General features: G+C 69.0%; 56 protein-coding genes and 2 pseudogenes (2 of these 58 running past the window's edge). 17 read left to right on the top strand and 41 right to left on the bottom strand.

Annotation, left to right across the window (positions count from 1 at the left end):
• The 8 genes from ACT3TD_RS02555 to ACT3TD_RS02520 form a co-directional block, all read right to left on the bottom strand.
• A protein-coding gene (locus ACT3TD_RS02555) for a phosphoribosyltransferase (RefSeq protein WP_301442252.1) crosses the window boundary here: on the bottom strand, positions 1-158 show its 5' portion. It extends 343 nt beyond the left edge of the window; the window shows 158 of its 501 coding nt (coding positions 1-158); the start codon lies at positions 156-158; the stop codon falls past the left edge of the window.
• Between the two features lie 41 nt (positions 159-199).
• Positions 200-2,038, bottom strand: coding sequence for a BCCT family transporter (locus tag ACT3TD_RS02550; RefSeq protein ID WP_444614834.1), 1,839 nt, complete (start codon positions 2,036-2,038; stop codon positions 200-202).
• A gap of 202 nt (positions 2,039-2,240) precedes the next feature.
• Positions 2,241-2,717: a GyrI-like domain-containing protein gene (locus ACT3TD_RS02545; RefSeq protein ID WP_301442251.1), complete on the bottom strand. Its 477-nt coding sequence runs from the start codon at positions 2,715-2,717 to the stop codon at positions 2,241-2,243.
• Positions 2,718-2,737: 20 nt separating this feature from the next.
• Entirely contained in the window at positions 2,738-3,841 is a 1,104-nt protein-coding gene (locus ACT3TD_RS02540) for an FUSC family protein (RefSeq protein WP_301442250.1), read from the bottom strand.
• A 48-nt stretch (positions 3,842-3,889) separates the two neighbouring features.
• Positions 3,890-4,693 carry a hydroxymethylpyrimidine/phosphomethylpyrimidine kinase gene (locus ACT3TD_RS02535; protein WP_301442249.1) on the bottom strand — a complete coding sequence of 268 codons (804 nt, stop codon included), beginning with the start codon at positions 4,691-4,693 and terminating at the stop codon, positions 3,890-3,892.
• Between the two features lie 81 nt (positions 4,694-4,774).
• Positions 4,775-5,932 (bottom strand): AAA family ATPase, encoded by a 1,158-nt coding sequence (locus ACT3TD_RS02530; protein ID WP_441579178.1) that lies wholly within the window; start codon positions 5,930-5,932, stop codon positions 4,775-4,777.
• Positions 5,933-6,031: 99 nt separating this feature from the next.
• Positions 6,032-6,649, bottom strand: coding sequence for a DJ-1/PfpI family protein (locus ACT3TD_RS02525; protein ID WP_301442247.1), 618 nt, complete (start codon positions 6,647-6,649; stop codon positions 6,032-6,034).
• A 35-nt stretch (positions 6,650-6,684) separates the two neighbouring features.
• Positions 6,685-7,152 (bottom strand): nuclear transport factor 2 family protein, encoded by a 468-nt coding sequence (locus ACT3TD_RS02520; protein WP_301442246.1) that lies wholly within the window; start codon positions 7,150-7,152, stop codon positions 6,685-6,687.
• Between the two features lie 17 nt (positions 7,153-7,169).
• Between ACT3TD_RS02520 and ACT3TD_RS02515 the strand changes: the two genes are divergently transcribed.
• Positions 7,170-8,207: a GlxA family transcriptional regulator gene (locus ACT3TD_RS02515; protein ID WP_441579179.1), complete on the top strand. Its 1,038-nt coding sequence runs from the start codon at positions 7,170-7,172 to the stop codon at positions 8,205-8,207.
• On the opposite strand, the gene ACT3TD_RS02510 is transcribed toward ACT3TD_RS02515, so the two are convergent.
• The gene (locus ACT3TD_RS02510) at positions 8,195-9,445 is read right to left on the bottom strand and encodes a pyridoxal phosphate-dependent aminotransferase (RefSeq protein WP_301442244.1); all 1,251 of its coding nucleotides are present in this window, start codon (positions 9,443-9,445) and stop codon (positions 8,195-8,197) included. The genes ACT3TD_RS02515 and ACT3TD_RS02510 overlap by 13 nt on opposite strands.
• A gap of 37 nt (positions 9,446-9,482) precedes the next feature.
• Here ACT3TD_RS02510 and ACT3TD_RS02505 point away from each other — a divergent pair, with 37 nt between their 5' ends.
• Positions 9,483-10,922 (top strand): aminotransferase-like domain-containing protein, encoded by a 1,440-nt coding sequence (locus ACT3TD_RS02505; RefSeq protein WP_301442243.1) that lies wholly within the window; start codon positions 9,483-9,485, stop codon positions 10,920-10,922.
• Here the strand turns inward: ACT3TD_RS02505 and ACT3TD_RS02500 are convergent.
• The 4 genes from ACT3TD_RS02500 to ACT3TD_RS02485 all read right to left on the bottom strand — a co-directional run bounded on the left by ACT3TD_RS02500 (position 10,885) and on the right by ACT3TD_RS02485 (position 14,589).
• Positions 10,885-11,784, bottom strand: coding sequence for an HAD family hydrolase (locus tag ACT3TD_RS02500; RefSeq protein ID WP_301442242.1), 900 nt, complete (start codon positions 11,782-11,784; stop codon positions 10,885-10,887). The two genes, ACT3TD_RS02505 and ACT3TD_RS02500, sit on opposite strands and share 38 nt — an antisense overlap.
• Positions 11,768-12,238, bottom strand: a complete 471-nt coding sequence (locus ACT3TD_RS02495) for an META domain-containing protein (protein ID WP_441579180.1) — start codon at positions 12,236-12,238, stop codon at positions 11,768-11,770. Before ACT3TD_RS02495 ends, ACT3TD_RS02500 begins: the two co-directional genes overlap by 17 nt.
• The gene (locus tag ACT3TD_RS02490; RefSeq protein ID WP_301442240.1) at positions 12,238-12,645 is read right to left on the bottom strand and encodes an META domain-containing protein; all 408 of its coding nucleotides are present in this window, start codon (positions 12,643-12,645) and stop codon (positions 12,238-12,240) included. Before ACT3TD_RS02490 ends, ACT3TD_RS02495 begins: the two co-directional genes overlap by 1 nt.
• Positions 12,646-12,732: 87 nt before the next feature.
• Entirely contained in the window at positions 12,733-14,589 is a 1,857-nt protein-coding gene (locus tag ACT3TD_RS02485; protein ID WP_301442239.1) for a penicillin-binding transpeptidase domain-containing protein, read from the bottom strand.
• A 41-nt stretch (positions 14,590-14,630) separates the two neighbouring features.
• Here ACT3TD_RS02485 and ACT3TD_RS02480 point away from each other — a divergent pair, with 41 nt between their 5' ends.
• Genes ACT3TD_RS02480 through ACT3TD_RS02460 form a run of 5 tightly spaced genes read left to right on the top strand, consistent with a single transcriptional unit; the run spans position 14,631 to position 18,485 of the window.
• Positions 14,631-15,449: a thioesterase family protein gene (locus ACT3TD_RS02480; RefSeq protein WP_301442238.1), complete on the top strand. Its 819-nt coding sequence runs from the start codon at positions 14,631-14,633 to the stop codon at positions 15,447-15,449.
• Positions 15,450-15,471: 22 nt separating this feature from the next.
• Positions 15,472-16,266 carry a class I SAM-dependent methyltransferase gene (locus tag ACT3TD_RS02475; RefSeq protein ID WP_301442237.1) on the top strand — a complete coding sequence of 265 codons (795 nt, stop codon included), beginning with the start codon at positions 15,472-15,474 and terminating at the stop codon, positions 16,264-16,266.
• A 20-nt stretch (positions 16,267-16,286) separates the two neighbouring features.
• Positions 16,287-16,853, top strand: coding sequence for a hypothetical protein (locus ACT3TD_RS02470; RefSeq protein ID WP_301442236.1), 567 nt, complete (start codon positions 16,287-16,289; stop codon positions 16,851-16,853).
• Between the two features lie 6 nt (positions 16,854-16,859).
• Positions 16,860-17,456, top strand: coding sequence for a hypothetical protein (locus tag ACT3TD_RS02465; protein ID WP_441579181.1), 597 nt, complete (start codon positions 16,860-16,862; stop codon positions 17,454-17,456).
• Positions 17,457-17,516: 60 nt separating this feature from the next.
• Complete coding sequence (locus ACT3TD_RS02460) at positions 17,517-18,485, top strand: isopenicillin N synthase family dioxygenase (protein ID WP_301442893.1); 969 nt, start codon at positions 17,517-17,519, stop codon at positions 18,483-18,485.
• A 21-nt stretch (positions 18,486-18,506) separates the two neighbouring features.
• Here the strand turns inward: ACT3TD_RS02460 and ACT3TD_RS02455 are convergent, their stop codons facing one another.
• The gene (locus ACT3TD_RS02455; protein WP_441579182.1) at positions 18,507-18,818 is read right to left on the bottom strand and encodes a thiamine-binding protein; all 312 of its coding nucleotides are present in this window, start codon (positions 18,816-18,818) and stop codon (positions 18,507-18,509) included.
• Positions 18,819-18,822: 4 nt separating this feature from the next.
• Positions 18,823-19,953, bottom strand: coding sequence for an aminotransferase class V-fold PLP-dependent enzyme (locus ACT3TD_RS02450; protein ID WP_301442891.1), 1,131 nt, complete (start codon positions 19,951-19,953; stop codon positions 18,823-18,825).
• Positions 19,954-20,020: 67 nt separating this feature from the next.
• On the opposite strand from ACT3TD_RS02450, the gene ACT3TD_RS02445 reads away from it, so the two are divergent.
• Together ACT3TD_RS02445 and ACT3TD_RS02440 are read left to right on the top strand one after the other, a co-directional pair.
• A complete protein-coding gene (locus ACT3TD_RS02445) occupies positions 20,021-20,368 on the top strand; it encodes a DUF952 domain-containing protein (RefSeq protein WP_301442890.1) in 348 nt (115 codons plus the stop codon).
• Between the two features lie 110 nt (positions 20,369-20,478).
• Complete coding sequence (locus tag ACT3TD_RS02440) at positions 20,479-21,765, top strand: glycosyltransferase 87 family protein (protein ID WP_301442889.1); 1,287 nt, start codon at positions 20,479-20,481, stop codon at positions 21,763-21,765.
• A 7-nt stretch (positions 21,766-21,772) separates the two neighbouring features.
• On the opposite strand, the gene ACT3TD_RS02435 is transcribed toward ACT3TD_RS02440, so the two are convergent.
• Genes ACT3TD_RS02435 through ACT3TD_RS02425 form a run of 3 tightly spaced genes read right to left on the bottom strand, consistent with a single transcriptional unit; the run spans position 21,773 to position 24,452 of the window.
• On the bottom strand, positions 21,773-22,537 hold the full coding sequence (locus tag ACT3TD_RS02435; protein WP_301442888.1) for a gamma-glutamyl-gamma-aminobutyrate hydrolase family protein: 765 nt from the start codon (positions 22,535-22,537) through the stop codon (positions 21,773-21,775).
• Positions 22,534-23,223: a helix-turn-helix domain-containing protein gene (locus ACT3TD_RS02430; protein WP_301442887.1), complete on the bottom strand. Its 690-nt coding sequence runs from the start codon at positions 23,221-23,223 to the stop codon at positions 22,534-22,536. Before ACT3TD_RS02430 ends, ACT3TD_RS02435 begins: the two co-directional genes overlap by 4 nt.
• Before the next feature lie 17 nt (positions 23,224-23,240).
• Positions 23,241-24,452 carry an NAD(P)/FAD-dependent oxidoreductase gene (locus ACT3TD_RS02425; RefSeq protein ID WP_441579834.1) on the bottom strand — a complete coding sequence of 404 codons (1,212 nt, stop codon included), beginning with the start codon at positions 24,450-24,452 and terminating at the stop codon, positions 23,241-23,243.
• A gap of 148 nt (positions 24,453-24,600) precedes the next feature.
• Here ACT3TD_RS02425 and ACT3TD_RS02420 point away from each other — a divergent pair, with 148 nt between their 5' ends.
• From ACT3TD_RS02420 to ACT3TD_RS02410, 3 genes and pseudogenes are all read left to right on the top strand, one after another.
• On the top strand, positions 24,601-24,747 hold the full coding sequence (locus ACT3TD_RS02420; protein ID WP_301442885.1) for a hypothetical protein: 147 nt from the start codon (positions 24,601-24,603) through the stop codon (positions 24,745-24,747).
• 12 nt (positions 24,748-24,759) lie between these two features.
• A pseudogene (locus ACT3TD_RS02415) lies at positions 24,760-25,866 on the top strand (allantoate amidohydrolase); the annotation flags it as partial.
• Between the two features lie 93 nt (positions 25,867-25,959).
• The gene (locus ACT3TD_RS02410) at positions 25,960-27,114 is read left to right on the top strand and encodes a tyramine oxidase subunit B (RefSeq protein WP_444614828.1); all 1,155 of its coding nucleotides are present in this window, start codon (positions 25,960-25,962) and stop codon (positions 27,112-27,114) included.
• A 10-nt stretch (positions 27,115-27,124) separates the two neighbouring features.
• Here the strand turns inward: ACT3TD_RS02410 and ACT3TD_RS02405 are convergent, their stop codons facing one another.
• Positions 27,125-28,393: an ammonium transporter gene (locus ACT3TD_RS02405; RefSeq protein ID WP_301442883.1), complete on the bottom strand. Its 1,269-nt coding sequence runs from the start codon at positions 28,391-28,393 to the stop codon at positions 27,125-27,127.
• Positions 28,394-28,623: 230 nt separating this feature from the next.
• On the opposite strand from ACT3TD_RS02405, the pseudogene ACT3TD_RS02400 reads away from it, so the two are divergent.
• The 3 genes and pseudogenes from ACT3TD_RS02400 (at position 28,624) to ACT3TD_RS02390 (ending at position 31,238) form a co-directional block, all read left to right on the top strand.
• Positions 28,624-29,734, top strand: a pseudogene (locus ACT3TD_RS02400) (ISL3 family transposase).
• Positions 29,735-29,845: 111 nt separating this feature from the next.
• Entirely contained in the window at positions 29,846-30,253 is a 408-nt protein-coding gene (locus ACT3TD_RS02395) for a hypothetical protein (RefSeq protein ID WP_441579185.1), read from the top strand.
• A gap of 346 nt (positions 30,254-30,599) precedes the next feature.
• Positions 30,600-31,238, top strand: coding sequence for a hypothetical protein (locus ACT3TD_RS02390; protein WP_441579186.1), 639 nt, complete (start codon positions 30,600-30,602; stop codon positions 31,236-31,238).
• Between the two features lie 774 nt (positions 31,239-32,012).
• Here ACT3TD_RS02390 and mgtE read toward each other — a convergent pair.
• Genes mgtE through ACT3TD_RS02370 form a run of 4 tightly spaced genes read right to left on the bottom strand, consistent with a single transcriptional unit; the run spans position 32,013 to position 34,670 of the window.
• Positions 32,013-33,347, bottom strand: coding sequence for a magnesium transporter (gene mgtE, locus ACT3TD_RS02385; RefSeq protein WP_301444011.1), 1,335 nt, complete (start codon positions 33,345-33,347; stop codon positions 32,013-32,015).
• Between the two features lie 22 nt (positions 33,348-33,369).
• Positions 33,370-33,555: a hypothetical protein gene (locus ACT3TD_RS02380; RefSeq protein ID WP_301444012.1), complete on the bottom strand. Its 186-nt coding sequence runs from the start codon at positions 33,553-33,555 to the stop codon at positions 33,370-33,372.
• A gap of 33 nt (positions 33,556-33,588) precedes the next feature.
• Positions 33,589-34,275, bottom strand: coding sequence for a YceI family protein (locus ACT3TD_RS02375; protein ID WP_301444013.1), 687 nt, complete (start codon positions 34,273-34,275; stop codon positions 33,589-33,591).
• Positions 34,276-34,310: 35 nt separating this feature from the next.
• Positions 34,311-34,670, bottom strand: coding sequence for a hypothetical protein (locus ACT3TD_RS02370; protein ID WP_301444014.1), 360 nt, complete (start codon positions 34,668-34,670; stop codon positions 34,311-34,313).
• A 138-nt stretch (positions 34,671-34,808) separates the two neighbouring features.
• Between ACT3TD_RS02370 and ACT3TD_RS02365 the strand changes: the two genes are divergently transcribed.
• Positions 34,809-35,180, top strand: coding sequence for an RNA polymerase-binding protein RbpA (locus ACT3TD_RS02365; protein WP_301444015.1), 372 nt, complete (start codon positions 34,809-34,811; stop codon positions 35,178-35,180).
• A gap of 142 nt (positions 35,181-35,322) precedes the next feature.
• Complete coding sequence (locus ACT3TD_RS02360; protein WP_441579187.1) at positions 35,323-36,786, top strand: HNH endonuclease signature motif containing protein; 1,464 nt, start codon at positions 35,323-35,325, stop codon at positions 36,784-36,786.
• Between the two features lie 4 nt (positions 36,787-36,790).
• Here ACT3TD_RS02360 and ACT3TD_RS02355 read toward each other — a convergent pair whose 3' ends face one another.
• From ACT3TD_RS02355 to ACT3TD_RS02270, 18 genes are all read right to left on the bottom strand, one after another.
• Complete coding sequence (locus ACT3TD_RS02355; protein WP_301442330.1) at positions 36,791-37,603, bottom strand: polyprenol monophosphomannose synthase; 813 nt, start codon at positions 37,601-37,603, stop codon at positions 36,791-36,793.
• An 8-nt stretch (positions 37,604-37,611) separates the two neighbouring features.
• Positions 37,612-39,210, bottom strand: a complete 1,599-nt coding sequence (gene lnt / locus ACT3TD_RS02350) for an apolipoprotein N-acyltransferase (protein WP_441579188.1) — start codon at positions 39,208-39,210, stop codon at positions 37,612-37,614.
• Positions 39,207-39,695: an FxsA family protein gene (locus tag ACT3TD_RS02345; protein WP_301442332.1), complete on the bottom strand. Its 489-nt coding sequence runs from the start codon at positions 39,693-39,695 to the stop codon at positions 39,207-39,209. Before ACT3TD_RS02345 ends, lnt begins: the two co-directional genes overlap by 4 nt.
• A 9-nt stretch (positions 39,696-39,704) precedes the next feature.
• Entirely contained in the window at positions 39,705-40,454 is a 750-nt protein-coding gene (locus ACT3TD_RS02340; protein WP_301442333.1) for an SDR family NAD(P)-dependent oxidoreductase, read from the bottom strand.
• Complete coding sequence (locus tag ACT3TD_RS02335) at positions 40,451-41,554, bottom strand: M24 family metallopeptidase (protein WP_301442334.1); 1,104 nt, start codon at positions 41,552-41,554, stop codon at positions 40,451-40,453. Before ACT3TD_RS02335 ends, ACT3TD_RS02340 begins: the two co-directional genes overlap by 4 nt.
• Positions 41,555-41,557: 3 nt before the next feature.
• On the bottom strand, positions 41,558-42,421 hold the full coding sequence (locus ACT3TD_RS02330) for a cutinase family protein (RefSeq protein WP_301442335.1): 864 nt from the start codon (positions 42,419-42,421) through the stop codon (positions 41,558-41,560).
• Positions 42,422-42,503: 82 nt separating this feature from the next.
• The gene (locus ACT3TD_RS02325) at positions 42,504-45,191 is read right to left on the bottom strand and encodes a DEAD/DEAH box helicase (RefSeq protein ID WP_441579190.1); all 2,688 of its coding nucleotides are present in this window, start codon (positions 45,189-45,191) and stop codon (positions 42,504-42,506) included.
• 40 nt (positions 45,192-45,231) lie between these two features.
• The gene (gene tatC, locus ACT3TD_RS02320) at positions 45,232-46,182 is read right to left on the bottom strand and encodes a twin-arginine translocase subunit TatC (RefSeq protein ID WP_301442346.1); all 951 of its coding nucleotides are present in this window, start codon (positions 46,180-46,182) and stop codon (positions 45,232-45,234) included.
• Positions 46,183-46,264: 82 nt separating this feature from the next.
• Positions 46,265-46,534 carry a Sec-independent protein translocase subunit TatA gene (gene tatA / locus ACT3TD_RS02315; RefSeq protein WP_301442336.1) on the bottom strand — a complete coding sequence of 90 codons (270 nt, stop codon included), beginning with the start codon at positions 46,532-46,534 and terminating at the stop codon, positions 46,265-46,267.
• Positions 46,535-46,556: 22 nt separating this feature from the next.
• Positions 46,557-46,814 carry a Sec-independent protein translocase subunit TatA gene (tatA, locus tag ACT3TD_RS02310; protein WP_301442337.1) on the bottom strand — a complete coding sequence of 86 codons (258 nt, stop codon included), beginning with the start codon at positions 46,812-46,814 and terminating at the stop codon, positions 46,557-46,559.
• A gap of 42 nt (positions 46,815-46,856) precedes the next feature.
• Positions 46,857-47,924, bottom strand: coding sequence for a WYL domain-containing protein (locus ACT3TD_RS02305; protein ID WP_301442338.1), 1,068 nt, complete (start codon positions 47,922-47,924; stop codon positions 46,857-46,859).
• Positions 47,921-48,919, bottom strand: coding sequence for a helix-turn-helix transcriptional regulator (locus ACT3TD_RS02300; protein ID WP_301442339.1), 999 nt, complete (start codon positions 48,917-48,919; stop codon positions 47,921-47,923). The genes ACT3TD_RS02305 and ACT3TD_RS02300 overlap by 4 nt, the downstream gene beginning before the upstream one ends.
• Positions 48,916-50,331, bottom strand: a complete 1,416-nt coding sequence (pafA, locus tag ACT3TD_RS02295) for a Pup--protein ligase (protein ID WP_301442340.1) — start codon at positions 50,329-50,331, stop codon at positions 48,916-48,918. Before pafA ends, ACT3TD_RS02300 begins: the two co-directional genes overlap by 4 nt.
• 56 nt (positions 50,332-50,387) lie before the next feature.
• Positions 50,388-50,609 carry a ubiquitin-like protein Pup gene (locus ACT3TD_RS02290; protein WP_301442341.1) on the bottom strand — a complete coding sequence of 74 codons (222 nt, stop codon included), beginning with the start codon at positions 50,607-50,609 and terminating at the stop codon, positions 50,388-50,390.
• A gap of 96 nt (positions 50,610-50,705) precedes the next feature.
• Positions 50,706-52,244, bottom strand: coding sequence for a depupylase/deamidase Dop (gene dop / locus ACT3TD_RS02285; protein WP_301442342.1), 1,539 nt, complete (start codon positions 52,242-52,244; stop codon positions 50,706-50,708).
• Positions 52,241-53,911 (bottom strand): proteasome ATPase, encoded by a 1,671-nt coding sequence (gene arc, locus ACT3TD_RS02280; RefSeq protein ID WP_441582036.1) that lies wholly within the window; start codon positions 53,909-53,911, stop codon positions 52,241-52,243. Before arc ends, dop begins: the two co-directional genes overlap by 4 nt.
• Before the next feature lie 65 nt (positions 53,912-53,976).
• Positions 53,977-54,813, bottom strand: coding sequence for a tRNA (adenine-N1)-methyltransferase (locus ACT3TD_RS02275; protein ID WP_301444181.1), 837 nt, complete (start codon positions 54,811-54,813; stop codon positions 53,977-53,979).
• A gap of 67 nt (positions 54,814-54,880) precedes the next feature.
• On the bottom strand, positions 54,881-55,386 hold the end of the coding sequence (locus ACT3TD_RS02270) for a thioredoxin domain-containing protein (protein ID WP_441588277.1). 1,492 nt of this gene lie beyond the right edge of the window; the window shows 506 of its 1,998 coding nt (coding positions 1,493-1,998); its start codon lies beyond the right edge, outside the window — the gene reads right to left on this strand; its stop codon occupies positions 54,881-54,883.

The raw sequence follows: 55,386 nt of genomic DNA, 5'->3' as shown, positions 1-55,386 counted from the left end.
ATCCCCATCGCGTAGCCCAGGGCACCGCCGATGAGCAGCCCGCCGCGGGCGATGGAGAGGATCAGGTCGGGCTTGTAGTCGTCCACGACCGTCTGCGCCAGGTCCTTGATCGCGGTGCCGAAGAGGTCGTAGGTGAGAATCTCGCGTTCGTCGCTCATGGCTCCACATCGTATCGTGTGGAGCCCGCGGAGGTGACAGCCTAGTCCCGGTTACGCGGCTCGGCGACGGTCTCGGTGGTGGGGCCGTCCTCACCGTCGGACGTCCACCCGTCCGACCACTGGCCGGCACCGTAGTCGTAGCCGACGTCGTTCCCGTCCTCGTCGGTGCGTCGGTACCAGTTGGTGACCTTCGCGGAGGTGGAGTCGAAGTGGGCGCCGGCACCGGCGCCGTCCTCGGTGCGGGCGACGGAGAATTCGAAGTCGTCCCCGTGCTCCTGCATGCCCTTGTACACCGCATTCTGGATGGCGGACTTCGCGTAGTTGCGCCGGATGGCGGCCGGGTCGGTCATCAGGTCCTTCACGAACGCGACGGCCAGCCCGATCAGCACCACGGAGAACGGTATGGCGATGAGGATCGTCAGGTTCTGCAGTCCGGTCAGCGCCGTCTCCCCACCGGTGAGCAGCATCACCACCGCGATACCCATCATGCACAGGCCCCAGAACACCACGACGAGCTTGTTCGGCGAGGGGTTGCCGCGCTCGGACAGGGTGCCCATGATCAGCGAGGCGGAGTCCGCCGAGGTGATGAAGAACACGGCGAGCACGAAGATGATGATGAACGGGGTCAGCCAGCTCAACGGCAGGTTGTCGAAGACGGCGAACAGGATCTGCTCGGCCGAGGAGTCGCCGTCCACGCCCTCGCGTCCCTCCTGGAAGAAGGTGATTGCCGTGCCGCCGAAGATGGTGAAGGCCAGGATCAGGATGAAGGTCGGGGCCAGGGTGGTCACCAGCGCGAACTCGCGGATGGTGCGGCCGCGGGAGATGCGCGCGATGAACAGGCCGACGAAGGGGGTCCAGGCGATCCACCACGCCCAGTAGAAGGCGGTCCACATCGACTGGAACTCCAGGGTGTCCTCACCCCAGGACAGCGAGCGTCCCATCATGTCGAGCATGTTGTCGGCGTAGGCCATGATGCCCGAGGGCACCAGGTTCAGCAGGAACAGCGTGGGTCCCAGGAGGAACACGAACAGCACCAGGCCCAGCGTCAGGGAGATGTTGAGGTTCGACAGGTACCGGATGCCTCGGCTCACCCCGGACACCGCGCTGATGATGAAGCACAGGGTCAGGAAGGCGATGATCATGATCAGCACCGTGTTGGTGATCTCCGAGGCGCCGGAGACGATCTGGACGCCCTGGCTGATCTGCAGCGCAGACAGGCCCAGGGTGGCCGCGGTGCCGAACAGGGTGGCGATGATCGCCATCATGTCGACCAGGCGTCCGGCCAGGCCGGCCGTCTGGCGCTCGCCGAACAGGGAGCGGAACGCGGAGCTGAACAGCGAGACCCGGCCGCGCCGGTAGGAGCTGTAGGCCAGCGCGCCGCCGACCATCGCGTAGAGGCCCCAGATGGCCAGGCCCCAGTGGAAGTGGGTCTGTGCCAGGCCGCGGTGGATGGCCTCGGGGGTCTCCGCGTCGACGGTGTGCGGCGGCGGGTCCATGTAGTAGGTCAGCGGCTCGGAGGGGCCGAAGAAGAAGATGCCCACGCCGAGACCGGCGCCGAACATCATGGCCACCCAGGCGAAGCGGGAGAACTCCGGCTTCTCGTCGTCGGTGCCGAGCTTGATCTGCCCGAAGCGCGAGAACGCCAGGTAGATCATCAGCACCACCGCGGAGACCATCACCACGTTGAGCAGCCAGCCCATGTTCCTGATGGCCCAGGAGAACATGGTCGAGGAGACGTCGGAGACCGACGACGGGCTCGACACACCCCAGACGATGAAGGAGACGATGAGCGCCGCGGTGACGAAGAAGACCGTCTTGTCGAGGCCGAAGCGGTTACGTTGGTCGTCGACGCTGATGCCCGGCACGAGGCCGGGGTGCATGTCGTCCGGGTAGCGTCCCGCCTCCGGGGAGGCGGGGGACGTAGGTTCCGGGGAATCCGGCACGGAGTCATTCCGTTCTCCGCCCGGCTGCGGACGTGTCGGGAGGACACTGTCAGCATTACCGGACGGGGTAGATGTCAGTTCGACGCATCATGTTACGGGATCGGCCCCCGTCAGCCCATTGTGCAGCTTTTCCGGACGGTCACCGCACGAGGACGCCGATCAGCGTCTCGTTGGCGTCCGGGTCGCCGTCCGGCGTCGGTTCGGTGAGGTACTGCTCCCAGGACGTGCCGGTGGGGGTGAGCCCCTGCGACCGTGCCCAGCAGATCACCTCGTCGAAGGCGCCGGCGAGCAGGTCGTAGTTGCCGCGGACCAGCAACGTGACCGTGCGCGTGGCGGGCAGGGTCTCTGCCGTCACTGCCGCGTCCCGCGCGCCGGGGAAGGCGGCGTCGAGCGGGACGGCGACGGAGATGTCGACGCTTGCGCCGGGGAGCGTCCCGGGGACGCCGTGGGTGACGGCCATCGGGGCGTCCGAAACGACGACGCCCGCGGCGTCCAACGCGGTGAAGATCGGCGGGAAGGAGCGGTCGTAGAACGTGGCCAACTCCTCGACGGCGACGGTGTCGCGGACGACGGCGAGATGGCGGGCGGGCAGGTCGACGAGCTCAGGTTCCGGCATGGGAATCCTCCTTGTGGGTGTCAATCTACCTGCTCGGCCCGCCGCACCGCACGGGGTCGGCGTCTGGCCAGCCACGCGGACAGCAGGACGACACCGATGCCGACGACCGCGCCGATCGCCGTCTCGGCGACCCGCGCGCCCAGCAACGTCGACACCGGCTGCGGGTGGGCGAGGAAGACCATCAGCAGGGCCAGCGGGGTGATGAACACCAAGGCCAGGGAGTAGTTGCGCAGCACGAACATCTCGGCCAGGAACTGCATCACCACCACCCACACGAGGATCTGCCAGGGCTCGCTGGGGAAGGACAGCAGAAACGCCGCGACCCCGACACCCAGGACCGTACCGGTGATGCGGTGCAGCCCACGCTCCACCTGCTGACGGTGTCCGGGCGCCGACAACGGCACCACCGCGGCCACCTGCGCCCAGTACGGGGAGGGGATGCCCGTGGCCGTGGCCACCGACCCGCCGAGCAGTGCGGCGAGACCGTACTTCGAGAACTGACGGACCATCGCGGCGCGCGAGTAACTCGGCGGCGCGTGCACCACCGCGTCCGCATTCGCCTCGCCCGCCCAGCGGGACAACGCGCTGAGCAGCACGCACCAGGACGCCGCGGACCCGGCGATGAGCAGCGCGCCCCACACCGGTGCGGTCACCGGTGCCGAGGCCACTGCCGTGGTGGCGAAGACCGTGAACACCGCGCCGGACGGTTTGAGGTCGAGGACCATGATCACCGTCGCCGTCACCGCGGCCACCAGCGTGCCCGCCAGGACGGTGACGACCGCGTGGGTGGTGTCCGTCAACGACTGCGAGGCCTGGGCGATCAACGCGCCGAGTCCCACGCACACCGTGAGCATCGCGCCGATGCCCGACTGCTGGCGCACCCGGGTGCGGGTGGGCATGTAGCGACCGTAGATCGAGGTGAACGCGCCGAAGGAGGCGAACAGCGACCATTCGAGCCGGTCGACCAGCAGGAGCAGCACGAGCGGCACCGCCAGTGACACGGCGATACGCACCGCCGGAGCCAGGTCCCTGTTGCCCGGCGCGACGGTGAGCATGCTGCGCGCGGCCTCCCGGAGGTGGGAGGTGCCACGGTGTTTCTCGGAAGCTGCGTTTATGTCAGGCACTGTTCGATCATAGGTCCACCGGTGACAGGCGCTCGCCGGTGGTGACGCTCAGGCGCCCTGCCAGACGGTGTCGAAGGGCGTGTTCGCGGTGACGCGGTGCTCGATGCCGCGGGTGACGAGATCCTTGGAACGCTGGACGGCCTCGACGATCTCGGTGCCCTTGGCCAGCTCCGCGGTCAGCGCGGCGGCGACCGTGCAACCGGCGCCGGAGACACGCTGCTCACCGATCTTCGGGGCGGAGAACCGGGTGATCTCGTGGCCGTCCCACAGGACGTCCACGGCCTCGTCGCCGGGCAGCTCGACGCCGCCCTTGGCCAGGACGTAGGGGACGTGCTCACCGATGCGCCGGGCGGCCTCCTCGAGCTCCTCGACGGTGGTGATGCTGTCCATCCCGGACAGGGTCTGGGACTCGAAGACGTTCGGGGTCACCACGGTGGCCAGCGGCAGGATCTTCTCCCGCAGCGCATTGTCGGTGTCCAGTGCCGCGCCGGGTTCCTGACCCTTGCAGATCAGCACGGGGTCGACGACGAGGTTGCGCCAGGAGCGCTCGGAGAGCTTCCCGGCGACGGTGTCGATGGTCTGCGGCGTGCCGAGCATGCCGACCTTGGCGGTGTCCATCGACTCCACCGGGTGGGTGGCCAGTGCCGCCTCGAACTGTTCGGCGATGATCTGCGGGTCGACCGGGTGGAAACGGTGGCCCCAGTTGTTCGCCGGGTCGAAGGCGACGATGCAGCTCAGGGCGCCGACGCCGTAGACGCCGAGCTGCTGGAAGGTCTTGAGGTCGACCTGGATGCCTGCACCGCCGGTGGCCTCGGAGCCGGCGATGACGAATGCGATGGGAGGTGTGTTCATGTACACAATGGTAAGGGCTGGTTTGGATCCCGTGCGCATGAGTCCTCGGTATCCCGGTGGGGCGTGGGGGCCGCCTGAACGCTACGACACCTCCAGCGGGCCGCCGGGGCTGTCGAGGAACTCTCGGAGGTAGGGCAGTCGGAAAGCCACCGTGCCCCAGGCCGGTGAGTGGATGATGTCCCTGTCGATCAGGGCGGCCCGCACCCTGGACAGTGAGGTCACCGGTTTGCGCAGTTCCTCGGCCAGGTCGTGGATCCTGACGCGGTCTGGGTGCTCGGGGTCGGTGGCACGGTCCATGACGGTGGCCATCGCGTGGAGGAAATCCAGTTGGGCGTGGGGGAGTGTGGCGAGTTCGGGTTGGTGCACCTGGTTGCCCAGCACCGGGATCGCCAGGCCGACGGCCTCCTCCACGGCGCCGGTGGAGACCGTGCCCGTCCCCTCGGCGAGGGAGATCCGCCAGGCCAGTGAGCCGATGAGCTGCAGCAGGTAGGGGTAGCCGAACGCCGACCGGGCGGCGTGGCGGGCGGACTCGGGGGAGAAGACGACGTCCGTCGGCTCCGCGGTGCGCTGCAGCAGGTCGACCGCGTCGTCCTGCTGCAGCGGGGCGAGCTGGTAGCGCTGACTGCGGCGAAGGAAGGTGGTGCCCGGGGCGTTGAGCAGCGACTGGATGCCGGCGGTGAGCCCGGCTCCGATGAAACTGACGGCGATGTCGTCGCGCACCAGGTCCTGGACGGCGGTGGCGAGGACGCCGATGTCGTCGGCGTCGGCGGCCTGGACCTCGTCCATGGTGATCAGGATCCCGGAGCGGTGCGCACCGGTGAACTCCGCGAGGCGGCGGAGCTGGGACGCCAGGGACGGGGTGACGGGTTCGGCGTCCTCCTGCTCGGTGCGCAGGGACCCGATGCCGGCGATGGACGCGCCGCTGATGCGCCTGCCCGGGCGGCCGTTCAGGGAGTTGATCGCCTCGGGGATGGCGGTGTCGATCAGTTCGCCGAGCATGTTCTTGTTGCTGGAGGTGCGCAGCAGCACCCACCCGTTGGTGCGGGCGATGTCCTCGAGCTCGTTGATCAGCGCGGTCTTGCCGATGCCGCGGGCGCCGTTGATCAACAGCATGCGGCCCGGGCTGCCGGCGTCGGTCTCGATGGCGTGGCGGTAGGCGTCGAGGATGGTCCCGCGCCCACTCCACACGGTGGGGGACTCGCCGAAGCCGGGGCGGAAGGGGTTTGCCGGGGAGGTCATGCCGGACAGTCTACGGGAAGTGGCTGGATAGAGTGGATAAAACGGATAGAAGCCCGACATGGATAAAATGGATAAGGCTCAGCGATTCGAGCAGCTCGACTACTTCACGCCGTGGATAGCGGAGAAGGGATCCCACCCAGGATCCCGGTGGACGGCCAACTCGATGTTCTCCGCGATCCGATCTGCGTCTTCATGGCCTGCCAGTTCCGATATCAGTGCGTGGGCCATGTCCATCCCCGCGGCAACTCCGGACGACGTCCATATCGGTGTCCCGTTCCCCTCATCGACGACCCACCGTGCCTGCGGGACCCAGGCCACCTGATCGCTCTGGGAGGTGACCCAGTCCCACGCCTTCTTGTTCGATGTCGCCCGACAGCCGTCGAGTACCCCGGCAGCAGCAAGCAAGGCGGAACCGGTGCACACCGAGGTGATGACCGTGGCGCGGTGGCAAATCTCTGCGAGGACGGTCAAGAACTCGCGGTCGCCGGCCAGCCGACGGCTGCCGTTCCCACCGGGAACCAGGACGATGTCGGGGCCGCCCGGGCGGTCCCGGACGTCGGTGTACCCGGTCTGGGCGGTGACTTCCGCACCCTGGGCGCTTCCCACCGGTTGCCCGGTCCGCGGCCCTGCGTACTCCACCGTCCAGCCCGGGGCGTGGCTGAAAAGCTCAATTGGGCCGAAGACGTCCAGCACCTCGAAGCCCTCGTAGAGGATCACTGTCACGGTCCTCTTCTGCGCGGTGTCGGCCGGGCTCACCATATCGGGATCACCCCAACTCCAGGAGTGACACGCAGCTCCGATTCGGCTATGGCGAGATCGTTGATGCTGGCTTCGCGCCGACGCATCAGTCCGTTGGAGTCGAACTCCCACAGTTCATTGCCGTAGGACCGCCACCACTGACCGTGGGTGTCGTGCCACTCGTACTGGAAGCGAACGGCGATTCTGTCCTCGTCGAACGCCCACAGGTTTTTCCTCAGCCGGTAGTCGAGTTCGCGCTCCCATTTCTCGGTGAGGAACCGGATGACCTCCTCGCGTCCGGTGACGTGGTTCTCACGGTTCCGCCATTCGGTGTCCGTCGTGTACGCCCGGGCAACCCGTTCCGGGTCTCGGGTGTTCCACGCATCTTCGGCCGCCTGAACCTTCGCGAGTGCCGTCTGTCGTGTGAACGGCGGGCGCGGCGGCCGGCTTGGTTGAGTAGCTCCAGGGGTTTCTCTCGTCATGTGGTTGACGCTATTGCGTGGACTTCCCGGCACGTGAGTGGCATAAATGCCACATGTCGAACATTTCACGCCATCGAGGTGCTGAGGCTCCCCACAAAGTGATGATCCTGGCGTTCCCCGAGGTCGTCGCCTTCGACCTGGCGACCGCATCCCAGATATTCGGCTTCCGTGGCGAGGACGAGTACGAAGCACTCGTGGTGGGGACGACTTCCACGGAGGTTCTTACCTCTACCGGGTTCACGATCGGTGGGGTCAGCCGACCGGAGGAGATCCTGCATGCGGACACCGTGGTTGTCCCGGGCTTCAACAGGTCTCTGAACCCGGCTGACCGGCCGACCCGAAACGCCCTTTCACTATTGCGTCAGGCACATGCTCATGGTGCGAGGGTCGTCTCGATCTGCACCGGCGCTTTCGCGCTGGCTGCGGCGGGGCTCCTGGACGGCCGCACGGCGACGACCCACTGGAAGGAGGCGGACGAACTCCAGCGCAGGTACAGCGACGTCCACGTAGACCCTGGGGTCCTCTACATCGACCACGGAGACGTCGCCACCAGCGCAGGGGTCGCGGCAGGCATCGACCTGTGCCTGCATTTGGTACGCCGCGACATGGGGGAGCAGGTCGCCACCCGGATCGCTCGACGAATGGTGGTGGCCCCGCAGAGGATCGGCGGCCAGGCACAATTCATCGACCGTCCCTCGCCGGAACCGCGGGGCGGTATCGCGTCCGTGGCGCAATGGATGACCGCACACCTCGGCGAACCACTGTCGACCTCGGATTGTGCGGCACGCGCGGGAATGTCCGTGCGGCACTTCCAGCGTCGGTTCACCGCGGAGGTCGGGGTACCGCCCGCCGAGTGGCTCACCCGGCAGCGGGTTGCGGAGGTGCGTCGGCTGCTTGAGGTCAGTGACCTGACGATCGGGGCCATCGCACACCGGACCGGAATGGGGACAGCGACGAGCCTGCGCCGGCACATTCTGCGTGAGTTGGGGGTCACTCCCACCGCCTACCGGCAGAGTTTCGGTCAAACCCACCACCCACCGGACTACTGCCGGTAGTCCGCCAGGAAGTTGCCCATGCGTTCCATCGCCGTGGCCAGCACCTGCTCCTCGGGCAGGAGCACGATGCGCAGGTGGTCCGGCGTCGGCCAGTTGAAGCCGGTGCCGTGGACGAGCAGGATGTGCTCGCGCTCCAGCAGGTCCATGACGAGTTTCTCGTCGTCCCGGATCTCGTGGACGTCGGGGTCCAGGCGGGGGAAGGCGTACAGCGCACCGCGCGGTGTCACACAGCTCACCCCGTCCATGGAGTTCAGGGCGTGTTCGACCACGTCGCGTTGCCGGGTGAGTCGACCCTCGGGCCCGGTGAGCGTACCGATCGAATGGTCGCCCTCGCCGGTCAGGGCGGCGACGATGGCGTGCTGGCCGGGCACGTTGGCGCACAGTCTGGTGGAGGCCATGAGGTCCAGGCCGTGCAGGAAGTCGGCGGCGTGCTCCTTCGGCCCGGTGACGACCATCCAGCCGGCGCGGTACCCGGCCAGCCGGCTGCTCTTCGACAGTCCGGAGTAGCTTAACGTCAGCACGTCCGGCGCGACCGCCGCCAGGTGGGTGTGGGCGGTGCCGTCGTAGGTGATGGCGTCGTAGATCTCGTCGACCAGCAGGGTCAGGGAGTGCTTCCGGGCGAGCTCGGCGATTCCCTCCAGGATGTGCGGCGGGTACACCGCACCGGTCGGGTTGTTCGGGTTGATGACCACGATGGCGGTGGTGCGCGCGGTGATCCGGGCCTCCATGTCTGCCAGGTCGGGGTTCCACCCGTCGTCCTCGGCGCAGCGGTAGTGCACGGGTGTGCCGCCGGCGAGGGTGACCATGGCCGTCCACAACGGGTAGTCGGGGGCGGGGATGAGGATCTCGTCGCCGTTGTCGACCAGCGCCTGGCAGGTCATGGTGATCAGTTCGCTGACCCCGTTGCCGAGGTACACGTCTTCGCGGCGCAGTTCCGGGAAGCCGGGGATCTCGGCGTAGTGACCGGTCACGGCGTCGAGCGCGGCAGGCATGCCGTGGGAGTCGGAGTATCCGTGGGAGGTCGGCAGGGCGCGCGCCATCTCCTCGGTGATGTGCGGCGGGGCGGTGAAACCGAAGGGCTGCGGATTGCCGATGTTGAGTTTCAGCACGTCCACCCCGGCGCGTTCCATCTCCGCGGCGCGGGCGGCGACGGGACCGCGGATCTCGTAGAGGACGTTGCGGAGTTTCGAGGACTGCCGGACGCTACGGCGTGGGTGCCCGGTTCCGGTCGGTATCACTGGTGCGTACTGTGCGGTAGCGCTACTATTCACTGTCATGGCCCAGAGTAGCAGTGCGCAGAGTAGCAGTGCCCAGTTGGTGACGGAACTACGCCGCTGGATCGACGGTCGCGCGCCCGGCACACGACTGCCCGCCACCCGCACCCTCGTCCGTGACCACGAGGTGGGGCCGGGGACCGTGCAGGCCGCCCTGCGCGTCCTGGCCGCCGAAGGGACGGTGGAGACCCGCCCCGGCGTCGGCACCTTCGTCACCGAGGGGGCGGGCGTCAGACGCCTGCGCCCCGCGGACTACTCTTGGCAGGCCGGGGCGCTGGGCGCGGCGAACCCGGCCACCGCCACCGGCGACGGCCCGCTGCGTCCCACCCCGGACGACGCCGTCAGCCTGCACAATGGCTACCCGGACCGCCGGCTGCTCCCCGAGAAGCTCGTGCGCCAGGCGCTGGTCCGCGCCGCCCGTGGCGAGTACGCCGTCACCGCCGCCCCGCGTTCCGGGCTGCCCGGGCTGCGCGCCTGGTTCGCCCACGAACTGGGACGTCACACCCCACCGGGCACCGCCCCGGCCGCCGCGGCGGACGTCACCGTGCTGCCCGGCACGCAGAGCGGCCTAGCCGCGATCTTCCGCGCCGTCGCCGCCCCCGGCGACCCGGTGGTCATCGAGTCGCCGACCTACTGGGGCGCGATCCTCGCCGCCGGGGAGTCCGGCGTGCGGCTCGTGCCCACCGGCGGCGGGCAGGACGGCCCGGACCCCGTCGAGCTCGACCGCATCCTCACCCGCACCGGCGCGCGGGCCTTCTACGCCCAGCCGCGCTACGCCAACCCCACCGGCGTGACCTGGTCACAGGCCACCCGGCGCGGGGTCATCGAGGTGCTGGCCCGCCACGGTGCCTTCCTCATCGAGGACGACTGGGCCCACGACTTCGGCATGACCGACCTCCCCGAACTGCCGCCGTTGGCCGCGCTCGACGACGCCGGACGGGTGATCTACCTGCGCTCGTTGACCAAGAGTGTCTCGCCCACGCTGCGGGTCGGCGCGGTGATCGCCCGCGGCCCGGTGGGCGGGCGTATCCGCGCCAACGTCGCGGCGTCCACCATGTACGTCAGCCCGGTGCTGCAGGCCGCGGCGTTGGACGTGGTCGGCCAGCCGGCGTGGCGAACCCACCAGCGCTCCCTTCGCGCCCGGTTGCGCTCGCGGCGTGACCTGCTGGTCGACGCGGTGCGAACCCACCTGCCGGAGGCGGTGCTCACCCGGGTGCCCGCCGGTGGGCTGAACCTGTGGGTTCGCCTGCCCGACGGCACGGACCTGCACCGTCTCGTGGTGGAATGCGAACGAGCCGGGGTGCTCGTCGCCTCCGGTGACGGACTGTTCCCGGCCGAACCCGCCGGCCAGTTCGTGCGGCTCAACTTCGCCGGGCCCGACCCGGCACGCTTCGACCCGGCGGTCAGGACGATCGCGGAGGTGCTGCCGCGCTGTCGCTGAATTGCGCGCTGAGCCCTTCCAGCAGGACGGCGACGCCGTCGTCGTCCGCGGCGGCGGTGACCTCGTCGGCGGCGGCGCGCACGTCCGGCCCGGCGTTGGCCACGGCCACGCCGCGTCCGGCCCACCGCAGCATGGGGATGTCGTTGAGGCCGTCGCCGACGGCGAGGACCTCCCCGGGTTCCACGCCCAGGTGCGAGCACAGCCGGGCCAGGCCGGTGGCCTTGGACACCCCGGCGGCCATGAGTTCCACGAACGGGGCGCCGGACATCGTGAGCTCCACCCCCGTGTCCTCGGCCCGCACAGCCAGCAGTGCGCTGACCTTGTCGAACAGGACGTCCACCGGGACGTCCGGGTCGCGGAAGACGAGTTTCACCGCCGGTGCGTCCACCAGGTCATCGACGGTGGCGCGTTCCATCGACGCCGGGTCGCGGCTGTGGTCGGTGGCAGAGGCGAGGGCTGCGTAGTCGTCCTCGGCGATGAACCGGGCCCCGCACTCGCGCACGGCGGCGAAGCAGGCGCGCGGGAACCCCGCACGCACCGTGGCCACCACCCGACGCAGCGCGTCCGGCGTGGCCGCCGTGGCGAACAGGGGTTCTGCGCTCCGGTCGTCGGAGGTGCCCAGGTGGACGGCGTAGGCGCCGTTGCCGCACACGGCCCACCAGTCGAAACCGGTGCGCGCGTTCACCGCGCGCACGCCGACGACGTTGCGGGCGGTCACCGGCACGACCGTGATCCCGGCCCGACGCGCCGAGCGCAGCGCGGCGACGGTGCGGTCGCTGACCGTCCGGTCACCGCGCAGCAGCGTGTGGTCCAGGTCGGTGGCGACCAGACGGATCACCGGACGCTCACTCAGGCGCCTCACCGGGGACGAGGGTGCCGAGCTCGCCGCCGTCCTGGTCGAGCACGGTGAGCGAGTCACCGTGCAGCTCCACGGTGCTGACCCCGAGCAGCCACTGCGACCAGCCGTCCCCGCAGGCCATCATCGTGGTGGGGAAGGGGGCGACGCTCGCGCCGCCGGTCTCGCCGCCGGTCTCGCCATCGCTCTCGTAGGTGCTGCGGATGCCGTTGCAGGCGTCGCTGCCGGTCACCCCGCCCTCACCGTCGAAGGTGAGGTAGCCGTTGCCGTCGGGGTCGACCCACGTTCCTGTCAGGGACGAGTCAGGATCTGGGGCAGTCACTGTGGTGGCCTCCGTGCTCGGTGTGGTGGTGGAAGACGCGCCGCCCCCGTCGGTGTCGCCGCCGCAGGCGGAGAGGCCCACGGCGAGGACGGCGGCGCCGAGCGTCGCGACGAGGGCGGAACTGCGGCGGCGGTGCATCAGATCTCCGGGCGCAGGGCGCCGAGGACCCCGCCGTCCTCGTCGTGGACGACGAGCAGCGCACCGTAGTGGTGGACGCTGGCGGCGCCCTGCAGCCAGTCGCTCGTGGGCCCGGGGCACGCCATCAGCGTGGAGGCGAACGGCTCGACCTCGGCGACGTTGCCGTCGACGGTGTAGGACGAGGCGACGCCGTTGCACCCGTCGGTGCCGGAGATCCGGCCGTCGTCGAAGGTGAGTTCCGCGGCACCGGTGGGGTCGACGTCGACCCAGGTGCCGGAGAACGGGGCGTCGGGGAGAGAGGACTGCACCGGCTCGGCGGTGGCCGCCGGGGCACCGGCGAAGCCGACGAGGGCAGCTGTGGTCGCGGCGGTCATGGCGCCGGTCAGGATCTTTCGCGTGAGGGTCATTGGGATCCACTCCTCGGTGGGTCTCGGGGAGATGTACAGAGTTGTACAGGTTCTTACCGGACTCAATCGTCCGGCTCGGCGGCCATGTTAACTGCCCGAGGCCCCGGTGACGTCAGCGAGGGCGTCGTCGCGCAGGAAGTCGCCGGCCATCTCCACGGCGGGGCCGGAGGAGTCCGCGCCCTCGATGAACACGCAGAAGGCGATGTCGCCGACGGTGCCCACGAACCAGCCGTGGGCGTCACCCTCGCCGACCTCGGCGGTGCCGGTCTTGCCGCCGAGACCGTCGATGTCACTCAGCGACGACGCCGTTCCCGAGGTCACCGCCTCGCGCATCATCGAACGCAGGGAGTCGACGACCCCGGAGTCCAGCGGCTCCGGCTCGGCGCCCGTCTCCCCGTCCTCCCCGTCGGCGGTCGTCGCGGTGGTCTCCTCACCCTGGATCACCGAGGGGGTCACCATCGACCCGCCGTTGGCGACCGAGGCCTCCATCAGCGCCAGCCCGAACGGCGAGGACAGCACCTCACCCTGCCCGATCGCGGCCTCCACGCGTGCCGCACCGGGCTCGGTGACCGGCACGGACCCGGTCATGCTGGTCATGCCCGGGGCGTCGAAGTCCACGCCGAGGCCGAGCTGCATCGCCGTGTCCTTCATGTCGGAGGGCTCCAGGTCACGCGAGATCAACGCCTGGGTGGTGTTGCAGGACTCGGCGAAGGCGGTGTGCATGGGCACCGTGCCCAGGTCGAAGTCCTGGTCGTTGGGGATGACCCGGCCGTCGACCTCGACCTCGGCGGGGCACTCCACCTCGTCGTCGGGGCCTACGGTGCCCCGGCCCAGCGCGGCGGCGGTGGTCACCGTCTTGAACGTCGACCCGGGCGGGAACTGCCCGGTCATCGCCGGGGTGCCCTGCCCGTCGGCGGCGCTGTTCTGCGCGGAGGCCAGCAGCCCGCCGGTCGACGGGTCGATCGCCACGATCGAGGCGGCCCGGTCCTCACCGTCCATGGCGCGTTGTGCGGCGGCCTGGATGCCCATGTCCATCGTGGTGCGCACCGGCTCGGACTCCGCGGGCGCTTCCTGGCCCAGCACCTCGCCCTCGAGCCCCTGCTCCTCGTCGGCGGTGGTGGTCAGCGTCCAACCGGCGGTGTCGTCGAGACGCTGCTCCCAGTAGGCGCGCAGGTCTCCGTCGACCGGGGAGGACGTCCCGGAGGACGACAGCAGCCGGCCCTCCTCCCGGGACTCGACCCCGGGGACCGCGCCGAGGGCGTCGGCGACGTCCCCGGCGTCCTCCGGACGCAGCGAGAACAGCGTGGTCGCCTCCTCGCCGGCCTCGGTGATCTGCGTGGCGACGGAGTCGGTGTCCAGGTCGTCGATCGCCGGACGCGCCGCGTCGGCAATGGCGGACGCCTGCTCCTGCGGCTCCATCTCCTCGGTGGCCGCGGCAGTGAACACGGTCACCGTGGTCCACGACATCTGCGCGTCATTGCGCGCGTCGAGGACGGGCAGGTCGAAGGCGCGGTCGTCGGAGTAGGACACGGAGGTCTGCGGTGTCAGCGCGGAGTCGAGGATCTTCGGGTCCCACACCACCGGGTCGTTGCCGCCGTCGGTGGTGCCCAGCGAACCCTGCGAGGTGACCTCGTCGCCGGAGGGCACGGTCCACGTCGCGGTGGTCGCGCTGTCGTCGAGTTCGAGGTGGAGTGTCGTCTCGCCGATGTTTCCCTCGAGTTCGGTGAGGTACTGCTCCGCGGCCTCGGGGTCGTCGGTGTGCTCGGCGGCGCCGGCCCAGTCGCCGGCGTTGACCAGGTCGACGAACTCGTCGGTCGGCGAGTCGCTCCACGGCACCGAACACCCGGCCAGGACCAGGGCGCTGGCGGTGAGGCTCGCACCCAGGCTGGCCCTGACGGTGCGGATCGCCGTGACGGACGTGGGACGGTGGGCAGGCTTCGTCATAGCGCCAATGGTAGAGGCAGCCGCCGGGTATCGTGAACCGCGTGAGTGAATACGCAGACGTCAGCGCCGTCACCCGGACCGGCGAGAACCAGTGGAGCGCCGACATCGACGCGGGGTGGACGATCCTCGGCAACCCGAACGGCGGGTACCTGCAGACCGTCATGGCCCGCGTCGCCGTCGCGGTGGCGTCCGGGCGGGACGCCCACCCGCACGTCGTCGCGGCGTCCTCCCATTTCCTGCGCTCTCCGCGCCCCGGTGCGGTGGAGCTGACCGCCGAGCTGCTGCGCGCCGGACGCACGACCACGCAGGTGCGCGTGCGGATGAGCCAGCAGGGCGAGATCACCGGGGAGTCGCTGTTCACCCTCGGGGCGTTGGGGGACGCCGCGGTCGACTGGGCCACCGACGACCTCCCCGACCCGGGCGCGGGATTCGACGACTGCACGCGGTACGTCCCGCCGCGCGAGCAGTTCCCGGTGGAGATCCTCCACCACGCCGGGCTGTACCTGCACCCGGGGCAGAGCGCGTTCACCGAGGTCATCGCCGACTCCGCACCCCGTGGTCTCGGCGAGGTGCGGGCCTGGGTGGAGTTGCCGGACGGGGAGGACTTCACCCCGGAGTCGCTGCTGCTGGCCGCGGACATCCTGCCGCCGGCGACGTTCGACGTGCGCCCGGGCGGCTGGGTGCCGACCATCGAACTGTCCACCTACGTGCGGGCGACGCCGGTGCCCGGCCCGGTGAACGTGCTGCTCAAGGCGAACCTGGTCCAGGGGGACCGGGTCGACGAGTCCGCCACGGTGTGGGACGCCGACGGCAATCTCGTGGCCCAGTCCCACCAGTTCGCCGGCATCCGGTTCAGTTAAGAATGAGAAGGAGGCTTGCGCGATGAAGTACACCCACGGACATGGACCGGCCGTGCTGGCCAACCACCTGACCCGCACCGCGCAGGATTCGTTGGCGTTCGTCCTGCCGCACCTGCACCGTGACTCCCGCGTGCTGGACGTGGGCTGCGGTCCCGGATCGATCACCCTCGACGTTGCCGCCATTGTCGCCGGACTCGGCGGGTCGGCGTCGCAGGTCACCGGTGTGGAGAACACCGACGAGCCCCTGCGCGCGGCCCGTGGGCTGGCCGAGGAGCGCGGCATCGGCGCGCAGTTCGCGCTCGGCGACGCCCATGCGTTGCCCGTCGCCGACGGTTCCTTCGACGTGGTCATCGCCCACCAGGTACTGCAACATGTGGCCGATCCGGTCGCCGTGCTGCGCGAACTCGTGCGCGTCGCCGCCCCGGGCGGGGTCGTCGCGGTGCGCGACGCCGACTACGCCGGCATGTTCTTCCACCCGCAGCCCGAGGGGCTGGTCGGGTGGCAGCGCGACTACCGTCGCCGAGCCCGTGCCAACGGCGGGGAGCCGGACGCCGGACGCCTGCTGCCCGCCTGGGCCCGGCAGGCCGGCCTCGGCCCCGGGCAGCTGGGTTTCACCACCTCGACGTGGACCTACACCCACGGCGCGGGGGCGTCGTGGCTGGCGGACAGCTGGATCCGCCGGACCCAGGCGGCTGAGTCTGCTGAGGCAGCACAGGTGCAGGACGCCGCGGGGATCTGCGCCGGCTGGCGTTCCTGGGCGGCGGACGAGGCGGCGGTCTTCGTGATGCCGCACGGGGAGTTGTTGATCCGGGTGTGACCTGATGGAAGACTGGGCGCATGAGTAACCAGCAGCCCTACCGTCCTGACCAGAACCGTGGCTACGGTCAGCAGAACCAGCCGACGCGGCAGTACTCGCCCCAGCAGCCGCAGCAGGGGCAGGGCTACCAGCAGCAGTACCAGCCCCAGCAGCCTCCCCGGCAGCAGCCGGAGAACCTGTTGGCCGGACGCTTCGACACGAAGAAGGTCGTCATCAACCTGGTGATCCTCGGCGTGCTGTGCGCGGTGATCTCCTTCGCGATCCTGCTGGTCGTCGACCTCATCGTCTCGGCGATCACCGGGTGGGCGGCCCAGGGCCCCGGCGCGGCGGTGGTCTACGGGCTGATCGCCGGCATCGTCGGCGTCCTCGCCGGACTGCTGTACATCCCGGTGGTGGGCACGGGCAACGAGAACCTCTTCGGTGCGGCGATCCTGGCCCTGGCCATCGCCGCCGGGGTGGTCTACGTGCTGCTCGGCGGCCTGCTGGACGGCGACTGGAACACGCTCCTCACCCTCGGCGCGATCCTGTGCACGGCGGGTACCGCCTACGTCGCACCGGCGCGTATCGAGTCGGCACGTGTGAGGTGACCGGACATGGCCCCGTCAGCGTCCCAGGATGACCTCCGGGCGGAGATTCGTCGTGTGGAGCGCGGGGCGGGGGTCGGGTGGCGCCGCATCGTGACGGTGTTCGAGGACGCCGGGGGCGCGCGGTTGTCCCACGCCGAGCTGGCTGCCGCGGTGCACCCGTTGATGGTGGGGCAGGGGCTGGACAACCCGGGGTGGTGGGGCCAGGGAGCCACCGTCGCCTACGAGAAGCAGATCGGACGACGGGCCACGGGCCAGTCGAGCGGGGGAGATTTCCAGGTCGCGGCGTCGCGCACGCTGGAGGTGGCGGCCGTGGTCACCGACGGTGACGCGGGTGTGTGCGTTGTTCGCGACGTGGTCGGCGCGCTGGTGTCGGGGGAGGGGACGTCGCTGCGTCCGGTCGGGGAACCGCGGGTCTCCGACACACCGAAACGGTCCTACTGGCGTAGCGCCCTCGACGACGGGACGTCCTTCGAGGTCGCTGTCGCGCCGAAGGACGCCGCGGCGCGGCGTGTCGTGGTCACGCTCACGGTGACGGGGATGGCGTCCGCGGGGCAGCGCGAGGACGTCCGCAGCGTCCTGAAGGAGGTCCTTGCCTCTGTGTGAGGTGGGTGTACGATACCCACACACAGTTGGCTGAAGAGAGGCAAACCTTTGACGGGCACGATGCTGGATATCCCCTTGTTCGACGTCGCGGACTGGCGTGATGCACCCGCGGACCGGCGTAGGGCCCTGGCGGACCGCCTCGACCGGGCGATGAAGGACTCCGGGTTCTTCATGGTCTCCGGCCACGGCATCGACCCGTCACTGTCGTCGGAACTACGCGCGGCCGCCGCAGAGTTCTTCGCCCTGCCGGACGATCTCAAGGAGCGCTACCGCACGGTGGTCGGTGGACGCGGTTGGATCCGCACGGGCGACGAGGCGAACGCCTACTACGGCGACGTCCCCGACGTCGACAAGGCCGACCTCAAGGAGACGCTGACCTTCGGCCGTGAGCACGCCACGGGGGACGCCGACATCGACGAGACGTACTTCCGCGCCAACGTGTACCCGCAGGAGGTCCCGGCGCTCGAAGCGCTGGTGTCGCGCTGGGCCGAGGCGGCGCGTGCGCTGTACCGCGACCTGCTGGAGATGCTCGCCACCGCCCTCGGGCTCGACGAGGGCTACTTCGTCGAGCGGGCGGGGGATTCGCCGCACACCTTCAACATCAACCGTTACCCGGCGTTGTCGGTGGTGGGGCGGGCGAAGGAGGGGCAGTACCGTATCGCCCCGCACACCGACTGGGGGCTGGTCACCATCCTGGACCGTCAGCCCGGCTACGGCGGACTGCAGGTGCAGGGTGCCGACGGCAGGTGGCAGGACGCCCCGTTCGTGGAGGGGGCGTTGACGATCAACATCGCCGACCTGCTGGCCCGGTGGACGGGGGACCGGTGGCGCTCGACCCGGCACAGGGTGCTCGCACCGAGCGAGGACGCGCCCTCGGAGGAGCTGTACAGCATCATCGCCTTCATGGAGCCGGACATGACGCAGGTCGTCGAGCCCCTCGCGCCTCCCGTCGGTGGTGGGGCGGTCTACGCGCCGGTGCGTGCGGCGGACTACTTCACCGAGCGCAACGCCGCCGCGTCGGTGAGCTGAGCGGGGTCTGCCGGGTAGCAGTCACTGACCGTCCCCGTCGATGGCGGCGTTGAGACGCTCGACCTTTCCGGTGATCTCGCCGTCGTGCCCGGGCCGCAGGTCGGCCTTGAGCACCAGCGACACCCGCGGCGAGTACTCGCCCACGGCCTCGCAGGCGCGCTTGACGACGGGCATCACCTCGTCCCATTCACCCTCGATCGTGGTGAACATCGACGTGGTCTCGTGGGGCAGCCCGGACTCCCGGACGACCTCCACGGCCTTGGCCACGATGTGGGCCATCGAACCGTCTGGTTCCGGGGTGGTCGAGGGGGCGATGGAGAATGCGAAGAGCATGGCCCTACATCCCCAGCTTGTCCAGGGCGGTGCGCAGTCGGTCGACCGCGCCGTCCACGTCGGCGAGCTTGTCCAGGCCGAACAGGCCCAGGCGGAAGGTGGAGAAGCTCTCCGGCTCACCGCACTGCAGCGGGACACCGCCGGCGACCTGCACGCCGGCCTCCTTGAACTTCGCGCCGGACTTCACGGCAGGGTCGTCGGTGTAGGCGACGACCACGCTGGGGGCGGCGAACTCGCCGGTGGCGATGGCCTGGATCCCGTGCTCCTCGAGCAGCGCGCGGACCTTGGTGCCCAGTTCGATCTGCGCGGCGCGCAGGTTCTCCAGGCCACGTTCGCGGGCCTCGACCATCAGCGCGGCGTTGTGCGCGAGACCGTCGGTCGGCAGGGTGGCGTGGTACGGGGTGCGACCCTCGCCGTACTCGTCGGTGATGAACAGCCACTTCTTCAGGTCCACGGCGAAGCTGGAGGACGTCGAGGCGTTCACGGCCTTGCGCGCGGCGGGGCTGAGCATCACGTAGCCGGCGCAGGGAGTTCCGCTCCAGCCCTTCTGCGGGGCGCTGACCAGCACGTCCACCCCGGTGTCGGTCATCGAGACCCAGGACGCTCCGGAGGCGACGCAGTCGAGGACGACCAGGGCGCCGACCTCGTGGGCGGCGTCGGCCATGGCGGTGAGGTAGGCGTCGGTGAGCTGGATGCCGGCGGCGGTCTCGACGTGCGGTGCGATGACGATCTCGGGACGCTCACGGCGGATCGCGGCGGTGACCTCGTCGATCGGGGCGGGCACCCAGGTGGACGTCGGCTCGTAGCCGGTCTGACGTGCCTTGAGCACGGTGACGTCGTCGGTGATGCGTCCGGCGTCGATGATCTGCGACCAGCGGAAGGAGAACAGCCCGTTGCGGACGATGAGGGTGCGCTTGTCGGTGACGAGCTGGCGGGCGACCGCCTCCATCGCGTAGCTGCCGCCCCCGGGGACCACGGCGACGGTGTCGGCGTCGTAGGCGCTGATCAGAACGTCGCGGATGTCCTGCATGACTGTGGTGAACCGTGCCGACATGTGGTTGAGGGATCGGTCGGTGAAGACGACGGAGTACTCGAGGAGGCCGTCGGGATCGATATCATCGTGTGGGAGCTTCATGGTCATATTCTCCCACATCGTGAACTCAGTTTCAGCAGGAGGGGCCGGACTGCGGCACAGTGGTGGCATGACGATCTTCCACATTGCACGGGTCCCTGACTGGACCGCCGCCCTGGAGACAGGGGAGTACCGGGTGTCCACGGTGGGGCTGTCCGTGGACAGCGTCGGCTTCGTCCACGCTTCGACTCGGGAGCAGGTCGGGCCGACCGCCCGCAGGTTCTACCGCGACGAGGACGCCGCCCTGTGCGTCCTGGTCATCGACGACGACCGCGTCCGCGCGGCCGGCACAGAGGTCCTCGAAGAGGACGCCGGTGACGGGCAGAACTACCCGCACATCTACGGTCCGGTGCGTCCTGACTGGGTGACCGAGGTGCGTCCGGCGTCTTTCGGGCAGGACGGCCGCTTCATCTGGTGACAGGGCCTGGCCAGCAACCTGTCAGTCGTCACGGACGGGCAGGCCAGGGCGGTTCCCTAGCCTGATGGACCGTCCCTCGTCACCGACCTGATGGAGTGATCCGCCCCACCATGACGATCTCCGCACCGCACGACACCGCCGTCAAGACTCGCGGGAGTCAGCCACGTGACCAGCCCCGTGACCAGCCGCAGAGCAGGGCTGGACGCATCGCCGCGGTGAGTGCGCTCGTCATCGGGGTCGGGTTGCTGGTCTGGCAGTGCGCATGGGTGCTGGGATATGCGCGCGACAGCTACCTGCTGGATCTGGGCGTGTTCCGGGACACCGGGCAGGCGATCGTCGACGGTGGGGGACTCTACGGCGACGACCTGGACTCCCGCACCGGCTTCCCCTTCATCTACCCGCCGCTCGCGGCCGCCCTGTTCGTCCCGCTGACCTGGTTCAACGACCAGACCATGGAGATGCTCTGGACGCTGGCCTCGGTGGTGGCGTCCTGGGCGGTGCTGGCGATGGCTGCCCACCGGCTGCGACTGCGGTGGGCGCCGCTGGTGGCGCTGCCGATGCTCGGTCTCGCTCTGTGCATGGAGCCGCTGCGGGCGAACATGGAGTTCGGCCAGATCAACGTCTTCCTCGTGCTGCTGGTCACGGCCGACGTCCTCGGGTTCACGCCCCGTCGGCTGCGTGGTGTCGGGGTGGGTCTGGCGGCCGGCATCAAGATCACCCCGGCGGCGTTCGCCCTGGTGTTCCTGGTGACACGTCGGTGGGGTGACCTGGCGCGCTCCGCCGGGACGTTCCTCGTGACCGCCGCACTCGGCTGGCTGATGCGCCCCGGCGAGGCGGTGTTCTTCTGGACCAGTGAGTTCTTCGACGACGAACGCGCCGGCCCGCCGTCCTTCGAAGCCAACCAGGCGGCGACCGGTCTGCTCACCCGGGCGGGGATGGACGGCGACCTGGCGCAGACGGTGATGCTGCCCGTCCTGCTCGTGGTCGCGGTGGCCGCGGGCTGGGCCTCCCGGCGCCTGCTGCGCGCTGGACGTCCGGTGACCACGCTGCTGCTGCTCGTCCTGGCGGTGAGCGTGGCGGCACCGTACGCGGTGACGCACCACTGGTCGGGCGTGATCGTGGCCGTGGCACTGCTTGCCTCCCAGCTCCTGGGTGGTGCACGCGACTGGCCGACGACCACGGCGGCGGCGCTGCTGGTGGTGGCGAACGTGTTTCTGCACTACAGGATCGCCGACTGGGGGTGGGTACAGGACGCGGTGGGGCAACCGTGGATCCTGGCCAACGCCCAGGGCGTGGCCGGTATCGTGGCGCTGCTGCTCCTGCTCCTCGCGGCCTGGCGTGCGGTGCCGGAGGAGAGCGTGGCGCAGGCGACCGAGTTGGAGGACGCCGTGCGCTGAGCGGGACTCACCCGATGTGGACACCAACCGGACGCACCGGACGCACTGCCGCCTGCCGCTGCATCCGCAGCAGCAGGTCGGTCAGGTTTCCGGACGCTGCGGCCGGATGTTCCGGGTGCCACTGCACCCCGGTCACCGGGGCGGTCTCGTGGACCACCGCCTCGACCGTGCCGTCGGAGGCCCGGGCGACGACCCGCAGCCCCGGTGCCAGCCGGTCCACCGCCTGGTGGTGGATGCAGACGGCAGGGCCGTCGGGGACGATCCCCGCCGGGCCGCCGGCGAGGCGCGTGAACACTCCGGGGTCCGGGCCGTCCTCGCGTCGGTGGTTGGCACCGTGCGCGCCTGCACAGGTGGGCAGGCTGCTGGACATGTCCTGCACCAACGTGCCGCCGAGCGCGACGTTGACCAGCTGCATACCGCGGCAGATGCCCAACACCGGCACTCCCTCGGCCACCGCCCGGGTCACGACCCGGATGTGGGTTTGGTCGGCGGTGGTGAGGTGACGTCCGGCACCGGCGCAGGACGCCCCGGCACCGTAGAGCGCCGGGTCCACGTCCTCCCCACCTGCCAGGACTATCATGTCGGCACTCTCAGCACTCTCAGCACTCTCGGCGCTGTCGGTACTGTCACCTGCGATGAACTCCACCCGCCACCCCAGGTTCCGCACGGCCGCGGCGATGCGGTCGTTCAGCAGGTCGAGCAGCGACTGAAAGGCGGGGTCGTGGGGACGGTGGTCGCTCGGGTGGTGGACGGCCACGGTGGGTGGGGTCACGTGCGTTCCTCCGGGTAGGCGGTCACGGCCAGGAACCTGATGGGCAGTTCGGTCAGCTCGACGGGACCGTGGACTCCCTCACCGTCCAGGAGCAGGGCGTCTCCGGGGCGCATCCGGTAGTCGGTGTCCTGGTGGCGGTAGGTCATGTCGCCGTCGAGCATGTAGATCAGTTCGGTGCCCGGGTGCTGGAAACGAGGGTGCGTCTCCGAACGGTCGTGCAGGGTCACGAGCACCGGCTCAAGGTGCGGCCCCGAGGAGGTGTCACCGTGGCCGCGGAAGGATCCGAGCAGTTCGTAGACGTGGTTGTGACGGGTTCCGCGACCGCTGATGCGGGTGCCGGTGCCGGCGGGGGTGTGGGCGGCGGGGCGTTCGACCTGTGCGTCACGGAACAGGGTCGGCACCGGGACGTCGAGTGCCTCGGCGAGGTGCGCCACCGAGGTCAGTGAACAGGAGGTCTGGGCGTTCTCGATCTTCGACAGCATCGCGCGCGACAGTCCCGAACGTTCGGCCAGGCCGGTCAGCGACATACCGCGCGAGGTGCGCAGCGCGCGCACGCGACGTCCCAGGCTGACCTCGATCGCCCGGTCGTCGGCGCGGGATTTCGCGGCGGACGCCGGGTCGATCTCATGGTCCTGTGCGGTGTCCTGTGCGGTGTCCTGTGCTGTGTCCTGTTCAGGGTTCGGCATGGGGTCAGATCCTATCCTCACCGCATCTCGCCGGCACCTACGTAGGGGTGCAGGCTGCGGGTCAGGTCATTCTCGGCGAAGCGCCCCAGTCGGAAGTCGGACGCCGGGACGTCCGCGTCCGACGATGCTCCGTCCAGCAGCAGGTCGGCGACGGCCGGGGCGATCTTGTAGCCGTGTCCGGCGAAGCCGACGGCGAGGAACAGTCCGTCGACCCCGGACGGCCCGATGATCGGGTTGTAGTCGGGGGTCGTGTCGTAGCAGCCGGCGTAGGACGAGCTGAGCGCCGGGTTCGGCATGTCGGGCAGACGGTGCATGAGCTTGCCGATGGTCCACTCGACGAAGTCGTCGTCGGCCCTGTTGCGGTAGTTGTCCGGGTCCGCCCAGTGGGGATCGCGGTGGTCGGAATTGCCGCAGAGGATTTCGCCGTTGGGTTCACCGCACAGGTACTGCAGGCTGACCAGGTCGGAAAGTACGGGGACGCGTCCCAGGTCGGCGCCGGGGGAGACGAGCATCAACTGGGCGCGTTGGGCGTGCACCGGCAGGTCGAGGCCCACGGTGGAGCCCAGCTGCCGGGCCCAGGCGCCGGTGGCGAGGATGACCTGACCGGCACCGACGGTGGAGCCGTCGGCGAGGGCCACACCGGTGACCCTGTCGTCCGCGCCGCAGGTGAAGCCGGTGACGTTCACGCCGCTGCGTACCGTCGCGCCCTGCCGGCGGGCGGCGACGGAGAAGGCCATGCCGAGCATCGGGGCGTCGCCGCGTCCACCGAGCGGTCCGTAGGCGATGGCGTCGAAGTCGTCGACACGCAGGCCGGGCCACAGTTCGCGGGCGTCGTCACCGGTGATGAAGGAGACGTCGATGCCGAGACCCTGCTGCATGGCGACATTGGCCTTCAGCGCGTCGGAGTTCTCGGCGCCGACGCCGACCATGTACCCGCAGTTGCGGAAGCCGCAGTCGTCGCCGAGGATCTCCTCGGCCCGGTGGAGGAATTTTGTTCCGTTCCACCCCATCTTCGCCACCGACGGGGTGCCGTAATGCGAACGAACCACGCCGGAGGACTTGCCGGTCATGCCGCCGCAGAGTTGCCCGCGTTCGAGCACGAGCACGCTCTTCTCCCCGCGGGAGGTCAGCCCCCAGGCGATGGCGAGGCCTTCGAGACCGCCGCCGACGATGACGTAGTCGTAGTTCGCGGTGTTTTCCGTGCTCTTCGTGCTGGTCGTGGTGCCCATCTTCGGATGCTCCCTGTTGTGGTGGCCGGGTGGCTGGGTTATCGTGGGGGTGATTCTTCTTGTGAATCAAACGATACTGACATGAAACACTACACATGTGACGGGGACGTGACGAGTGCGTTGCGACCCTGAGGAGAGGACCACCGGCATGAACGGGATCAACGAACTCCGGGACCCCGACGCCGCCCTCGGGCGCTTCCACCGGATGTGGGCGCAGCTCGCCGAGATCGGCGTCACCGAATCCGGTGTACGACGTTTCTCCTGGACCGCAGAGGACCGGGCGCTGCGGGCGTGATTCACCGCGCAGGCCCGGGAGCGCGGCATGCACGTGGCCACCGACGCCAACGGCAACCTGCGTGCCTGGTGGGGCGAGCCGCGCGAGGGCTCCGTGGTCACCGGCTCGCACCTGGATTCCGTGCCGGACGGGGGACTGTGGGACGGCCCCCTCGGCGTGGTCCTCGGCTTCCTCGCCGTCGATGAACTGCAGGCCGCGGAACAGGCGGGCTCCTTCGCCGCACCGCGGTCCCTGGCGGTCGTGGACTACATGGACGAGGAGGGTGCACGCTTCGGCGTCGCCTGCCTGGGGTCCAAGCTGATGAGCGGGGCGATCGACCCCGCCACCGCCCGCGCACTCGTCGACGCCGACGGGGTGAGCCTCGCCGAGGCGATGACCGCCGCGGGCGCCGACCCGCAGGACGTGGGGGAGGACCCGCAGGAGCTCGCGCGCATCGGTGCACAGGTCGAGGTGCACGTTGAACAGGGGAGGAACCTCGCCGGACGTCTCGACGCGGCCGTGGGCGTGGCCTCGGCGATCTGGCCGCACGGGCGGTGGGAGTTCGTCTTCGACGGCGTCGCCGACCATGCGGGGACCGCGCGTCTGGAGGACAGGAAGGACGCCGCGTTGCCGTTCGCCGAGACGGTGCTGGCGGCGCGCGCGGCCGCCGGAGCGCTGGACGCCCGGGCCACCTTCGGGCGCTTCCACGTCGAACCTGCCGGCCCGAACGTGGTTCCCGCCCGGGTCGTCGCCTTGCTCGACGCGCGCGCCGCCGACGACGGCACCCTGGCGTCCCTCGTCGACCGGGTGGCGCAGGCCGCCCGGCAGGCGTCCGGGGACCATGGCGTGACCTGCACGGTGACGCGGGTGTCCTACGCGCCCGTCGTGGAATTCGACGCCGACCTGCGCGACGTGCACGCCAAGCTCGCCGCCGACGCGGGGGAGTACCTGCCGGAACTTCCCACCCAGGCAGGTCACGACTCCGGGATCCTGGCCACACGCGTACCGACCTCGATGTTGTTCGTCCGCTCACCGCACGGGATCTCGCACTCCCCGCGGGAGGACGCCGCGGACGCCGACGTCCTGGCAGGACTGCGCGCCCTGGTCAGGTCCCTGGCGTTCCTGATGCGGCAACCTTAATGCGCCCGAAATCAGGGCGAGACCGACGGGAAAATCCCCCGCCATAAAATTTACTTCTGTTCAACACTGGTAACCACCAAGGAGAGTGCCGACATGGCCGAGCAGCCCGACACCACCACACCCGACACGAGCATCAACTTCCGCTACCTCAGCGAACCCGCCATGATCGAGGCAGGGGTCCGCGACATCGCCCGCTGCGTGGACGTGATGGAGGAGACCCTCATCCTCCTGAACAGGGGCGACTACATGATGGCCGGACTCAACCACAACTCCCACGGGGCGATGATCTCGTTCCCGGAGAAGCCCGAGTTCGACGGCATGCCGGCCGACGGTCCCGACCGTCGGTTCATGGCGATGCCCGCCTACCTGGGAGGACGCTTCAACAACACCGGCGTGAAGTGGTACGGGTCCAATGCGGAGAACCGCAAGGAGGGACTGCCGCGCTCGATCCACGTCTTCGTGCTCAATGACACGGTGACCGGCGCGCCGAAGGCGATCATGAGCGCGAACATCCTCTCCGCGGTCCGCACCGGTGCGGTGCCGGGGGTGGGCGTGAAGTACCTCTCCAACCCGGACTCGACGACCCTGGCTGTCGTCGGCCCAGGCGTGATGGCGCGCACCAACACCGACGCGATCCTCGCGCTGCGCCCGGGCATCACGACGATCAAGGTGAAGGGCCGCAGCCAGCGTGGTGTGGACTCCTTCCGCGACTACATCCAGGGGGAGTACCCCCGGGTCGAGGTCGTGGGCTGTGACTCGATCGAGGAGGCGGTGACCGACGCCGACATCGTGATGGCCTCGACCACCACCGACTTCGCCGGCCCGTCGGCCTTCCCGTACTTCAAGGAGGAGTGGCTGAAGCCGGGCTGTCTCGTCGCGGCCCCGGCCGCCGCCCGGTTCGACGACGACTTCCTCGCCGGCGACGCCCGCCTCGTCCTCGACGCCTACGGTCTCTACGAGGCGTGGGAGGAGGAGTACGGCGACCAGGCCTTCGTGCTGCTCGGCATCCCGGGGACGAAGTGGTACGACCTGGTGCGTGAGGGAAGTCTCGACAAGTCGAAGATCGAGGTCATCGCCGACGTCGCCGAGGGCAAGGCCCCGGGCTGGGACCCGGAGACCGTCACCGTGTACTCCGTGGGCGGCATGCCCGTCGAGGACGTGGCCTGGGCCACCGACCTCTACGCCACCGCCGAGGAGAAGAACCTCGGCACGGTACTGAACCTGTGGGAGAAGCCGGAACTGGCCTGAACATGCCAGCTCAGCTGATGGTGCGGTCGGCGGTGCCGGCCGGCTCCATCGTCCTGTCGTAGGCCTGTTCGTCGTGGATCGCTGCGTCGATCCCGCGGCCCTCGTCCTCCTCGGTGATGCGGATGGGGTGGATCTTGTCCATCACCCAGGCGATCGCGTAGGTCATCAGGAAGGAGAACGAGACGGTCACCACGATCGCCACGATCTCCCGCCAGACCAGGTCGGGGGAGCCGCCGAAGAAGATCCCGGCACGTCCTGCCGGAGCGGCGGCCGCGCCGAAGAACACGACGAACATGGCACCCGCCATCCCGCCGACGCCGTGGACGGCGAAGACGTCCGCCGAGTCGTCGACGCCGTAGCGTCGTGCCAGCTTGATCGCGCCGAAAGCGGCTGCGGAGGCGGCCATGCCCACGAACACCGCTCCGACGGGGTGGACGGCGTCCGCCACCGGGGTGATGCCGACGAGACCGGCGATCATGCCGGTCCCCAGGCCCATCAGCGTGTAGTGGCCGTTGACGACCCGCTGCATGATGATGAAGCCCAGCATTCCTCCCGCCAGGGAGAGCAGGGAGGTGAGGATCACGTACTGGGCGAGGAAGTTCGCTCCGCCGGCTGTGCCGCCGTTGAAGCCCATCCAGCCCATGGCGATCATGCCCGCGCCGATGAGCATCAGCGGGAGGTTGTGGGGCCGGTGGTCCTTGGTGGCGCGTCGTCCGAGGAAGACGGCCAGGGCGAGGCCCGCTGCGCCGGCGTTCATGTGCACGGCGGTGCCACCGGCGAAGTCGTGCAGGCCGAGGACGTTGATCATCCATCCGCCGGTGGTGCCGGCCTCCTCGTCGTCGGCGGCGAAGACCCAGTGGGCCATGGGGGCGTAGACGAGCAGAACCCAGACGGCGGCGAAGATCATCCAGGCATCGAACTTCATACGGCCGGCGGCGCCGGAGGAGACCAGGGCGACACTGATGGCGGCGAAGAGGGTGAAGAACGCCGTGTTCAGGGTGGTGCCGTTTCCGTCGTCGGTCATGAGGTCGTTGAAGAAGGCGAACTCGAGGGGGTCGCCGATCAGTCGTAGGCCGGCGACGCTGTCGCCGACGACGAGCCCGTGACCGACGATGATGTAGACCACCGTGGTGACCGCCAGCGAGGACATCACCATCATCATCATGTTCAGGACGCTGCGGCCGTTGAGCATCCCTCCGTACAGCATCGCCAGTCCCGGGAACATGAGCAGCACCAGGGAGAATGCGGCGAGGATCCACGCTACGTCTGCAGCAGGCATGAGCACTCCTTCTCGTTGATCGGTGTCCGTTATGTAGGACAAATGTGAATCTACGAGAGGGGAGTTTCCTCGCGGTCCCGACGGGATTTCCCGAGGGTTAACGGGCTCTTCGCGATACGGAGTGCATGGCTGACGGTGGGGCCGATGCGGTGTGGCACAACATATAGAGGTCCTGGCCGGTACAAGATGAGAGTTACCACACCTTCATCTGACCGAACCAGGACCCTACAATGCACACTACTGGCAACCTCGTAGCTGACACCATCTGCCGCACCGCTGAAATCGGATTGACCATCACTGGCGCCGCGGACGTCGCCCCGGTGACCGTCGACGATCAGTGTCCTGGCTGCAAACATGCAGGTGTGCTGCGAGATCACGTCACCCGGCAGCTGGTGGACCTGCCGGTCGTCGGCTTCCCGACGCGACTTCACGTCCGTGTCCCGCGGTTCACCTGCCCCAACGATGCCTGCAGCCGGAAGATCTTCCAGGCTTCACTGGGTTGTGCGGACGATGGGTCGAAAACTGACCCACCGGGTGACTCGCTGGATCCTGCAACGCCTCGCGATCGACCGCATGAGTGTCTCAGCCACTGCGAAAGCCTTGGGCGTCGGGTGGCAGCTGGTCAACAAGATCGCGGTTCAGGCGGTCCGCAACCTCGTCTACGACTCCGGCGATCACCTGGCTGAGGTGCGGATACTCAGTGTCGATGGGCATGTGTGGAAACACGCCCGCCGGCCGGGCGAGCCCTCCTCGATGGTCACGGTGCTGGTGGATCTGACCCCGCTGGTCGATGGGCGCGGGCCGGCGCGGTTGATCGATATGCGACCCGGGCGAAAGTGCGGAGGTGCTACGAAGCTGGTTGCAGCAACGCAGCGAAGCATTCCGCGAATCGGTTCAGGTGGTGACGATGGACGGCTTCGCCGGCTACGCCACCGCCGTGGACCACGCCCTGCCCGCGGCGACGAAGGTGATGGACCCATTCCATGTGGTGCACCTGGCCGCCGAGAAGCTCACCGCGTGTCGGCAGCGTCTGCAACGTGAGACCAGGACGTCATCGCCGCGTTCGGGGCCCCGGACAAGTCACGGGGCAAGAAGTTGATGGCCGGGTTGATCGACACGCTGCGCAGGGCGCTGCCGAAGGGCTTGGAGGAGTTGGCGCAGTTCGGGCGCATGTTGTGGCGGCGTCGGGCCGATATTTTGGCGTATTTCGACGTCGGAGCCGTCAACGGGAGATTGGACCACCTGCGCGGTATTGCGCTGGGGTTCCGAAATCTGGACCACTACATCTTGAGGTCGCTGATCCATTCCGGGCAGCTCCGCGACCGGATCAACGCACTGTGAATCGCGAAGAGCCGGTTAACGCTGGACACCTGGGCGAGCGGGCTGTACGGTCATGTACATAGTTCCATTGACTAACTTTGTGATTCACTGCATCTTCGAGGGGTGTCGACCGTGAGGGGAATCAAGGCCCGTCCGATGATCCTGGCGGTCGTTGCCGGTGTGGCGATCTCGACGGCGGCGTGCGGTGGGCAGGACGATGCCGAGGGGGAGGAGAGTACGAACCTCCCGCAGGACATCGTGGTCTATCGTCCGAGAATGCTGGACAACGATCTCACACAGGACGATGTGCCGCTGTGGCCCGGGCCGGATCCGGATGACTTCCTGGCGCCGCATTCTCCGTCGGGCGAGAGTGGCGAGCTCTCCGGTGATGATGCCGAGGTCGTGTACCGGGCGGCGTTGGACAATCCCGGGTCATTGCTCGAGGAGGGGCGGGATCCGAGCGATGCGACGTCGGCTGTCTGGTGGGTCGATGGCGGTGCCCAGTGGCTGGTCGTCGAAACCCGTCCTGAACTGATTTGACACTTTTCACAGCGATCCTGACGTATACGGGCTGAGGCAACATACCCACCCCGTTCTGATGTCATTTCTCACTCTCAGTAATTCTGATATTTTCCAGAGTTGCGGTGCTGCACTCCGCGTATCGGAGCTTGTGCAGTGAGTTTGAGGATTCGGCCATGGCGTAGTCGAAGGAGTCGCGCATGGGGCCCATGGCATTGCCGAATCCGTTGCAGTCTGATAGCTTCACTATGCGGTGTTTTTCGCCGTTATGCGATAAATGAAAAGAGGAGCCGTGATGGGCCTGAAATGCGGCGTGTGGGATGTTAATTGTGTTGCTACGTCATAATTCCGATGGAAGGATCTGAATATGAGTACTAAGCTGGCGCAGGTGGTGGTTCGAGCGAGCTCTGACGAGCCCTTCGTCGTTCCGGAATCATTCGATCCGCTGCTCGACTTCACTAATATCGAAAGATTTATCGGTTTTGCAAATACAGGTGACGATGAGACGGGGATGACCGTCTCGTCTGCAGCGTTGTGGGAGACGCATGACTATTGGTGCTGGAGTGATGAAAATGGACATCATTCTTCGTTTCAGTTCTCGGTGAGAATGGTGAACGGCAGGATACCTCTGCGTTATCTATTTGCCGTATGGTCGATTGTAATATCTCCGCAGTTACGGGGCGATATTGCTCGAATCGAGATGGACTGCCTCGGCGTAGGAGAGGTTAAAAAGTCAGTCAGCTCCCCGGCGTATCTCGAAAAATCATGCGGTCCGCCGGCAGCGCAATCTGAAGATCGTTCCTCTTGCGGTGTTCCGCTGGAAGTTAACGGGCATAACTCTCCGCCGATCAGGTTCGCTGCCGAGAATTCCGACGGCGATCACATCGAGAGTTCTGTCGTTGAGTTCACGCCACTCCGCGTTGCTGAGGTCTTCGAAATGCTTGTCCCGGACTTGTCGGGTTCTTACGCGAGAGAGTTCTCCATACGGGCGCGTAGGAAGCGGTAGGGAAGTTCTCAAAGGCTCGCAGGTCCATGTAGAGCTCACGTTCTTCGTCGGATGGTGTTGTCGAGTGTGTCGAGGCTGGATGGCAACGAGATGCATCAGTATTCGTCCGGTGGCTCCCGCAGTTCGGTGGGCCGGAACAGTCCGTCAGCATGCGGCCAGGCCTGGAGTGGCCCGGAGCGGCACGGAAGCTAGCGGCAGCTGTAGGGGCTGGGCGCTCGACGAGTGAACTGGCATTGGGAACAAGTTGATTGGCAAGTCGTCGTGGGTCCCGGCCGCGTTCCGATGCCTGCTAGAGAGCAGCGTCGGCGGTCATGAGGGGAGCTCTAATCCGACGAAGTGTCATAATGTATATTATCGGCGAACAAGGACGGGGTGGTGGGAGGGGCGGGAGACGTCGCTGTGTTGGCTGCGTCCGGACGTCTGCATCGCGTGCGTTCTACTTCCGCCTGTCCTGCTTCCGTGTGGCCTGCGTTCGGCGCGGCCGGCGCCTCGTCGTCTCGTTTGACGTCGGGTCGGCGTCGTCGCTGGCGTCGAGTTTCGCCTCGCGCACCCGCAGCGTCCGGTGCGCCGTTCCAGTGTCCTGTGCGACGTCCGACGTCCTTTCCGGCATCCTGGACGCCGACGCGGACGCCGACGGCGACACGGCGATGCCGCCGCAGCGTCCTAGCGGGGCTCGGAATCCGATGAAGTGCCTCCGGTCCCCTCGTTCACGAGTGCCCCCTAATTACGTCACTGTGACGTTATTAGGGGGCACTCTGCCCTGGTGATCCAGGGTCACAACATGCTCGACAGGACCACCTGGGCGATGCTGAAGTAGATCACCAGGCCGGTGGCGTCCACCAGCGTCGAGACCACCGGCGTGGAGAACACCGCCGGGTCCACGCCGATCTTGCGGGCGATCAGCGGCAGCACACCGCCGACGATGCACGCCCACGTGCAGATCGCCACGATCGTCAGGCCCATCACCGCGCCGATACGCCACTCGTAGAACAACGTGATGAACGGGAAGATCAAGGCGCCGAGGAACACGCCGAGCATGAAGCCCACGCGGGTCTCACGCCAGATGACCTTCCAGATGTCCTTTGGGCGCACCTCGTCGACCGCCAGGGCGCGGACCACCGAGGACGCCGCCTGCGAACCGGCGTTGCCGCCGGTACCGGTGACCATCGGCACGAACGTCGCCAGGACCACGACCTTGGCCAGCGTGTCCTCGAAATGCGACATCACGTTGACCGTCAGCACGGCCGTGAGGATCAGCACCAGCAGCCAGACGCCACGCTTGCGCGCCAGGTCGAAGACCGTCGCCGAGAGGTACGGCTGCTTGAGGGGCTCGGAACCGCCGGCACGGTAGACGTCCTCGGTGACCTCCTGCTCGAGGATCTCCATGGCGTCGTCCACCGTGATCACGCCGAGGAAACGTCCTTCACCGTCCACGACGGGCAGGGCCAGCAGGTCGGCCTCCTGCACGAGACGTGCGGCGACCTCCTGGTCCTCGGTGGCGTTGACGGCGTGGGTCTCCACGTTCATCAGCTCGGAGACCGGCGTCCCGTCCGCCGCGGACACCAACGCCGCGAGGTTGACCACGCCGACCAGGTGCCGTGTCGAGTCCGTGACGGCCAGCACGGCGATGTCCCGGTTACGCAGCTGGCGGCCCCGGAGCTTCTTGAGCGCCTGCTCCCTGGTGTTGTCGACGTCGATGACCGTGGGAACCGGGGTCATCACACGGCCGGCGGACTCGTCCGGGTAGCCGAGCAGCTGGGCGGTGACCTTGCGACGGTCGGCGGGAAGGTCGGCCATCATCCGGGTGGCGACGGCCGCCGGCATCTCCCCGAAGAGTTGCGCACGGTCGTCGTCGGGCAGGCTGAGCAGCAGGTCGGCGAACCGCGCCTCGCGCAGGCCGGACAACAGGTCGGCCTGGTGGACGACGTCCAGGTACTCGAAGACCTGGATCGCGCGGTCCTTGTCCAACAGACGGAAGATGACCGCCTGTTCGTCGGTGTCGCGACGCGACATCTCGTCGGCGATCGCGACCGTCGTCATGTCCTTGAGTTGCGCCTGCAGGGCGGCGACGTCCTGCCGCTCCAGAAGGTCGGTGATCTCGTGTCCCATGGGGCCTCCTGAAGTGTCGTGTCTAGCTGCGGTATCGCTCGTCTCGGTAGAGCTTCAGTAACTGCCATATGGTCATGGCGAGGAAGAACAGGCACACAACGGCGAAGATGTAGGCCACCGTGCCGCCGGTGTAGAGCATGAAGGCGGCCGCCGCGACCAGGGCCACGAGCCGGATCCACCGGGTGAAGACCATGACGTCTCTGTCCATGGTGCCGTCCTCTCCGTCCGTCAGTTCTGTCTGTTAGTTCTTCAGTCCGAAGACCAGGAGGAGGTCCACGGTCCCCTCTTCGGCGATCTGCGAGGCGACGAACTCCGGGGAGACGATGCCGAAGTCCTCGCGGTTCACCGGCACCTGGCCTTCAACGATGACGTTCTCGCCGGAGCGCAGCACCTTCAGATCCGCGGACACCTCGTTGGTCTCACCGTGCATGGTGAGGTCGCCGCGGACGGTCACCGTGTCGACACTACCGTCCTCCGGCAGCGAGGACAGGTCGACGGGGCTGGTGATGCTGAACGTCGCCTCGGGGTAGTCGTCGGTGTGCAGGATGTTGTCGCGCACGTGGATGTCGCGCTTCTCGATGTCGGACGCGATGCTGGCGACGTCGACGGTGACCCGTCCCTCCTGCAGGACGCCGTCGTCGACGACGAGGGAGCCGTCCACCGAGGACGTCCGCCCGGAGGTCGACTTCTCCTGGCCGGGAAGCACCTCGTCAAAGGTGTACCCCGCCTCCGAGGAGTTCGCGCCGACGCCCGGGACGACGTCCCAGTGGCCGTCGATGCCCACGGTCGGAGGTTCGCCGCTTCCGTCGGCGATCGACGCCGTCTGCAGACCCTCACTGGTGATGAGTTTGTAGACAGGGGGGCCGACGATGGCGATGGCGAGGGCGACGACTGCGACGACGACCAGCGTGACGATACCTTTCCGCATGACTGACCATGCTAGTCGTCACCGGGGGTGAACCCCTATTCGCTTCTCCCCCGCACTCCCTCGGCGGCGCGGGCCAGTTCGACAAGTTCCTGGCACAGTGCGGCAATGCTGTCGGACGGCTCCCCGTCGGTGACCGCCTCACGGATGTCCTCGGCGGCGCACCGGACCTCGAAGAGACGGTCGGTGAGTTCGTCGGCGGCGGCGCGCGGAAGGATGACGGAGTCGGCCGGGATCGCCGTGTCCTTGAGCGACTGGCGTTGTTCGTAGGCGCGCTGCCTGCAGGACTGGCTGCAGTAGCGGCGGCGTCGGCCGGGGCCCTCCTGGGCGATCTCCCGGCTGCACCACTCACACCGGTGCGGTGCGGACCGGTGCTGGATGGTCAGGTCGTCGGTCATGTCGTCCATCATTGCACTTCTGGGGTAGGGTTGTGTGGTTGAGCTTTGTGGTGTCGCCCGGGAATTATTCGGGCGCCTCGTCCGTTGTACGGGAGGAATAATCCACCACGTCCGCATGATGAGAAGGGTGATGCACCGATGGCAGATCGTGTACTGCGCGGCAGTCGTATGGGAGCGGTGTCCTACGAGACCGACCGGGACCACGACCTGGCTCCGCGCCAGATGACCAAGTACCAGACCGACTCCGGTGAGATCTTCGAGGTCGCCTTCGCCAACGACGCGGAGATCCCCAGCGAGTGGATGTGCAAGAACGGTCAGCTCGGCCAGCTCATCGAGGGTATCGGCCAGGACGCCAAGCCGCAGAAGCCGGCCCGTACGCACTGGGACATGCTGCGCGAGCGTCGCTCCCTGGAGGAGCTGGACGTGCTGCTCGACGAGCGCATCGAGCTGCTGCGCAAGCGTCGCCGTACGGCGATGAAGCTGATGAAGGAGCAGGCCGCGAACTCCTGAGGTCGCTGACCGTCCGCCGGTGCCCGTCGCCGGTGGGCGGTTTTTTCATGCCTCGGCATCTTCCTTCATGATATCGAATGTATGTTCGCTGGGAACGTCCTTGCGCATTTCCATGTCCGTGCCACTTGATACCGTGTTCGACATGGCTGACACCACGGCTCCACCACCACCGACACCACCGTACCTAGGCCCGACGCCACCCGGCCGGCTCCCCTCTACGGCGGACTTCGCCCCGGTCCGTCGGGTCGCCATCGACGGGAGGGACTTCCCCGCCCTCGGTCCCGGCGGCAAGTTCTGGTCCGTCGAGACCTCCCACGATCCGGCGAGCGTGGCGGTGCGCACCATCAACCGGGGGATGATCGAGCTCGCTGTCCTGTGCACTCCCCTGCCTGGCTCGGACGTCACCGCGCACCATTCCCGGGTGCAGGCACGCCTCGGGGTCACGCACACCCGTGCCGAGACCTACACCGACATCGGCCTGCTGTGCCAGCGCATGCCGCGGCTACGTGAGCGACTCGAGCGGGGATTCCTGAGCTTCGACCACCTGCGGCTCCTCGCCCGCAGCGCCGACGGCATCCGGCACGAGGACACCGCCGCCGCGCAGGACGCACTGCTCGAGGTCTTCTCTCCCCGCCGCCACGGCCAGCTCGTCCCCGGTCCCCGGGCTATGGTGAAGAAGATCCTCAAGGCACTCCACGAGGTCGACGCGCTCGCCCGCCCGATCGACCCCACCGACCCCGAGGATCCCAAACGAGGGAGTATGGGCATGATCGACGACGCGCTGAACCACTCTGCCGTCGAGGCCCCGGCCGGGGTGGACGCCAGCGACTGCGGCACCATGACCCGCAGGGTCAGCGTCGACACCTACGACCCCTGCGCGACGGTCATCACCGCCACCCTGCCTCCCGAGGAGGCGGAGGAGTTCATGGCCGTCCTGGACGCCGTGTGCCGCAAGATGGACTGCTCCCGGGCCGCCGGGCTCATGCACCTCTCCCGCGGCACCGCCGACGTCACGGTCACGCTCAACGTGTACCGCGAGATCAACAGCCCCATCGCCGCCACCGCCGGCGGACACTGGCTCGACGCGATGGCCACCGCGACCTTCATGGACCGGGTGACCCACCTCAGGATCCCCGGCCACGAGGCCACGGAGTCCTACGTCCCCACCCGGCGCATGGTCGAGTTCGTCACCGGGGTGCACACCTGCTGCACCTACCCGGGCTGCGAGGTGACCGCCGCCCGCTGCGACATCGACCACGTGCACCGCTTCGACCATAAAAGCGCCGAACAGGGCGGCCCCACCGACACCCGTAACCTCCACCCCCTGTGCCGGGCGCACCACCTGCTCAAGACGATGGGCTGGGTCGACGTCACCAAGGGCCGCGACGGCGCGCTGCTGTGGTCCAGCGTGGATGACGGGCACGTCCACGTCGTCGAACCGTCCGGCCCCCTGGCGGCGTTCGCCCGGACGTCCTTCGCTGAACGTGCCTCCCGCAGGTTCACCACCGTGCGGGAACACAATGAACGCCGTATCGCCGAACTCGCCGAGGTGAAGGCCGCCCTCGAGGCGGCCCGGGCCGAAGCGACCGAGGAGGTGCCGTTCTAGCTGTTCAGCGCCCCAGTTTCTGGGACACCGACTCCCGGCCCAACCGCAGGAAGGCTGAACCCAACTTCGCGGCCTGGGACGCACGGTGGCGCAGACCCCACATCGTCACCGCCAGCAGACTGTCCTTCACGAAACTGCCGGCCAACTTCGACTCCCCGATCTCCCTCTCGGTGAAGGTGATCGGCACCTCGTCGACGGCGAAACCGCCCTCGACCGCACGGAAAGCGAGGTCCACCTGGAAGATGTAGCCCGCGTTCGACAGTTCGTCGAGGTCCAGCGACTCCACCAGCGCGCGCCGGTACGCACGGTAGCCGGCGGTCATGTCGGAGAGCCCGCAGCCCAGCGCGACGGAGATGTAGATGTTCCCGGCCTTCGACAGGAACCACCGGTTCCACGGCCAGTTCACCACCTTGCCGCCGGGCACGTACCGCGACCCGATCACCAGGTCCGAGCCCTTATCGACCTGCGTCAGCAGACGGTCGAGCTGCTCGGGGGCGTGAGAGCCGTCGGCGTCCATCTCGCACAGCACCTGGTAGTCACGTTCCAGGCCCCACCGGAAACCCGCCACGTAGGCTCCGCACAGCCCGCCCTTGCCCTCACGGTGCAGGACGTTGACGTGCGCATCGGACGCGGCGAGCTCGTCGGCGAGCTCACCGGTGCCGTCCGGGCTGTTGTCGTCGACGATGAGCACGTCGACGCGGTCAGGCTCGGCCGCACGGAGCCGTCCCACGATCAGCGGAAGGTTCTCCAGCTCCTCGTAGGTCGGGATGATGACCAGGGTGCGGTCACTGGGGTGCGTCGAATGTCCCGTAGCCAAACCTGTGCCTACCTCTTCTTCTGGTTCTTCTGGTTCTTCTGGGTCTTGTGGTACTTCTGCGTCTTGTTCTTCTGGCGGAATCCCGCGTAGAGCACGACGCCCGCGCCGGCGAGGGCGATGAGCCACTCCCCGAACGGGCCGATCCGTGCCGACAACGTCTCAGTATCCCGCACGGGTACGTCCTCCCGCAAAAGCCCCGCACGGAAGATCTCCGTCCGGTCCGTCACGGACCCGTCCGGGTCCACGATCGCCGAGACGCCCGAGGTCGCCGCCACGATGACCGAGCGGTCATACTCGATCGCGCGCATCCGGTTGATGGCCAACTGCTGGAAGGTCATGTCGGTGAACCCGAAGGTGGCGTTGTTGGTAGGGCTGGCGAACAACGTGGCCCCGGCGCGCACGGCGTCGCGGTACGCACCGTCGAAGCTCGCCTCGTAGCAGGTGGCCACGCCGACGGGGACGTCGTCCATCTCCACCACGCCGTCGCCGTCGCCGGCCTTGAAGTCGCCGGCCATGTCCACGTACGGGCTCACGTGACGCAGCAGGTCGCGGTAGGGCATGTACTCGCCGAAGGGCTGCAGGAACTTCTTGACGTGCTGGTCACCCGCTCCGGTCTCCGGGTCCCAGACCACCGCGGTGTTCCGGGCGCCTTCCTCGTCGCGGGTGATGGTCCCCACCAGTAGCGGGGCGCCGACGGCCCGGGCGGCGGCGGTGATCTCGTCGGCGACGGCCGGGTCGGTGAACGGGTTGATGTCCGAGGCGTTCTCCGGCCAGATCACCAGGTCGGGCCGCGGGCGCTCGCCAGCGTCGATCTCCTCGGCGAGCCGGTGGGTCTGGGTGAGGTGGTTGTTCAGCACGGCGCTGCGCTGCGAGTTGAAGTCCAGGCCGAGACGCGGGACGTTGCCCTGGACGGCGACGACGTTCAACGTCTCGTCGTCCCCGCCGACGGTTCCACCCCAGGACGTCGGGATGAGCGAGAGCACCAGCCCGCCGCCGAGGGTGACCGCCAGCGTCGAGGCGACGGTGACGTAGCGGCGCTGCAGCAGCATCGCCAGCGCCAGCCCGGAGACGACCACCGCGTAGGTCACCAGTGCGGGCCCGGCGACGGAGACCCACTGCGCCAGCGGGCCGGTGATCTGGCCCCAGGCGACACGTCCCCAGCCGAACCCGCCGAAGGGCCAGGTGGAGCGCAGCCACTCGGTGGCCACGAACCAGGCAGGCACCCCGAGCAGCACCAGCAGGGTGAGACCTCTACCCCGCTGCCGTCCCCTCACAGCCACGCAGATGAGCCCCAGTCCGAGGCCGAACAGCAGACTGTACAGCGACTCCAGCAGGGCCAGGCCGATCCAGGCGATCGCCCCGACGTACTCCCCCACCCACGGCAGCAGGAAGAGGTAGCAGACCAGGCCCTGGACCCAGCCGAGCCACATCGCCCAGCGGCGAATGTGGCGGGCGTCGGCGGCGGACTCGACCGCCCGGTGCACTGCGTAGAAGAAGAGGGCGAAGCCCAACGGGGCGGCCCACCACAGTCCGGTGGGCTGGTAGGAGGCGAACTGCGCCACCCCGGCGGCCGCGGCGGCGGCCGTCAGCAGGAGGAACCGGATCACGCCCGGTCGTCCCCGTCACGCTTGTCGTCACCGTCGAACTCGTCGGCGCGGTGGTCGATGACCTCGCCCCACCCGTCCACGTCGCGGGTCTGCGGCATGCTGACCCCGGAGACGGCGGTGAACGACGCACCGCCGAACTCGGTGATCTTGCTGCGCAGCGCCCCGCCGAGGCCGCGGCGCACCAGTGAGCGCGTCGGCGGCAGCAGCAGGACGATGCCGAACACGGCGGTGACCAGGCCGGGCAGGGCGACGAGTACGGCACCGACGGCGCTGAGCGCGGCGTCGGCGGTGAGGCGTCCGGGGTGGCTGGCGTCCGTCATCGAGCGGCGGACGAGTTCACGGAACTGCCATCCGGCGAGCAGCATGCCGCCGATGAACGTCGCGAGCACGAGCAGGATCGTCCACCCGAAACCGATCCAGGTCCCCAACAGGAAAAACACGAGGATCTCGACGACGATGTAGAGCAGCGGAAGCAGTCGTGGCATACCCCCACCCTACCGTGGGGCCCGACGCCACACGGCGCGCGGCACCAGCGGCATGATCCGCGCCAGCACGGCGAGCCGGCGCGGCACCCATACGTCGGTGCGGTGGGACGCCAGGGCGTCCACCGTCGCCTCGGCGACGACGTCGGGTGTGGTCGACATCGGTGCGGGGTCCATGCCCTCGGTCATGCGTCCGATGACGAAGCCGGGACGCACCACGGTCAGCCGCACGCCGCTGCCGCGCAGGGCGTCCTGCATGCCCTGGCAGAAGCCGTCGAGCCCGGCCTTGGCCGAGCCGTAGACGTAGTTGGGGCGGCGGACGCGGGCGCCGGCGATGGACGAGAAGGCGACCAGGTCGCCGTGACCGCGTCGACGCATGCGGGCGGAGAGTTCGGTGAGCAGCACGGCCTGGGCGGTGAAGTCGGTGTGCAGCACACGCTCGACCTCCGCACCGTCGGATTCGGCGAGGTCCTGGTCACCGAGGACGCCGAAGGCGGCGACGGCGGTGTCGATGGCGCCGGACGCCTCGACGTCGTCGATGACCGACGCCTGTGCCGCACAGTCGGTGGCGTCGAAGAAGACGGTGTCGACCCCGACGGCGCCGGCGTCCCGGCACGCCGCGGCGAGCTCGCCGAGGGCCTCGGGACGCCGGGCGGCGAGCACCACGTGGTTGCCCGCGGCGAGGCGCAGGACGATCTCGGCACCGATCTCACTGGTGGCGCCGAACAGGGCGATGCGTTTCGGTGCGTGCGCTGTACTCATGCCGGCACCTCCACGGCGACGAGGTCGTGGGTGGTGGTGTTGAGCGGCTCGCAGCCGTCTGCGGTGAGCACCACGATGTCCTCGATCCGGGCGCCCCACTGCCCGGGCACGTAGATCCCCGGCTCGACGGAGAATGCCATGCCCTCGGTCAGCACCGTGTCGTTGCCGGCGATGATGAAGGGCTCCTCGTGACCGGAGACGCCGATGCCGTGGCCGGTGCGGTGGGTGAAGAACTCCCCGTAGCCGGCGGCGTCGACGACGTCGCGCACCACGGCGTCCAGCCCGGTGGCGGTGACCCCGGGACGCGCGGCGGCGAGGCCGGCCTCCTGCGCGGTACGCAGGACGCGGTAGGCGTCCTGCTGCGCTTCGGACGCCTCACCCAGGACGTAGGTGCGGGTGCAGTCGGAGTGGTAGCCGGAGTCGAGCGTGCCGCCGATGTCGACGACGACCACGTCGCCGTCGGCGAGGACGCGCCCGGAGAAACTGTGGTGCGGGTCGGCACCGTGCGGGCCCGAGCCGACGATGACGAAGTCCACGGAGACGTGCTCCTCCAGGATCAGGGCGGTGAGATCCCCGGCCACCTCGCTCTCGGTGCGGCCCGCACGCAGCAGGGACGGGACGCGGCGGTGAACCGCGTCGATCGCCGCACCCGCGCGGGCGAGCTCGGCGGTCTCGGCCGGGTCCTTGACCATGAACACCTCGCGCAGCACGGCGGTGGCGTTCACCGTCGCCACTCCCCTGGCCTGCAAGTTCAGCAGATGGTCGGCGGTCATGGTCGCAGAGACCGCGACTGTGGCGTCGGTGGGGATGCCGAGCAGGGAGAGCGGGTCCTCGCCGTCGTTCCACGCCACGACCTCGACGCCGGCCTCCCCGGCCACCCCGTCGCGCAGGTCGGCGGCGTCGACACCGGGTACCACGATGCGACGTGCCGTGGGGGTGACGACGAGTGCGGCGAAACGCTCATGGGTCTCGAGGTCGCTGTCGAGCAGGAATCGCAGGTCAGGGCCCGGTGTCAGGACGGCGGCCGCGAGTTCCTGCTCGGCGAGCAGGCGGGCGACGGCGTCGAGACGGGCCGTGTAGGTGGAGACGGGAAAGCTCATGGATCACACTGTACGGGGCCGGACGGACGTGGCGGGCGTCCGGCGGCCGTGGATCCTGCCGTCGTGGATCTCTTCGTCGTGGATCCTGCGCAGCCAGTCGGCCATGTTGTCGACGAAGGTGGCGTCGGTGCCCGGTTCGCGACGTGTGGCGTAGCTGGTGTGTTCCTCGCCGAGGTAACCGGTGAGCAGCCGGCGGGCCTCGGCGAAGCGGGCGCGCTCCCCGGTCAGGTCACGGACGTCGACGTGGTAGGCGGCCCCACGACGCAGCCGTAGGGCACGCGACGCACGGTCACGCCAGGTCAACGGCGAGTCTCCCCCGAGGTCCGGCGTCCACTGCGCGAGCAGACGCAGCGGGCTGGGGTCCGGGCACAGGCAGATGCCGTCGTCCGGGGCGGCAGCCCACCGCGCCGGCACGTCCGGCACCGGCGATTCACCACGGATGCCGTAGCGCGTCGGGTCCCCGGTGGTCCCGCGGGGTTGCTCCGGGTCGGAGACGAAGCCGACGGCCATCACCCGGTCACGGTCCGCGGCGTCGAGGCGTTCCAGGGCACGGTGCACCACGACCGCCCCGCCGGAGTAGCCCAGCAGGATCACGGGAGGTCCCGGATCGGCTGGGTCTGCACAGTCTGTGGTGTCTGTGGTGGCGCGTACGAGTGCGACGAGGTCGTCGGCGCCGCGTTCCACGGCGTCGAGGAACGGCACGGTGCCCTCCAGGCGTTCCCCGGCGGGCCCGTACTGCGCCAGCCACGGGTTCTCCAGGCACGTCCAGGAGTCCGGGAGCCGGTCGGTGACCGCGCAGAGTGTGGGGCCGGGCACCGGTTCGCCGATACCCCGGCTACGGATGACGACGGGCTGAGAACGTGACATGGGCGTCGAGCGTAGTGGGCGATCCGCCGCAGCGGGTTGGGGTCCGCTGTGGTTGCGCTGGACGTGTCAGGCGCCGGGCGTGTCAGGCGCCGAGTTCCACCACGCCGCGCCTGATCGCCGGCACCGCCTTGCGGGCGGAGGCCTTCACAGAGTCGGAGTAGCCGGTGTGACGGATCTGCTCCAGCAGGTCGACCACCCGGTTGCACCAGCGCACGAAGTCACCGGCGCTCAACGTCGCCCCGGAGGCTTCCGCGGCGCGCAGACAGTAGTCCAGCGGGGCACCGGCGGCCCACTGGTGTACCGCCGTGGCGAAACCCAGGTCCGGGTCGCGGGTCAACGGCAGCCGGTGACGGGCCTCGTCGGAGACGAGCTCGCCGTGGATGCGGAACACCGCGCTGACCGCGTCGGCCAGCGCCTCGGTGGGCACACCGTCCTCGTGGCGTCCCTCGCTCTCGCGTCGGTTCTCGAAGACGCAGGTCGACACCACCGCGGCGAGTTCCGCCGGGTCGAGGTCGTCCCACACCCCACGGCGCAGGCACTGGGCGACCAGCAGGTCGGACTCGTGGTGCACCTGCGCCAGGCGGCGCCCCTCGGCGGTGATGCGCGTGCTCGTGCGGTCGGAGGACGGTGCCGCGGCGTCCTGCTCGATGAAGTCCAGCTCCCCGAGCAGGTCCAGGATGCGGTCGAAGGTCCGCGACAGCGACTCGGTCTCCGGGGCGGTGACCTCCAGTTCACGTTCCAGCGTGCGCCGGGCGGCGACGACCCGCTCGGCCGGACGCACCAGGTCCTCGCGTTCCTTGAGAAGGTGCACCGGGTGGACGTGCACCCGGTCGCGCAGTTCGGCGGCCTTGCGCGAACCGCCCTTCGCCTTCGGCTTGAGGACGCGCGGACGGTCGACCTTCTGCTTGCGCAGGTTCGACGCGACGGCGCGCGCATTGCGCTTCGGACTGCGCTGCACGCCCTTGTGCAGCGACATGTGCCCCAACGGCACCGGGACGTTGCCGAAGGTCTCGGCGGTGACCGGTCCGCACCAGCCATCCTCGGTGATGATCCACGGGCGGGGACGACGGTGGTCGGAGTCGCCGCGCGCCACCGCCGCGATCTGCGGGTGGCGTCCGGTCGGCAGGGCGATGATGTCGCCGACCGACAGGCTCGACAGCAGACGTGCGGTCTCTGCCTGGCGGTCGGTGGCGGAGTCCTTCTTCGCCCGACGCTCCTCCAGCGTGAGGTCCCGGCGCAGGCCGGCGTACTCGATGACGTCGTCGACGCCGACCTGCGTGCCCTTGAGCGAGGACAGGGCCTTGGACAGGTCACGTTCGAGACTGGAGAGGTCGCGGCGGCGACGGCTGGCACGCTCCGCCTGCTCGACCACCGTGGACGCCGCCTGGTACTGGGCGAACGAGCGGTCCAGCAGCCGGTGGGAGTCGGTGTAGCCCTTCGTGGAGATCAGGTTCACCGCCATGTTGTAGCCGGGGCGGAAGGTGGAGTCCAACGGGTAGGTGCGCGTCTGCGCCAGGTTCGCCACCGCGTACGGGTCGATCCCCTTGGACCACAGCACCAGGGCATTGCCCTCGGTGTCGATGCCACGACGCCCTGCACGCCCGGTGAGCTGGGTGTACTGCCCCGGGGTGAGGTCCACGTGGGCCTCACCGTTGAACTTGATCAACTTCTCGAGCACCACCGTGCGCGCCGGCATGTTGATGCCCAACGCCAGGGTCTCGGTGGCGAAGCAGACCTTGAGCAACCCGCGGGAGAACAGGTCCTCCACGATGTGCCGGAACGCCGGCAGCATCCCGGCGTGGTGGGCGCCGAAGCCGTTGCCCAACGCCCGACGCCACTGGCGGAAGCCCAGCACCCCGAGGTCCTCGGTGGCGATGCCCTCGACACCCTTGTCCACGGCGGCCAGGATCTCGTCGCGCTCGGCGTCGGTGGTCAGCCGCACCCGGTCGACGAGCAGCTGACGGACCGCCCCGTCGCAGCCCGCGCGGGAGAAGATGAAGTAGATCGCCGGCAGCATCGACGCCGCCCGCATCTGCGCGACGACGTCCGCACGCTTCGGGCCCTGGCGGCGTCCCGACTCCTCGGCACGGCTGCACGCGGCCACGACGGCGCGGTTGACGTCTGCGTCCCTGCCGTTCCTGCCGTCACCGTAGAGCGGCAGGATCTGCGAACCCACCATCATCGACTGGTGCAACGGCACCGGACGGTGCGTGGTGACCACCAGGTCCGTGCGTCCGCGGACGGTGGAGAGCCAGGCGCCGAACTCCTCGGCGTTGCTCACCGTCGCCGACAGGCTGACCAGGATCACCCGTGGGTCGAGGTTGAGGATGGTCTCCTCCCACACCGGCCCGCGCGACGGGTCGGCGAGGAAGTGCACCTCGTCCATGACCACGTGGGTCAGCGAGTCCAGCCGGTCGGAGTCGGCGTAGATCATGTTGCGCAGCACCTCGGTGGTCATCACGACCACCGGTGCGTCGCCGTTGATGCTCACGTCGCCGGTGAGCAGTCCGACCCGGTCCTCGCCGTAGCGGGCGACCAGGTCGTGGTACTTCTGGTTGCTCAGCGCCTTGATCGGGGTGGTGTAGAAGCACGTGCCCTCGCGGCGGATCGCCTCGTGCACGGCGAACTCCCCCACCACCGTCTTGCCGGCACCGGTGGGTGCGCAGACCAGGACGCCGCGTCCCTCGGCGACGGACGTGGCGGCGGTGAGCTGGAACTCGTCCAGCTGGAAGGGGTACGCGGCGGCGAAGGCGGCGACGGCTGCCGGCAGCTCTGTGCCGTCGGCGCTGGTCGCGTCAGAGGTGGTCGCGTCAGAGGAGGTCGTCGAGATTGTTCTGGTCCATCCTGGTGGTTGTCGAAGTGTGTGCAGTGGGATTCGCTGCGGGTTTTGTCGGGGTCGGAGCGGCGGTGGCGCGGGGTGTGGCCAGCGGGGCGGCGGGCGCGATCGAGGAGGCGGACTCGTCGTCGAGGTCCTCCGGCAGGCCGCCGAGACCGTCCACGCCGGCGTTCTTCGCGCGGCGCTTGTCGTTGAGCCGCGTGATCTGGATCGCGATCTCCATCATCAGGCACATCGACATCGACAGAATCAACATCGAGACCGGGTCGCCGCCGGGAGTGGCGATCGCGGCAAAGATGAACAGGCCGAGGATGATGTAGCGCCGCTTGTCCTTCAACGACTCGTACGACAGGATGCCGAGGACGTTGAGCATCACCATGATCAGCGGGAACTCGAAACTGATGCCGAAGACGAGCAGCAGCATCAGCAGGAAGTTGAAGTACCGGTCACCGGTCAGTGCGGCGACCTGGGTCTCCCCGCCCATCGTCACCAGGAACTCCAGCCCGAAGGACAGGACGAAGTACGCAAGGACCGCGCCGATGACGAACAGCAGGGTCGCCGCAGTGACGAAGATCCGGGTCCACTTCTTCTCGTTCTTCTTCAGGCCCGGGGTGATGAAACCCCAGAGCTGGCCGAGCCACACCGGGGCGGAGAGCACGAGCCCGGCGATGAAACCGATCTTCAGGCGCAGCATGAACATGTCGAACGGTGCCGTCGCTATCAGTGCGCACCGGTTGGTCTCGCTACCGAAACGCAGGTGGTCGGGCAGGTCGCAGTAGGGTTCCTTGAGAAGCTCACCGAGGCTCGGTGTGCCGAACACACCGTTGCCGTACCACATGTAGCCCAACACCGTGCCGACGGCAATCGCCGCCAGCGCCACGAGCACCCGTCGACGCAGTTCCTTGAGGTGCTCGACGAGAGACATCTCCGCCTCGGTCGGGCGGCGACGTTTCGACGAACCGCGTGTGCGGGGCACACGGATCCGCCGGGAGGCGTCCGGGGAACTGTCAGTCATTGGTCGTGGAGTCGGCCTTCAGATCCTTCGCATCCGTGGCCTTGACCTCGGAAGCGGCGATGTCGTTGGGGTGCGCGTTGTTCACGGTGTCGGCGGGGGTGACGGCGGACGGGGTGCCGTCCTTCTTCATCTCGTTCATCTCGGACTTGAAGATGCGCATGGAACGACCCAGCGATCGGGCCATCGTCGGCAGCTTCGCAGCGCCGAACAACAGGACGATCACCAGGACGATGATGAGCAGTTGCATGGGGCCGGGCATCATATGTGGTCTTCTCCTCGGCCGGTCAGGCCTGGTTCTTCTTGTCGTTTTCGGTGGTCGGGTTGACCGTCGGCTGGGCGACGTCGTTGACGGTGCCGGTCTCTATCGCCGAGGGCTGCTCGGCGGCAGGGGTGCCGTCCTTCTTCATCTCCGACATCTCGGACTTGAAGATGCGCATCGACCGGCCGGCGGACCGGGCCAGCGTGGGCAGTTTGGCCGCGCCGAAAAGCAACAGGACCACGAGCAGGATGATGAGGATTTCTGGTGCTCCAAGGCTACCCATGGGTACCGGCCTTTCCGTCGCATGAATCAGTCACCGGTAACACTACGCCAGAGTGCGGTAGGCATCCAGCGCAGCGCGGGCACGACGTGCCACACGGTGGGCGAGATCACGCTCACCGTCCTGCGGCACGGCGGCGCGGATCGTCGGCGCGTACGCCAGCAGGAAGCGCTCCAGCCAGTCGCCGGTGTCCGGGATCGCCGCGCGCAACGGTCCCGGCTCGTCGACCTGCCAGATCGGCAGGTACTCGAACATCCACGCCGCGTCGTCCTCCAGCTCGATCTCCGCCCAGCGTTGGCCGTCGCGGTCGAAACCGAAGGGGTCGGACGTGTCGATCACCCGCTCCAGCACCGCCGGCGCCTCGCGTTCGGTCACCGTGACCTGCGACATCCGTGAGACGTTGAAGCACCGCTGGTCGGTACCGTCTTCGCGCGCCCAGAGGTAGGCCTGGCCGTCGATGAACTCCAGCTGGTCCGGCACGAGCGTGCGGGTGCGCAGCGTGTCCGAGGACGTCGAACGGTAGGTCAGCTCCACCCACCGTCGCGAGGTCACGCCCTCGCGCAACGCCGGCAGGTTGCGGGCCAGGGCGGCCGACGTGGCGTCCTCTCCCCCGTCGCCGCGTCCGGCGTCCTGCGCGGTGAGGGCCGCCGCAGGGCGGGCCGGCGTGGTGAACTCGTCCGGGGTGAACCGGTCACGACGGTCGCGCAGGTCCTGCTGCAGGTCGCGGACCAGTGCGGCGGCGGACTCCACCGCCTCGCGTCCCGGGCCCGTGACCACGCTCGCCAGACGCTGCAGGCTCAGCAGCAGCGCGCCGGACTCGGCGGACGTCAACGCCGGGGCGTGGTCCATCCCCAGCGAACTGACCACGTGCGCGTGCATGCCGGAGGTCTGGAACTCCATCAGCGACCCCGGAAGGTACGGCGGAAGTCCGCAGGTCGACGCCTGGTTGAGCTCATGGCGCAGTTGCGGCACACTCACCCCGAACTGGGCGGCGGCGCTCATCAGGGAACCGTCCGGGTGCTGGCGCAGCCAGGCGGTCACGGCGAGTACGCGGCGCACCTGCCAGACGGTGAAGCCGGCGGTGCGTCGTCGTGGCACAGGTGATCCGGTCATGCCTGCTCCCCCGGTCGGCCGAAGGTCCGCACCGCGTCCTCCAGGTGGGTGATGATGTCGGCGACGACGTCCGGCGGGTCCACCACCAGGGCGTCGGTGGCGTAGGACGCCGCGGTGCGGATCAGCCACCGGCGGTCGACGGGGCCGACGGTGTACTCGCCGTGCCCGGCCGGGGTGGCGGCCGCGCGCAGCTCCTGGGCACCGTCCGTGAGGAAACGCACCCGCGCGGTCACCGTCGTCGACGAGGCACGCAGCCCCTCGCCCACCAGGTGGGCGACGGGACGGTCCGGGGCGTGGTGCCGGATCAGCGTGGCGGTCGCCTCGAGGTCGGCGATGCGCGACAGCCGGAAGGTCCGCTGCCCGTCACGGTCGTTGTCGTGGCCGGTGAGGTAGAGCCGGCCGTCGACGGCGGCGACCCCCCACGGGTCGAGGTGGCGGACCTGGGGGTCCTTCGTCAACGCCGGCCAGTAGTTGAACCGCAGGCTCAGGTTGCGGTCCAGGGCCACGTTGATCGCGCGGATGTCGGCGTCGGTGATGTCCACCGCGTCGGGCACGGCGGCGGAGAAACCGGGGCCACCCTCGACGTCGGACGCCGGTGCCACGGTGGAGAGCTTCTGCAGGGCGTGGCGCACCGGGTCGGCCAGTGACTCGTTCGGCACCCACTGCGCCGCCGGACGCAACGCCTGCCAGTGGGAGTCGCTGAGCTCCAGGTCGGGCAGGAAGCTCGTGGCGGGGTCGAGCTGGTACTGCAGTTCGGGGTCGCCGTCGGCGTCGGTGCCGGTGGACTCGACGACGCTGAGCCCCAGCTCGTCGACGAGGGCCCGGTCCCGGTCGAAGCGCTTGCGGACCGCATCCGTCTCGCCGGAGTACCAGTCGACGTGGGCGCGCAGCCACGCCAGGGAGCGGGGACGCTCCGACAGGGCGAACACGAGGTTGAGCAGGCGCGACGACGCTGCGTCCCAGTGCACCTCCGTCGGACGGTTGCGAGCGGTCACGGCCGGTCCTCGTGTGGTTCGGCGTGCAGGATGTCCAGCAGGTCGTCGAGCCCCTCGGCGGTGGGGTCGAAGGGGTCGGGCAGGACGATCTCGGCGCCGCCGTCGCCGTTGACCTTCAGCCGGGTCCAGTCCACGGTCGTCTGCCGGGCGCTGGCCTCGGCGGCGGCGAGGAAGCGGCCGCGGACCGCCGCGCGGGTGGTCTGCGGGGCGGTGTGCGCGGTGGCGGCGACCTCGTCCGGGTCGGTGAGGGTGGCGACCTGCCCGCGGCGGGCGAGCATGTGGAACAGGCCTCGCTGCGGGTCGATGTCGTGGTACGTCAGGTCGACCTGCGCCAGACGAGGGTCGGTGATGTCCAGGCCGCCACGCCCGGCGACACGGTCGAGCAGCTTCTTCTTGATCACCCAGTCGATCTCGGTGTCCACGCCGGAGAAGTCGCCGGACTCCGCGCAGTCGAGCACCCGGCCCCACAGGTCGACGACCGGCGCCAGCTGGGAGTTCGGGGTGCCGGTCCCCGAGGCGTCCTCCTGCCGGTCGGCCAGCCAGTCGACCGCGGCGGCGTGGAAGGCGCGCTGGATGCCCAGCGGCGTGGCCGTGCCACCGTTGCGCAGTTCCAGGGGCGTGGTGCCGGTGAAGTCGCGGGCGATCTCCCGGATCGAGCGGATCTCGTTGGACAGCTCGCAGTCCGGCAGGGCCACCCCCGCCTCGATCATCTCCAGCACCAGCAGCGTGGAACCCACCTTCAGCGCGGTGGTGGTCTCGGACATGTTCGAGTCGCCGACGATGATGTGCAGGCGGCGGAACCGGGAGGAGTCCGCGTGCGGCTCGTCGCGGGTGTTGATGATCGGACGCGACCGCGTCGTCGCCGAGGACACCCCCTCCCACACGTGGTCGGCACGCTGGGACAGGCAGTAACCCGGCCCGAAGTTCTCGTTCGGGGCGCCGGCGGTCGGCACGCTGATCTTGCCCGCCCCGCAGATCAGCTGGCGGGTCACCAGGAACGGCAGCAGCTGCGCCGACAGGCTCTTCAGGGGCATGCCCCGGCCCACCAGGTAGTTCTCGTGGCAGCCGTAGGAGTTGCCGACCGAGTCGGTGTTGTTCTTCAGCAGGTACACCTTGCCGCCGATGCCGCGCTCGTTGAGCGACGCCTCGCACCGCGACGCCAGGTCGTGGAAGATCAGCTCCCCGGCGCGGTCGTAGGTGACCAGCTGGTGCAGGGAGTCGCACTCGGCGGTGGCGAACTCCGGGTGCGCGCCGACGTCGAGGTAGACCCGCGAGGCGTTGGGCCAGTACACGTTGCTGCTGCGGTAGCGCTCCACCACCGGGGCGAACAGGTGCCGGGCGACCTCGTCCGGGCCGAGCCGACGGTGGCTGTCGAGCACACTGGTGATGCCGAACTCCGTCTCCAGGCCCATGATCCTACGGGTGAACACCTCACCGGAACCGGCAGAGGACGACGCGGCGGACGTGGCTACTGCCCGCCCTTCTGGACGTAGGACTTCACGAACTCCTCGGCGTTGGACTCCAGCAGCCCGTCGATCTCGTCGAGGAGGTCGTCGGTGCCGCTGACCCGCAGCTGCTCCTGGCCGGAGGCGGAGGGGTCGGTGGTGCCGGCGTCCTCGTCGGAGGGGCCACGGCCCCCGTGCACCTGGCCCTGGCTAGAGCCACCCGTCGAGCCTGATCCGGCTGCCATGTGGAACCACTTCCTTCACGAGTTTCCCGCCCGTCGGGCGGGAGATGGGTACGAGATGTTAGGTGATGTTCACCGCACGTTCTTGACGTCTACAGACTAGCAGTCGACCCCGGCGAGGGAGCCGGGAATGACCTCGCCGAGCACGCGGACGAGCCCGGCGGCGTCGGTGACGTCGGCCAGCGCCTCGCGCAGCTGGGCGGCCGAACCGTCCAACGGGTCGGAGAGCAGCACGCGCGTAGTCGACGACGCACCGTAGGGCGTGTCGAGGACGAGCGTGTCCCAGTTGGCGGCGAGCAGTTCATCGGCGAAGTGTCCGGCGACCTCTCCGCGCAACCAGGCGCGTGTGTCGCACGGGGCGTGCGCCGCGGCGGCGGCGACGTCCTCGGCCGGGACCAGGGTGCGCATGCGCCCCTTGCGCACCAGCGCGTTGTACAGGCCCTTGGCCGGGTCGATGTCGTGGTACTGGATGTCGACCACGGCCATCGTGGGGTGGTCCCACTCCAGCCCGCGGGCGCGGTAGCCGTTGAGCAGGGAGAGCTTCGCCGTCCAGTCCAGCCGGTCGGCGGTGCTCATCGGGTCGCGCTCCAGGTCGTCGAGGATCTCCCCCCACACCTGCAGGACGAGGTCGTCGCCGCGCTGCCGCCGCTCGGCGGGCACGGCCTCGGCCACCCGGCGTCGGATCTCGCGCTGCAGCTGCACCGCGGTGAGTTCCTTGTTGCCGTAGAGCCGCAGCCCGGTGGTGCAGTCCAGGTCGCGGGAGACCTGCTGCACCGCGGCGACCGGCTCGTGGAGGGCCAGGTCGGAGAAGTCCGCGCCGGCGCCGACCGCATCGAGCACCAGGGCGGTGGTGCCGAGTTTGAGGAAGGTGGCGTACTCCGAGAGGTTCGCATCCCCGATGATCACGTGCATCCGCGCCCACCGCTCCCCCACGTGCGACTCATCGCGGGTGTTGATGATGCCGCGGTTCAGCGTGGTCTCCAACGACACGGTGGTCTCGATGTAGTCGGCGCGCTGGCTGAGCTGGAAGCCCGGTGACTGACTCTCGGCACCGAGGCCGAGACGTCCGGCACCGGTGTAGACCTGGCGGGTCACGAAGTGCGGGATCAGGGCGGCCTGCACCGCGGCGGTGTCGTAGGAACGCGGGTAGAGGTAGTTCTCGTGGGCGCCGTAGGACGCCCCCTTGCCGTCCACGTTGTTCTTGTGGATCTTCAGCACCGGCTGGTCCTCCACCTCGCCGGCGGCCTGCGCGGCGGCGTGCATCACCAGCTCGCCGGCCTTGTCCCAGATCACCGCGTCCCACGCGTTGGTGGTCTCCGGGGAGGAGTACTCGGGGTGGGCGTGGTCGACGTAGAACCGCGCGCCGGAGGTGGTCACCACGTTGGCCGAGCCCAGGGCGTTCGGGTCGATCACCGGGGCGGTGCGGTAGCGGCGCAGGTCGAAGCCGCGCACGTCACGCAGCGGCGACTCGGCGGTGTAGTCCCAGCGGGTGCGCCTGTTCACACCCAGCCCGGTCGCCCCCGCGTAGGCGATGACGGCCTGCGTGGAGGTCTCGATGGGGCTGGCGTGCGGGTCGTCCGGGGCGATGATGCCGAACTCGGTCTCGGTGCCGATCAGGCGGCGGGGCTCCTCGGTCACCGTGCTGCTCCTGCCTCTGTGCGCTCTGCTCTATCCGCCATGGTGATCTCCACGACGCGTCGGGTGGAGTGCCCGGAGATCCGGGCCCACTCGGCGGGGTTGGTGGTGTCCGGCAGGTCGTCGTTGTCGCGGCACTCCTCGTCGACGGCCAGGTCGACGTGGGCCTCGGTGACACCGTCGCCCTCACCGCGCAGCACGTCCTTGATGGCGAGCTTCTTCACCCGGTCGACGATATTGGCCAGCATGGCACCGGAGGTGAAGTCGCGGAAGAACAGGTCGGAGCGGGAACCGTCGGCGTAGTGCAGGGTCAGGTACGGCCGCTCGTCGGAGTAGAGGTTGTCGATCACCCGGGCGCGCAGGTGCGCCGCGGCGGCCTCGGCCCCGCCGGTGGCGGCGGCCAGCCCCGCGGACATCGGCACCTCGGCGGTGAGGTACTTCTCCAGGATGTCGGCTGCGGCCGCACGGTCGGGACGCTCCACCCGGATCTTCACGTCCAGACGCCCCGGGCGCAGGATCGCCGGGTCGATGAGCTCCTCACGGTTGGACGCGCCGATCACGATCACGTTGCGCAGCCCCTCCACACCGTCGATCTCGGCGAGCAGCTGCGGGACCACCGTGGACTCCACGTCCGAGGACACCCCGGTGCCACGGGTGCGGAAGATGGCCTCCATCTCGTCGAAGAAGATGATCACCGGCTGGCCGGCGGAGGCGATCTTGCGGGCGCGCTCGAAGATCAGCCGGATCTGGCGTTCGGTCTCGCCGACGAACTTGTTCAGCAGCTCCGGGCCCTTGATGTTCAGGAAGTAGGACTTGGCGTCCGGGGTGCCGGCGTCGGTGGCGATCTTGCGCGACAGGGAGGACGCCACCGCCTTGGCGATCAACGTCTTGCCGCAGCCGGGCGGGCCGTAGAGCAGCACACCCTTCGGCGGCAGCAGCCCGTAGTCGCGGTAGAGCTCCGGGTGCAGGAAGGGCAGCTCCACGGCGTCGTGCAGCTGCTCGATCTGGCTCTCCAGGCCGCCGATGTCGGTGTAGGACACGTCCGGCACCTCCTCGAGCACCAGGTCCTCCACCTCGGCCCGGGAGATCACCTCGAAGGCGTACCCGGCGCGCCGGTCGACGACCACGCTGTCGCCGGGGCCGACCTGCTTGGCGGCCAGCTCGGAGGTCAGGGCACCGGCGCACTTCATCAACGTCTCCTCGCCGAGCTTGTCGGCGACGACGATGCGCCCGGAGTCGGCGACCTCGACCACCGTGGCGATGTCACCGGAGTCGGCGTAGCCGCAGACCTCCACGACCTGCTGGCCCTCCCCCAGGCGCACCAGGGATCCGGGGGTGAGCTCGCCCGGTGACACCCGCGGGCTGACGGGCAGGCGCATGCGGCGGCCGGCGGTGTGGACCTCGGCGGTCAGGGCGCCGTCGCCGGTCAGGGCGCCGTCGCCGGTCTCCAGCAGGATGCCGTAGGTGCTCGGCGGGTCGGCCAGCGCGTCCAGCCGGGAGTTGAGTTCGTCCAGCTTGTCGCGGCTGGACTTGAGCATCTCGGTGAGCTTGGCGTTGCGTGTGCCCAGGGTCCGGTTGGCCAGTTGCAGCTGGCGGTAGGACTCAGGTCCGGAGTCGACACGCGCGGTCGGTCCGTCATGGAGATTCTGGTCCGTGGAGTGCTGCGTCATAGGGCGCCACTCTACATGTTAAGGAAAGGTAGCCTATCCAGGAACGCTGAATTGGGGTGGTGGGGCTACTTGCGTGCCCGGCGCTGCGGCTTCGGCGCCACGGTGCCGTCGGCCAGGCGTCGGGCCCAGACCAGGAAGGCGGTGTGGGCGTTCATCCGGTGCTCCGGGCGGGTGGCCAGACCCTCGACCTTCCACTCGCGCACCAGGGACTCCCACGCCTTGGGCTCCGTGAAGCACTTGAGCTCGCGGATGCCCTCCATGACCTTCATCAGCTGCGGCACGGTGGCCACGTAGGTCATGAACACCCCGCCGGGGATCAGCAGGTCGCGCACGGTCTCCAGGCACTCCCAGGGGGCGAGCATGTCCAGGATGACCCGGTCGACCGGCCCGTCGGTGTCGGCGACGGTGACGTCCTTGAGGTCCCCGAGGCGAAGGTCCCAGTTCGCCGGGTGCTCCCCCATGTACTCGGTGACGTTGGCCTCGGCGTAGTCGAGGTGGTCCTCGCGGATCTCGTAGGAGATCAGCTGGCCGTCGGCGCCCACCGCGCGCAGCAGGGTCATCGACAGCGCACCGGAGCCGGCCCCGGCCTCCAGGACCTTCGCGCCGGGGAAGATGTCGCCCTCCACGAGGATCTGGGCGGCGTCCTTGGGGTAGATCACCGCGGCACCACGCGGCATGGACAGCACGTGGTCCACCAGCAGGTGCCGGAAGCACAGGTACTCGCCGCCGACGTGGGAGACCACCACGGTGCCCTCGTCGGAGCCGATGATGTCGTCGTGGCTGATCTCGCCCTTGTGGGTGAAGTAGCTGCCGCCGGTCTCCAGGGTGATGGTGTAGTGACGGCGCTTGGCGTCGGTCAGCTGGACCCGGTCGCCGGGCTGGAACGGGCCGGAGTAGGCCACGGGGTTCCCCTTTACGTTGGTGTGGCAGTGACCCGGACAGTGTAACGGGTCAACCGTGCCGCGCTACTCACAGCGCCTCGGGGAGCCCGCACACCCCCGCCCGGCACACCTGCGCCACCGCGGCGGTGCCGTCAGACTCGCCGCCAGGCACCCCGCCGACGAGGCGCGCACCGTGGGCGACGTCCAGCACCAGGCAGGACGTCCCCAGCCGGGTGCGCAGTGCGGCGACCTGCGTGCCGGACGCGCCGCGCACCGTGGCCTGCACCGGCCCGGCCAGGTGGCACTCCAGGGCGCACAACCAGCCGCCGGCCTGCGCGAGGTGGCCCTCGACGACCCCGCGGTGGGCGTCGAGGATGCGCCGGGCCTCCGCCGCCCAGCGCGAGCCCATGCTGCGCACGTCCGCGTCGTCCATCGCCGTCGCCAGCGCCCCGGCGAAGCTCAACGCCTCGGCCAGCACCGCCACCGCCGAGGGCGTGGCCCCGTCGTAGGGGTCGCGGGGACGCACCCCGGTGGACGCCACGGGCGTCGCCGCGTCGTACCAGGTGCCCGCACCGCGGTGGAAGGTCACCTGCA

Source organism: Corynebacterium sp. AOP36-E1-14 (assembly GCF_052377495.1).
In the GTDB taxonomy this organism is placed as follows: domain Bacteria; phylum Actinomycetota; class Actinomycetes; order Mycobacteriales; family Mycobacteriaceae; genus Corynebacterium.
Note: the sequence above shows the minus strand (reverse complement) of the source record. Positions and strands in the feature narration are given on the sequence as shown.

Bases quoted from the DNA above. Each gene is read 5' to 3' on its own strand.
- ACT3TD_RS02430 (WP_301442887.1), bottom strand. From the start codon at position 23,223: ATGCCGAACCCTGAACAGGACACAGCACAGGACACCGCACAGGACACC.
- mgtE (WP_301444011.1), bottom strand. From the start codon at position 33,347: ATGGGACACGAGATCACCGACCTTCTGGAGCGGCAGGACGTCGCCGCC.
- ACT3TD_RS02530 (WP_441579178.1), bottom strand. From the start codon at position 5,932: ATGACCTCCCCGGCAAACCCCTTCCGCCCCGGCTTCGGCGAGTCCCCC.
- ACT3TD_RS02505 (WP_301442243.1), top strand. From the start codon at position 9,483: ATGGCCCAGAGTAGCAGTGCGCAGAGTAGCAGTGCCCAGTTGGTGACG.
- ACT3TD_RS02495 (WP_441579180.1), bottom strand. From the start codon at position 12,238: ATGCACCGCCGCCGCAGTTCCGCCCTCGTCGCGACGCTCGGCGCCGCC.
- ACT3TD_RS02335 (WP_301442334.1), bottom strand. From the start codon at position 41,554: ATGAGCTTTCCCGTCTCCACCTACACGGCCCGTCTCGACGCCGTCGCC.
- ACT3TD_RS02370 (WP_301444014.1), bottom strand. From the start codon at position 34,670: ATGACCGACGACCTGACCATCCAGCACCGGTCCGCACCGCACCGGTGT.
- ACT3TD_RS02405 (WP_301442883.1), bottom strand. From the start codon at position 28,393: ATGCCTGCTGCAGACGTAGCGTGGATCCTCGCCGCATTCTCCCTGGTG.
- ACT3TD_RS02390 (WP_441579186.1), top strand. From the start codon at position 30,600: ATGAGTACTAAGCTGGCGCAGGTGGTGGTTCGAGCGAGCTCTGACGAG.
- ACT3TD_RS02475 (WP_301442237.1), top strand. From the start codon at position 15,472: ATGAAGTACACCCACGGACATGGACCGGCCGTGCTGGCCAACCACCTG.
- ACT3TD_RS02425 (WP_441579834.1), bottom strand. From the start codon at position 24,452: ATGGGCACCACGACCAGCACGAAGAGCACGGAAAACACCGCGAACTAC.
- ACT3TD_RS02360 (WP_441579187.1), top strand. From the start codon at position 35,323: ATGGCTGACACCACGGCTCCACCACCACCGACACCACCGTACCTAGGC.
- ACT3TD_RS02460 (WP_301442893.1), top strand. From the start codon at position 17,517: ATGCTGGATATCCCCTTGTTCGACGTCGCGGACTGGCGTGATGCACCC.
- ACT3TD_RS02490 (WP_301442240.1), bottom strand. From the start codon at position 12,645: ATGACCCTCACGCGAAAGATCCTGACCGGCGCCATGACCGCCGCGACC.
- tatC (WP_301442346.1), bottom strand. From the start codon at position 46,182: ATGTCTCTCGTCGAGCACCTCAAGGAACTGCGTCGACGGGTGCTCGTG.
- ACT3TD_RS02470 (WP_301442236.1), top strand. From the start codon at position 16,287: ATGAGTAACCAGCAGCCCTACCGTCCTGACCAGAACCGTGGCTACGGT.
- ACT3TD_RS02380 (WP_301444012.1), bottom strand. From the start codon at position 33,555: ATGGACAGAGACGTCATGGTCTTCACCCGGTGGATCCGGCTCGTGGCC.
- arc (WP_441582036.1), bottom strand. From the start codon at position 53,911: ATGACGCAGCACTCCACGGACCAGAATCTCCATGACGGACCGACCGCG.
- ACT3TD_RS02445 (WP_301442890.1), top strand. From the start codon at position 20,021: ATGACGATCTTCCACATTGCACGGGTCCCTGACTGGACCGCCGCCCTG.
- ACT3TD_RS02450 (WP_301442891.1), bottom strand. From the start codon at position 19,953: ATGAAGCTCCCACACGATGATATCGATCCCGACGGCCTCCTCGAGTAC.
- tatA (WP_301442336.1), bottom strand. From the start codon at position 46,534: ATGATGCCCGGCCCCATGCAACTGCTCATCATCGTCCTGGTGATCGTC.
- tatA (WP_301442337.1), bottom strand. From the start codon at position 46,814: ATGGGTAGCCTTGGAGCACCAGAAATCCTCATCATCCTGCTCGTGGTC.
- ACT3TD_RS02345 (WP_301442332.1), bottom strand. From the start codon at position 39,695: ATGCCACGACTGCTTCCGCTGCTCTACATCGTCGTCGAGATCCTCGTG.
- ACT3TD_RS02485 (WP_301442239.1), bottom strand. From the start codon at position 14,589: ATGACGAAGCCTGCCCACCGTCCCACGTCCGTCACGGCGATCCGCACC.
- ACT3TD_RS02550 (WP_444614834.1), bottom strand. From the start codon at position 2,038: ATGCACCCCGGCCTCGTGCCGGGCATCAGCGTCGACGACCAACGTAAC.
- ACT3TD_RS02455 (WP_441579182.1), bottom strand. From the start codon at position 18,818: ATGCTCTTCGCATTCTCCATCGCCCCCTCGACCACCCCGGAACCAGAC.
- ACT3TD_RS02365 (WP_301444015.1), top strand. From the start codon at position 34,809: ATGGCAGATCGTGTACTGCGCGGCAGTCGTATGGGAGCGGTGTCCTAC.
- ACT3TD_RS02305 (WP_301442338.1), bottom strand. From the start codon at position 47,924: ATGACCGGATCACCTGTGCCACGACGACGCACCGCCGGCTTCACCGTC.
- ACT3TD_RS02410 (WP_444614828.1), top strand. From the start codon at position 25,960: ATGGCCGAGCAGCCCGACACCACCACACCCGACACGAGCATCAACTTC.
- pafA (WP_301442340.1), bottom strand. From the start codon at position 50,331: ATGGGCCTGGAGACGGAGTTCGGCATCACCAGTGTGCTCGACAGCCAC.
- ACT3TD_RS02465 (WP_441579181.1), top strand. From the start codon at position 16,860: ATGGCCCCGTCAGCGTCCCAGGATGACCTCCGGGCGGAGATTCGTCGT.
- ACT3TD_RS02520 (WP_301442246.1), bottom strand. From the start codon at position 7,152: ATGACGAGAGAAACCCCTGGAGCTACTCAACCAAGCCGGCCGCCGCGC.
- ACT3TD_RS02440 (WP_301442889.1), top strand. From the start codon at position 20,479: ATGACGATCTCCGCACCGCACGACACCGCCGTCAAGACTCGCGGGAGT.
- ACT3TD_RS02330 (WP_301442335.1), bottom strand. From the start codon at position 42,421: ATGTCACGTTCTCAGCCCGTCGTCATCCGTAGCCGGGGTATCGGCGAA.
- ACT3TD_RS02290 (WP_301442341.1), bottom strand. From the start codon at position 50,609: ATGGCAGCCGGATCAGGCTCGACGGGTGGCTCTAGCCAGGGCCAGGTG.
- ACT3TD_RS02535 (WP_301442249.1), bottom strand. From the start codon at position 4,693: ATGAACACACCTCCCATCGCATTCGTCATCGCCGGCTCCGAGGCCACC.
- ACT3TD_RS02375 (WP_301444013.1), bottom strand. From the start codon at position 34,275: ATGCGGAAAGGTATCGTCACGCTGGTCGTCGTCGCAGTCGTCGCCCTC.
- ACT3TD_RS02340 (WP_301442333.1), bottom strand. From the start codon at position 40,454: ATGAGTACAGCGCACGCACCGAAACGCATCGCCCTGTTCGGCGCCACC.
- ACT3TD_RS02545 (WP_301442251.1), bottom strand. From the start codon at position 2,717: ATGCCGGAACCTGAGCTCGTCGACCTGCCCGCCCGCCATCTCGCCGTC.
- ACT3TD_RS02420 (WP_301442885.1), top strand. From the start codon at position 24,601: ATGAACGGGATCAACGAACTCCGGGACCCCGACGCCGCCCTCGGGCGC.